Source organism: Candidatus Micrarchaeota archaeon (genome assembly GCA_028866575.1).
GTDB lineage: Archaea > Micrarchaeota > Micrarchaeia > Micrarchaeales > Micrarchaeaceae > UBA12276.
Genome location: JAGWHU010000004.1, coordinates 1 through 57671 on the forward strand (window position 1 = coordinate 1; position 57671 = coordinate 57671).

The window sequence follows — 57671 nt, forward strand, 5'->3', positions numbered from 1 at the left end:
TTATCTTTTTGACAACTGGGGCAACTGTGGCCAAAGTGTCTCATACGGCAGCATGGAAGGGCAAACGCAGGCCTGCAATCCAAATGTTGGTGTCAGTATAGGTGTAATGGGCGGCACTTGGAATTCAACAACATCACAGACATGGTACAGCAATTATGTATCATACCGTGGCACACAAACAGTCTATCAGTATCCCGAATTCCCATCCCTGGAATATGTGTCTCTTGGTGCATTTGGAAATCGCGGCACTATATCAGCGCAATGGCTAAGAATAAGGGCATTCCCTCCCAACGCGATAATGCCATCTGTCACATTCGGCACAACAAATGCATTTGTAGTAATACCAACAATAACCCCAGCAGGCCATCAGGTAGTATACGGCAACTCAAACACCATACTTTCATTTACATCATCAATGGGGGCATTGTCCCCTCCTTACACCTACAACTGGATCGCGGTTAACACAGTAACAGGGGCAACAATTGCAAACGCACTGTACACTGGAGTATCTTCAACAGCCAACACGTTCACGTTCAAGACAAACGCCCAGATGGATGGCAACACGATACAAGTTAATGTGATAGTCACAGATAGCAAGTCAACAACATTAAATTCGATAAAAACGGAAACCATAACAATCAGCAACGTGGTTGCCCCATCAGGAATTGTGACGTATTTGCCCATAACAATAAACAATGCACAAGGGTCCGCAACGCAGTCGCCATTCCAGGAAATGATAACAGTAAACAGCATGAATTATACTTCTATAGAATCAGGAAACTTGGACAACATCGAATTCTTCAACATGACAGGCGCCATAATCCCATCATGGCTCGAAACCAACAACACCAACACATCAACAGGAACAATCTACTGGGTAAAGTTGACAAACTCCATACTTGGGATAGGAAGTGACAAGACAGGAATACAGGCACATACAAACGTAACAATTTTTATGGGTTTCGCGCAGATTGGAACAAACCTCTTCAGCAACACGATGACCGGAGAAGCCCCCCAACTCTCATCATCATATGCGCAGTACGATACAGGCGCCAACGTGTTCACGACGTTTTACGACAACTTCGAAGGGACGTCAATCAGCGCAGCATACAACCAGATAACACCATCAGCACTGTCCCAGAACAACGGCATAACATACTCCTCAGGGGGATATGGCGGTATAATAACCAACAACGGATTCGCACCACCGTTCATATACGATGTGAAAATTACATCTCTTAATAACGTTTATGTAGGGATGGAAATACAAACGGGAAACACAGCCGCAAGCAGTGGTTATCTTTTTGACAATTGGGGCGGATGCGGCCAAAGTGTCTCCTATGGCAGCATGTTGGGACAAACGCAGGCCTGCAACCCAAGTGTTGGTGTCAGTACAGGCATAATGGGTGGCACTTGGAATTCAACAACATCGCAGACATGGTACAAAAATTATGTGTCATATCATGGTACACAAACAGTCTACCAGTATCCTGAATTCCCATCCCTGGAATACATATCTCTTGGTGCATTCGGGAGTGGCAGCACGATATCAGCGCAGTGGCTCAGGGTCAGGGCATTCCCACCCAACGCGATAATGCCCTCACAAACCTTCAGCAATACAATCACAGTATATGTACCTCCATCATTATTGTTACCTGTTAGGGAAGTCATAGCAAACACGCAATCTGGAAATGAGATTATAACAGCTACATGTCCTACCGGGGATATTTGCCAAATATGGAAAGAAGGTGGAATTTCGTATCTCGCAAGTGGTACAACAACAACTGCTCTTGATGCAAACACGCTGCCAATAGGTTATACCTCATTATATGCTAATGACATAACTGCTGGAACTACTACCCCCGTTAAGACATTAAGGATAATAAATGTAGAGCATTCAATAGCAATAACGCTCACAAACAACCAGAATACTGCAGTATCTGCAAATACCCAACTCATGTTCACATTTAACGCATCGAATTTCACTTCTTGGGAATCAAATTCCCTCAACAACACAGCCCTCTACTTCCAGAACGGGACTGTTGCATATTCCTGGCTAGAGGGCAACCTATCAAACGAGCAATCAGCGGCGAACATCCTCTATCAAAGTACAAATGTAATATATTGGTTCAAGAGCCCTCCAACCAATACCTTCTTACCGGCAAACACAGGAACAGCAAAAACCAATACAATAATCCTCGGTTTTGACATACCAGCAAACAACCTCCTTGATGGTAATTTTATAGGAGAAGCGCCCCAACTGTCTCCAACTTATGCACAATACGACAATGGTGGTGCTGTATTTGATTTCTATGACAATTTCTCATCTACTACTCTATCAAAATGGAACATAGAGGGATATTCACCAACTGTTAGCAATGGAATATCAATAAGCGAATCCTCATCATCTGCAGGATGCGGCGAAAACGGCGTGAGCTCCATTTCATCATTTTCTAGCCCTGTTATCGCAGAGGCCCTCGGCGAACTAGACAGCCCACAGAAATCAAGCCAAACGGGTTGCTTTATGGGTGGTGTTGAGTTCTCTACTGGAAACGTTGGTCCAAACCCATCGGTAGCAACTGGTTGGGCACAAAGCTCAATAAACAATTTCGGTATGTCTTCATGGGATGGCAGTTCTCACTATGCCAAGGATTTCCCTTCAACTTATCAGGGGACAAACACCGTCTTCGGAGTATCCTACTATTCCAGTTCTAATGGAATAAGCTACATCAACTATGTTCAGGCAAATTCGCTTTCCGTAAATCTTGGAACCAGTCCACTAAAAATTGTACTTGGCTTCCAGAACAACAACTTTATCCACAACCAATATCAATGGGCACGAGTCCGTACATCCACTCCAAATGGCATAATGCCAACCGCAACATTCAACCCTGATTACTCCATAGCATCATTGACGACCAATACGTTTGGCGTTATATATGGAACCCAATCCGCAAACGAAATCATAACTGCAACTTGCCCGTTCAACGACTCTTGCGCTATATGGAAAGTTGGCGGTAATTCGGCACTTGCTTCAGGAACCGGGAATGCAATGCTAAATGCCAATACTTTGCCTTCGGGATCCACTGCATTATATGCAAACGACATTACAAATGGAATTATATCAGACATCAAGGTATTGCACATGGTAAATGTTGTCCATTCCACAGTTATAACATTGCAGAACAACAAGAACACCGCAGTGCCCGCAAGCACCCAACTAATGGTTACGTTCAACGCCCTGAACTTCACCTCATGGGAAAGTTACACCCTGAACAACACGGTACTTTACTTCTCTAATGGAACTGTGGCATATTCCTGGATCGAGGGCAATCAATTAAATGAACAATCAGCGGCAAACACCCTTTATCAAAGCAACGACGTGGTACTATGGTTCAAATCACCTCCAACAAACACATTCCTGCCTGCAAACACCGGAACAGCAAAAACCAATACAATAATCCTGGGCTTCGACATCCCAACGAACAACCTCCTGGATGGAAATTTCATAGGGGAGGCACCGCAGCTCACTTGTCAAAGCCCATCAAATACTACTACTGGCTGCGGCAGCGGCGTACATAGTTATGGGTATTATGATGATGGAACAAAAGTGTTCAACTTTTATGACAACTTCGCAGGAACAACAATTAATTCTACTATATGGTCAGCATCCAGCACTTGTACAAGTAATGAATATACACTGAGCAACGGACTGACAATGACTGTAGACAGCAACGGCTGTTCCGGTGTACTTACTTCTAGATATCCTGTAAACGGGAGTGTTTTGGAAGGATACATATATCCAACAACTGCTCCTCAAGGTGCTGCACTTCAGCTATCAACTGTTGGCATCCCATCAATAAGAAACGGTTATTGGGGTGACAACTATAATGGGCAAAGAATAATCAGGATGCCTGGAAGCTGCGGTTGTACTGTAGTTGCATCCAGCGCACATGCATATACTGTTCCAAGCATACTTGGGCTAGTTTGGCCATCAACAGGATCAGAATTACTTCAACAAAACTATTCAACTACCTTGTCATCGACTGATTCTGCCATATCCTGGACAAACCCGTTCTACGTAATGCTTTTCAATGCAGAAGGTAGAAATACCCCATCACATCCATTCTACCAATGGGTAAGGTTGCGTACGTATCCACCTGGCGATACAATGCCTGTAGCAACATTCGGTACAAAGTCAAGCCCCACCAACCTAAGCATGTCTATTCCAATACCTGAGGTTGTGGCACAAACACCTTCTGCCAACGAGCTAATAACAGCAACATGTCCATTTATCACAGATACATGCCAAATCTGGAAAGTTGGCTCGAGTTCAGCACTTGCAACCGGAACCGGAAATGTAGTACTTAACGCAAATACACTTACAGTAGGTTACACATTATTATATGCAAATGACACAACTGCTGTAATAAGCACTTATTTACAACCACAGACAATACGCATAATAAACGTGCGACATTCCGCAACGATAACATTACAAAACAACCAGAACACCGCAGTAGCAGCAAACACCCAATTAATGCTCACCTTCAACGCATTAAACTTCACCTCCTGGGAAAGCCACAGCCTCAATAATACTGTATTGTACTTCCAGAACGGAACAGTTGCATATTCCTGGCTCGAAGGTAATCAGCTAAATGAACAATCGGCTGCAAACACACTCTACCAAAGCTCAAACGTAATCTATTGGTTCAAGAGCCCTTCAAGCAATACCTTCCTTCCGACAAACACTGGTACCCCAATAGATGGCGTAATGATTCTGGGCTTTGACGTGCCAGCCAACAACCTGTTAGACGGAAACTTCATAGGAGAGGCACCACAGCTGACATGTCAGAATCCCTCGAACACAATTACTGGCTGCGGGAGTGGAACCCACAGCTACGGCTACTATGACAATGGCGGAAGCATATTCTCATTCTACGATAACTTCACTGGGAGCTCGTTAAGTGCCAAGTGGTTGTGCTCCTCTTCATGTACGTCCTCTGTATCAAACGGGATAAGCGTAAGCGGTACTACATCATATACGTCTAAAGTGCAAACAGAAACAGCAAACACCATTGCTGATATATACGGGGATTTCACATCATTTTCAGGCTCTAACGAGGGTACAATCGGATTCAACTATGGTGGCAAAGGCACTAACTTGGGCTGGTTCTCAAGCAACTGGTGCGGTGCTGGTAATCCTACAATAAATGGCATCCTAACTAACACGGCGTGCAGCGGCGGCTCGATATCGTACAACTCGTTGAGCTTTTCGCAAAATAATTGGTATCTGTTCTCGATATCTGGGAATCAGACAGTGGAAGGTACTGTTAATTACGGCACTCCTTCGATACTTCAGAACAGAAATTCTGGAACCGGAAATTACCAAATAGAAGTAAATGGCGGGGTGAAAATATCCATCGAATACTTCAGATCACGCATATCTCCACCGAACGACATAATGCCGACAGCAACATTCAGCACTGGTGGGGTATATATACCACCATCAAATCCTGCACTTACACTATCAAATACCTTCATCGATCAGGGACAGTCAATACTATTCACCGCATCGGTATCCAACGGTCAGCAACCATACACATTCAACTACGAAATAGTCAACTCGATAACAGACATCCCAATCGCGAACCAGTTATACACAGGAATAACATCAACCTCAAACACATTCCTCTGGACACCACCAAATGCACTTTATACCGGAAACACCTTCAAGGCAAACGTCATAATAACCGACAACCTCGCCAACACTGTCAATACAGTATATACGCCATTCGGCTACAACGCAGCACTGACAACGCCATCAATGACAACACCAAGTCCGACAACGCAGGCAACGGGCAACACGCTCACATGGACGACATCATTTGCAGGAGGCACTTCTCCATACACATACAACTGGAACGTCTACAACACGATAACAGGGACTATACTTGCCAACATGCTTGAAACGAACAGCATAACAGGCAATTCCTTCTCATGGGCCATACCAACTGCAAATGTAGGAAATACCGTAAACGCAAACGTGATAGTCACTGACAGCGCATCAACATCTGTAACCGTCAACTCCGTAAAGTCAGGGACCATAACCATAGTTGCACCTGTCACGTACATCCCACCAAGTAACCCGGCACTGTCACTCTCAAATGCGCTGATAGACCAGGGCCAGTCGATACTGTTCACCGCATCGGTCCAGAACGGCCAAAGCCCATACACATTCAACTACCAGATAGTAAACTCGATAACAGGAACAACTATCGCAAACTACCTTGCAGGCAACACATACACAGGAAACACCTTCCTCTGGACGCCACCAGCAAACCTGTACACCTCCAATACCTTCAAGGCAAACGTCATTATAACCGACAACCTTGCCAACACTGTCAATACAGTATACACACCGATAGGCTACAACGCTATGCCATCACTTTCAGTATCATCATCAAATATAATATTAGATAGTGGTCAAACTACTATATTTACATTATCTGAATCTGGCGGAACAGGGCCATTGTTCAATACACAATTATACAACGTCACAGGATCTTCTGCACAAGGCAGTAATAAATTAATAACAAGTTTAGGGGGCAGCAATACAATTTCTTTTGTTGTACATTCGCCAACAAGCGCAAACACATTTGTATTCAGTGGAAATTCCTACGATGAAGGGACAACAAGCCCATTTAAATTTATTTCGTCCCCAATAGTCAATACGATTGCAACAGGCTCATCGGGCCGCGGCGTATCTGCCAATCCTGCCGGAACTCTGACTTATATTGCGGACTATAGCGGCAACAAGGTGAGTGTAATTGATGTTGCTTCTAATACAATAATAAATTCGATAACGATAGCTAGTGGACCGTTTGGCTTAGCATTCACCCCTGATGGCACCCTAGCATATGTAACAGAAGAGCAGACAAACAAGGTAAGCGTAATCAACGTTGCGACAAATACAGTAATAAACACAATTACTGTAGGTACGAACCCATACTCAGTCGCATTCACGCCAGATGGAAGAATTGCATATGTAACCAACTACGGAAGCAGCACAGTAAATGTAATCAACGTTGCGACAAATACAGTAATAAACACAATTACTGTGGGGGCCAATCCCTCCTCAGTCGCATTCACCCCTGATGGCACCCTAGCATATGTGACCAACTTTGGAGGCACCACAGTAAATGTAATCAACGTTGCGACAAATACAGTAATAAATGCAATTGCTGGATATGGACCTGACGCAGTCGCATTCACCCCTGATGGGAGCATCGCATACGTGACGAATTACCACAGCGCATCTGTAAATGTAATCAACGTTGCGACAAACGTGATAATTAACACAATTGCAGTAGGGGCAACCCCTTATGGTGTGGCAATCAATCCTTCTGGTACTCTGGCTTATGTGACCAGTTATTCTGGAAGCTCGATTAGCGTGGTAAATATAGCGACTAATACTGTAGTAAATACAATTGCTTTGACATGGGCGCCATACGGCATCACATTCACCCCTGATGGCACCCTTGCATATGCAACTCCGTATGTAAGCACAGGTGCCGTGAGTGTAATCGGTACCACTTTCATAATAGTCGTGAATCCACAACTTACAACACCATCAATCACAACACCATCTCCGTCAACGCAGGCAACAGGCAACACGCTCACGTGGACGACATCGTTTGCAGGAGGCACTTCTTCATATACATACAACTGGAACGTCTACAACACCATAACGGGTGCTATACTCGCAAACATGTTATCTTCCAACTCATATACAGGAAATTCCTTCTCTTGGACGATACCATCGGCATATGCAGGAAACACCGTAAACGCAAATATAATAGTGACGGACAGTGCATCTACACATGTCACTGTAAACAGCATATTGTCCGGCACGATAACGATAGTCGCTGCTACCGTATACAACCCGCCATCAAACCCAACACTATCGCTCTCAAACACATTGATAGACCAGGGACAGTCGATACTGTTCACCGCATCTGTCCAGAACGGCCAAAGCCCATACACATTCAACTACCAGATAGTAAACTCTATAACAGGAACAACGATCGCAAACTACCTTGCAGGCAACACATACACAGGAAACACCTTCCTATGGACGCCACCCAACGCGCTCTATACATCAAACACCTTCAAGGCAAACGTCATCATAACCGACAACCTCGCCAACACCGTCAATACGGTATACACACCAATAGGCTACAACGCCGCGGTTGCCGTATCCATATCTCCTTCAACCACCCAGACGATAAACAGCGGCCAGAATGTAATATTTACGTCTTCGGTATCTGGAGGCACATTGCCATACGCATACCAGTGGTACAGCGGCACGTCGCCCACATGCACCTCAGATTCCGCAATATCCGGCGCAACATCAAATGCATACACCGCATCGCCGACCTCAACGACCTATTACTGCCTGAAGGTGACGGACAGCGCATCCTCCAACAGCATATCCTATTCAACAACTACCGAAGTCATGGTGAACGGGCCGCTCGCCTCAACAGGCTGGACGGCGTCAAACTCCATAATAGATGCGAACCAGTACGAGACTCTTACGGCGTCCGTGACCGGGGGCACATCCCCGTACACATACAACTTCCTGGTCTATGACCCGACAAACGCGCTTGCATTCAACGCGCTTTACAAAGGCATTTCCCAGATATCCAATACGTTCACCTCCCAGCAAACGATCCCTGCAGGGGACTGGACTGCTAACATAATAGTAACGGATTCCGCTTCATCCCAGGTAACCAACGCGCTTTCATATGTATCCTATAATTCGCCGGCCATCTCGATATCGCCAAGCTCGTCGTCCTTGACACAGGGGCAGACTGAAACTTACACCATATCTGAATCTAACGGAATAGGCCAGTTCACAATAGAGCTGTTCAATGTCACTTCGGACAACCAGATGGGCGCAAACGTGGTAATAGCATCCCCTGGCGGGACAAACACCATATCCTTCGTGACCTCCGCAACTGGAACGTTCACGTACAATGCGATAGCTACGGACAAAGGGACAACAACCCCGTTCGTGTTCAACTCCGCACCCAGTACAATAACCGTATCGCAGCCATCCGGCGGAGGAGGCGGCGGTGGCGGCGGCACCCCCCAAACAACAACCGTAACTCTGGCTGACAACATATCCAGTGCGTACCGGTCGAGTGCGCCCATATTCGAAGTATACGTGATAAGTCCAACTGGCAGCATACTGAACACGTATTCGTACAACCAGGACCAGCTGCCCGCGCATGTCACGTACCAGAGCACAAACAGGCTGAACTTCACCTTCATATGCACGTTCGCGGCGGGATCCGCAACATACCAGTACGACAACCTGGTCTATGGGCTTGGATTCAACAAACCCTGCAATGCAAACTATACCGTATATGGAGGGTCGTACGAGGTATTCTACAGCAGGACCTCGCAGGCATCCACGTCCACGACATCCTACACCACTACCGGAAGCACAACGACCACGACCGCCCGGTCAACCTCGTCAACTTCATACCAGACAACTACCATCCCGCAGACCTCAATAACGACAACGGCATCAACCTCATCGATTTCCTATACAACTACAATACAATCAACGACAACGGGTCCGTCAACCTCGTACTCCACAACCATATCAACGACCACGACAACCACAACCACATCTGCATTGTCCACGTCTTCCACGACAATAACGCTCAACACGACAACGCAGCCCACTACTGTAAATACCACGGCATCAACCACCTCCGTAAACACAACTATATCATCAACGTCCATCATTCCGGCAAACACCTCGACGACTTCAATCAACACTACCACATCAACAATGAACACCACTTCAACTACTGCAACTACGACAGTCTTTCCGATATCGGAGAACGTGTCGGTTGTGGTATCGGCCAACAACAGCACTAGCGTTGAAGTGCTGAACGGCGCTCTCTCATTGAACATCAGCGGCAACTTCGAGGCTCCAAAGATGATCAACATACTAGTAAAGAACGAGAACAACAGGATACCTCCGCCTGCAAACTACTCGGAGCTATTCGAGTTCTACCTCAGCGCCTCACCGGGAAACAATGTCACGATAAACGTGACCGAAGGGTACGACTGTGGCATAAGTCCGCAGGTACTGAAGCCATTCTACCTTTCAAACAACACGTGGGTGCCCATATACAACAGCTTCGCGATTCAGAGCACCTGCACCATAACATTCAGCGCCCCGAACAACCATGTTGTCGGACTGTTCAAGTACTCACCTTCTGGAACTGGCAGGAAATCGGGATCGTCGCCTACGCCTGCGGAATACATGACCCTTGCGGCGCTGATCGTCGTAATAGTGGGCCTCGCATCCTACATGGCATATCTCCTGGTGTTCAAAAGGTAAGTAGCTAACCTTGATGGCATAAGAAACTGGCATTCAAATAAGGTGAATTAATGTTGCATTTGGTGATCTGGGATGGACTATGAGAGCGATTTCGAAGACGGCTTCGAAAATACTTCGTTGGGGGCCATGCATTACAGGTACCATCCCGGAACTGCGGAAAAGCTGATATTCCTCCACGGGCTGGGCTACAGCGTAAAGACGTGGTCCAGGCTTGTGGAATATCTGCCTGACGACCTTGACGTGTCGCTCGTGGACCTGCTGGGTCATGGCGAATCCGATGCGCCTGAAATAGAATATACAATAAGCGCCCAATTCCAGGCCCTGAGGGAATTCATCTCCATGAGGAACAACGGCGACAGCTACATATTCGGGCATTCGTACGGCGGCTGGGTCGCCGCATATTACGCGTCGCAGCCATACACCTGCAAGGGCATAATACTGGAGGATTCTGCGGGCCTCAAGGAATCTTTTGACCTGATAATCAGGAACGGCGGCGCATCGGAATACAAGAAGACAATGCTGCAATCCGCGCTAAAAGTTAACAACAACAAGGATTACGTCTTCAGGAGCATACTTGATTCGGATTTTGGCGAGGACCAATTGACCTCGGAAGTGCTCTCGAAGATATCCGCAAGGACGGAGATAATATGGGGAAGGGAAGACGATATGGTGGGCGTAAGGTTTGCCGAAACCTTCAGGAAAGGCATAAGGAACAGTTCGCTTGACATAATAGACAATGCTGGTCACAGCCCGCATTTCACTCATCCGAAAGAGGTGTCAGACATACTGCTCAGGTTCATGCGCGTCAAGGAATAGCGCGTGCAGCACTACCTATAAATTACTTTCCAGGCAAATACAATTGAAGCGCTACGACTTAATGGTGCAAGGAATCGTTGATTTGCAAGTCTGGCTTTTGATGTTCAATCTCTTGCGGTGCTCTAATGGCCGAAATGCCGATAACTGAAAGGAAATACGTACTCAGGGAGAAGATAGACGAGACTCCGGAGGTCCTGATGCTCAAGATGGTGTCCGAGGACGGGAAGCCCGTGTACTTCGATCCTGGGATGTTCATGATGATAACGGGCATAGACAGCAATGGGAACCGTTACACCGCAAGGGCATTTTCAATAGCCTCTGACCCCTCTACCCCTGAAATAGAGTTCATGATAATAAAGGAGCCCCGCCACGGGGATCATATAGGAAGATCCCACTTCGTTGATGCGAGGATAGGCGACATATTCATGCTCAAGGGCCCCAACGGCCAGTTCAGGTTCGATCCTAGCGTAAACAAGAAAGTGATATTCATAGCCGGGGGAACCGGCCTTGCCCCTTTCATCGCCATGCTCAGGCACATAAAGGTAACTGGCTCAAGGAGCGACGTAATACTGCTGTACAGCACGAAATACCCCACCGAGATAATAAGCAAGGACGAGCTTTACGGCTACGTGAAGGACCTTGGCATAAAGCTCGTGGTAACCGTCACCAGGCCGCAGGAAGGCGACGGGTGGACCGGGCAAACCGGGCACATAGACAGCAAGCTCATAGAGAAATATTCCCCTGACGTAACTGAAAGGACGGCCTACATATGCGGCCCTCTTGAATTCGTCAAGGCTGTAAAGGATGCACTGGTATCGCTCAAGGTGCCGCTAAATGACATAAAGGCAGACGTATGGGGATAGGGATATAACAGCGACAAGCGTTTTTGAATGAACATAAACATAGCTTCAAGGAATCCTGTGAAGGTCAACGCAGTAAAAGAGACAATCAAGGATTACGAATTGCTTAGGGGCGCCAGGGTGCGCAGCATGGATGTCGGCTCAGGCGTCTCGGAGCAGCCAAGGTCCATTGAAGACACTGTACAAGGTGCAGTAAACAGGGCTACGAAATCCTTCAAGGACTGCAAGTACAGCATAGGCATAGAATCGGGGCTCATGAGCGTTCCCCAGACAAAGACCGGCAGCATGGATTTCTGCGCCTGTGCCATATACGACGGCAGCAGGCATCACATAGGGCTTTCATGCGCATTCGAGCTTCCGACTGCGATTACCAAAATGGTGCACGAGCTGAACATGGACGTGGGCGAGGCGTCTGTCAGGAGCGGCCTCACCCAAAAGCTCGGGATAGGCTCATCAGAGGGCACTATAGGCATCCTGACAAAGGAGAGGGTCACAAGGAAGGACCAAACCGTTCAGGCGATACGTATGGCACTGATACACCTGGAAAATCCAGGGCTTTACTGATTCATATCCTGTCGAGCCTTTCGTAAAGCTTGTCTATGTCAAGCTTCGTGACGAGCAGCGGTATCTTCTCAACCTGGGCTATCTTAACAGCGAGCTTGTCTATTGTCGTTACCCCGTGTATGACAACAACCCTCGGCTTTATCGGCGCGACCCTTATCACCACTAGCGGCGACCTTCCCGTGGATACGTGCTCGAACATGAATACCCTTTCAGTAGTGGATCCGAACAGCTTCGGGTATTCAGCAGGTGACATCTCCAGTATCACGCGCAGGCTGTCAAGCCTAGTGTATCCGAAGAGGTTTATCGAGTCTATGTATCCCGGGTTCGCGACTATCCTGCCCTCTATTATCCTGTTGAAATCCGCGGCGTTTACTGGCGAGGCGAAGTCGTGTATCTTGTAGAACTTGTCATCGTCGTCCTTCTTCGTGGAGAACTTGCTCAGGCTGCTGCTCACGCTGCCTCCCCTTGATTCGTCTATCGTGAAGAGCGCATCAACGAACCTCTTTATGACCCCCACGCCAGGGCTGAGCCTCCTGTTGCTCTCGTAGTCGCTTATCGTGGACGTGGATACCTTTATGTGCTTGGCGAGGTCTATCTGCGTTATGCCGAAGAACTCGCGCCACTTCTTCATCGCGCTGCCCGGGCTTTCGGACAGCGTTATCTCGCCGGCAATCTTCTCCCTTGTTTCGTCCATATCGCATCTTCCGGTTGCTCATCCCTTCTTTTTCTTCACTCCCTTGTACAGCTGCTCGACGTACTCCTTGTCCTTCTGCTCCTTTGACTTGGCCTCGTCTTTCGAGTCCTTGCCGTCTCCCGGCTCGCCCTTCTTCACGAATCCCCATATGAGTATTATTATTCCGGATATGCCTATTATGAAGACCCCGTACCCAAGCGCCGCGCTGGTGAGCAGGTTGGAAGAGTGCAGCTGTATGTAGGATATCGAGGCATTTACCGGAACGTTAGAGGAGCTGCTTCCCGGTGTGTTGTCGACAACTATGTAGAGCTTCCCGGATGCGCTGCTGTATGGTGTGCTGCTGAGCCTTATCGGTATGACCTCTAGCGTGGTATTCCTGTATATGTAGCTGCTGTTTATCCCGCTTCTGAGCATGTATTTTATCCCACTGGCAGAGGAATTTGCCACAACATAGGATCTCCACGAATTGAAGGTGCTGTTGTTGAGTATGTAGAGGTTTGCAGGCTTTCCCATTACTGCATATATGGCAAGAGCAGATATGTTCCTGCCGTAGCTTATGGGAACGTACGAAAACCCGCCGGCATTGATTGTAAGGTTGGTGAGCTGTATGTTGTTGCCGAGCCCGCTGCTGAGAAGGTATCCCGAAAGCAGAAACATCGCTACGGCAACGGCTATCAGGCCGAGCCCTATGAAAACCAGTTTCTTCTTCATTCAATCATATAATATGCTACATAAAGCTTATTAACCTGATTCAGGTATTGCCGCATCAGTAATCTGTAACGACAACAGGCGCGCTGTCCGAATACTCCTTTCTCAATATCCCGAACGTGTAATCGTCAAGAAACCTGCCAAGGCTCAGCACATCCTCCCTGTTCCTGCCCTCGTTCCTGAACCCTAGCGAATCCAGCAGGCTTGCGGAGCGCAGGTTGTCTGTGAGCACCTTTGCGTATATGCGGTTCAGCCCGAGGGTACCGAACCCGAACCCGAGCATGAGCCTCAACGCCTCTTTCCCGTAGCCCTTGCCGCGGTGCGCCGTGCCCACGAAATACCCGAGCTCAGCCCTGAGGTTCTGCCTGTCAATGTTTGCAAGCGCGCAGAGCCCTACTACTCCTCCGTTGCCCATCTGTATGCCCATGTGGAATTCCTCCCTTGCGATGTACGTCTGCCTTGCGAAGCCTATGAACTGCATTGCCTGCTCCATGCTGTACGGATATGGCATTCCAGGGGTGCTCGCTGCTACTTCCGCATCGTTCGCGCTCTCCACTATGCCCTTCGCGTCCCCTATGCTTAGCGTTTCAAGATGCACCCTGAAGCCGCTTGCGGATATCCTCATCTCCTCGCCGATGATACATTTACGTGCCTGCACTTATTAATAAACTAGCCGTACGATGGAATAAGTATATAAACATACGGTAAGAAGAATAAACGTGGGCGGCATGCCCAGCAAGCTGGCATCGGGTGTCATCGTGGCGAGCAAACCAAAGCCTATGGAAACTGGGATAGACGGCCTTGACAACATACTAGTAGGGGGTATCCCCGAAAAGAGCCAGATCCTGCTCATGGGCGGGCCCGGCACAGGCAAGACCCTGATGGGGTTCGAGGTGCTGTACAACTGGGCCAGGAAGGGAAGGCCGTGCGCGTTCATAGCTCTTGACGAGCGCCCGGACGACATACTCGAGAACGTCAGGAACACCTTTACTGGAATGGATGACATACACGAGCTGATAGAGAAGCGCCTGCTTGTCATAGGCGGGTACGAATCCGCGCTCAAGATAGCCACGAACGCTGAGGACGAAAGCAGCTACTCCATGGGCAACCTGATGTCCGAGATCGAGGGGATAATAAAATCCATAAACGCCGAAATAGTCGTGGTGGATTCGCTCTCCTTCCTGAAGCTCATGCTCGGCAAGTCCCTCCTGTACAACAAGTCCATTTCCTCACTCGTGTCTAACCTGCGCAGGCTGGAAACCACCTCGATACTTACATTGAGCATACCGTACTACGACAGGAAGAAGCTGAAGTTCGGGCAGGAGCTGGTGCTGTTTGATGGCGTGATGGTATTGTACAAAGGCACGGGCACGGATGATGGAAAGCTCACGATGGAAATTGTAAAGATGCGCGGCAACAGGAGCGACGCCCTTTTCTCAGGCTACTCCATAACCAGCTCCGGCATAAAGTTCAAGTGATTATCACAAACGATCTGTGTCTTCATGTCTTTGCTAAAGGGTATAAGGGAGGCGCTCTCCTTCAGGGGCAAATCCGGAAAAGGGAACGAGCCGCTAGTGAGCGAGAGGGAGAGGAAGCTTCTCGCACTCGGATTCGTTGCGATTCTGGTGATACTTGCGGTTGCGACTCTGGTCACCGAAAGCGTGGGCTCGTCCGCCCTGCAGGGCTGCAAACGCATAATATTCAGGCAGCAGAGGGACAGCTGCATATACGATCTTGCAGGTAATACTGGCAACTACTCCATGTGCTCCATTCTTCCGCAAGGAAGCGCCTCATACGGCTGCATAGGCAGCATAGCAAAGAGGGAGCGCAACATAAGCATATGCGACATGATATCGAACGCCAGCGCCGAGTACTCCGATTGCGTGATGAACATAAGCTATTCCACGGCGAACCCCGGCTACTGCGCGAGGCTTTCCGGCAAGAACGAGTCGGTATGCGCCTTCAGCATCGCAAGGGAGCACGTCTTCAGCAGCCTGAGCTACTGCGAAGCGATATCCAACGCTAGCCAAAAGGCACTCTGCAGCTACATATACTATTATAGCGCAGCAAAGTCCTTCGGCGTGCAGCGCTACTGCTCCATGCTGCCGAACGAGACCAACGGCACCCTGCTTACGATACTCGCTTCCAAGGACTACCTGAGCGGCAACTCCTTCTCCTACGATTACGTATCCTTCTCCGAGCTCAACGTAACACTCAGGCAGTACTGCTACTACGATGTAGCCACATCAAGCCGCAACAGCACCCTGTGCAGCAGCACAGGGCCTACGCTTTCAGGGCCCTGCCGCAACTACTTCAACAGCTCCAACTCTACCGCGCAGTTCAACAACGCAAGCGCCATATGCGCATCTGCGCCCTCCTATGCGATGGACCTCTGCACATATACCGTATTCACCGAAAAGGCGCTGGCGCAGCAGAACGTGTCCTCATGCCTTGCGATAAACAGCACGATATACATGAACACGTGCATAGTGCAGCTCGCATCGGCCTATAACGACAGCTCCTACTGCAGCTACATAAGGGGCAACGACACAGCGCAGCAGGCATGCTATTCGTCGGCGTCATACGTAATAAAATGAGGGATCCGATGGAAGGCAGCGGGATAGTTACCTCGATAAGGATATCGCACAATCCGTCCGACAACATATACAACATAATAGGGCAAAAGGCGCTCCAGACGAAAAGCGGCATACAGCTCGGCCTTTACGACAGCGTGGATATGAGGGATGGGAAGCCGGCGTCGGTGAGGAAGCTGTCCGACAAGGCAATGTACGGCCAAATGCTTTCCGAGTCCATGCAAGCTGTTGACATAGAGGCCAATTCCTCAAGGATAATCGCAGGAGGCAAGAAATACTGGAGCGTTTCCGGGACGATAATCGAAAGGCTGAAGGATGCTGCGCATTTGCTTGTCAAGGGATTCGTCGCAGGGGCGCCGATAGTTGTGCGATTCCACAACGACGGCGACGGCGCAACGGGCGCAATAGCCCTGCACAGGGCGCTTTCCGAGCTTCAGGAAAGGCTTTTTGACGGGGAAAGGAGCGTCTCGTGGAGCATGAACAGGAGCATAGCATATACCCTCGAGTCTTTCTATTCCGACAGGATGGTCTTCGAGTCGTACGAGAGCGCGGAGCGGCCGATAGTCGTGATAACGGACTTCGGCACGTCCCCGGAAAGCCTTGACGCGATAAGGGCGTCGCAGGGTGTGTGCGACATAATATGGCTTGACCACCACATGCCGTATGACGGCTTCCCCAGGGAAATGGTTACGCACTACATAAACTCATGCGATCTGGGAGCCGATTCCAACTTCACAGCCGGGCTCCTGTCCTGCATTTTCGCGCAGGTACTTGCCGGGGTTGACGTGGAGGACCTGAAGGATGCTGCGCTGGTCAGCGATTACAGCGCCTATGCCGATTTCGGCAACAAGGACGCGCTGCGGATTTCTATAATACTGGACTACATCACATCGAGGGGCAGCGAGGCAGACAGCAAGCCGAGGCGCATGGACGCCATAATAAAAGACAGCGGGGAGTCGGAAAGGGTCTTCAGGCATGCGAGCGAGCTCATGGACGAGGCGATAAGCTACGGTATAAAGAACGCAAGCACGTACATAAACTCTGACGCTGTAAGGATATGCGTCCTGGACTTCACCCCGATAGCTAGGTCACGCGCCGATTACCCGTTACCTGGAAGGTACAGCTCCAAGCTGCAGAGCAGGCTTGAATCCATCAACAACGGCAGGACCGTTACTATAGTGCATTACGGCAATTACGTATCGATAAGAGTAAGCAGCGACATCGGGGAAAAGGTGGACATACTCGGCATTATAGAAAGGCTTAAGGATATGAGCCACGGCCTGGCAACCGGGGGCGGCCACAGGCAGGCTGCAAGCATAAGGACCGACAGGGAGCACATAGACGAGACTATAAGGATGCTCCTTGCCGAGCTTGGGATAGGCGCGACAGGCGGCTCAGCTTGACTTCTCCAGTATCTTGCCTATAAGGACGTGCTGAAACCCGGTCTGCAGGTTCGTATAGTTGACTATCACGTAGCCCCTGTAGAGAGTTCCCGGCTGCGATGTGAAAACTGTGCCGTTCGCATAGCATTTTGCGGTTAGCGTTATGTTGCCTCCTACCGGCACGTAATATGCTGGGGAGTACTGGGTTAGGTTTGTGCCGTTGGTTATGTCATCTGAATTGCACCTTACCGCAGTTATGTTTATAGCTGTTGATGTAGCCTGCACGAAATTTATGCTAAGCGTGCCGTTCGAATAGAAAAACCCGCTTATGCAGCTGAAATCCGCAGGGAATATGCACTGGTTTGAGACGAAGGAGCTGGGGTTGAACAGGCCCAGGGCGTACAGTGCCGCAAGGGTCACCGCTATTATGATGATCGCCCAGCTGTACGTTATGAGGTATTCGGTTGCGCTCTGCGCCCTTGCAGTCCCAGCCATACAATCAGTTGAATGCTTAGGATGCTCTGCCAAAAGTTAAAAACCTATGTGCGCAGTTTCCGCGTCAGCCGCTTTCGCCCAAAAGGTACCTGGTCTCCTTTTCGTCAAGCAGGTATGCGGACATGAGGTAGTCGGACAGCTCGGATTTCGAGCAGCGGCCCTCCTTTACCGATGATGCAGCGGAGCGCGAGAGCATGCGCATCTCCTCCCTCACTATCCTCTTTATGCTCGAGTGGAAGACGCGCTGCAGCTTTGCGGCTATCTCCCTCTCCATGCCCCTGGATGACTTGGATACGCTCATCTCCTTTATCACCTTCGGGAAGGCGTATCCGTACATGCTGCTCGGGTACCTGCCCTTGGAAAGCGCGACGCCGCTTGACATCAGCACGTTCATGTACCTCCAGTAGGTGTAGTACTGCGCGCGCATGGCCCTCGTGGAAAATACCGTTGCATCGGAGAGCGATCCGAAGGCGTCGCGGAGTTCAGCGCTGGTAGTGTACCTCCTTGGTATGTTCTCGTCTATCCACTTTATCATCATGTCGTTTGTGACATCCATGTTGACAATCGCCCTCAGTGACGAGGATATCGTGTTCGTCAGGAATATCTTGTCAAGGGCGTTGAAGACGTCCTTCTTCCTGTCCCGCAGGCCTATCGCCTCCGTGACGTCCTCGTCCTCGGAGCCCATTATCGCTGACATGTCGTTTATCGCGCTCCTTGCGTCGCCGTTGGCCCTGTTCGATATCATGCTTATCACGGATTTGCTGGCGCTTATGGAGAAGCGCCTGCACAGGTTCGTTAGTATCCTCTCTATCATCTCCGGGGAAAGGCGCTTGAACTCCACCGCATCGACCCTGTTCCTGAGGAAGGTTATGCTCTGGTCCCACATGTTGTTGGCTGTGAATATCACCGGGTTCTTCGCCTTGCCTATCAGGCTGACTATCGCCGCGCCAGCGCCCTTGTCGAACCCGGACACTATCTCGTCTATCTCGTCAAGCAGTATCAGGTTCCTGCCGCCGAATATCGGCCTTGAAGTAGCTGCAGCTGCGAGCATTCCCTCTATGCTCTCCCTGTCCCTGTAATCGCTTGCGTTGAGCTCAACCACGTTCCAGTTGCTCTCCCTTGCCAGCAGGCTCACCGCAACGCTTTTCCCTGTTCCTGGGGGGCCGTAAACCATCAGCGGCTGCCTCCTCACGCCGTTGTTCACGTCCCTTGAGAAATCACGCATCCTCCTCAGCTGGCGCTCGTTGCCTATGATCTCGTCAAGAGAGCCGACATCGTACAGATCGTATCCGATTCCCAAGCAAGCACCCGTATCATCAGCGCGGCCCGGCACACCTGTCGGCGCATTCAAATGACAAAGTTATTTAAAGCATTTAGGATAATAATTATTATAATGTTATCGACCTAAAATGTCTATAAAGTGGGCATGTTAATGGCAAGAAGAACCAAGCAATTACCCTTTGTACCTAAACATCTGGCGCTTATTCCCGATGGAAACAGGAGGTGGTCTAGTTCCCACAGGCTCGAGATATTCAACGGCTACCACAAGGGCGTGAAGAAATTCATAGACTTCAGCATATGGGCGAAGGGATTCGGTGTCAAGACGCTCACCGTATGGGCCCTTTCAACGGAGAACATAAAGAACAGGAGCAAGACGGAGATAGACATACTATACAAGCTTTACGTGAACGCGGCAAAGGACCCGCACATATTCGAGACGCTGAAAAAGAACGGCGCAAGCATAAAGATAATAGGCAACTCTGACCTGCTGCCCAAGAGGGTAAAGGATGCCCTGCTGTCGCTAGAGCGGAGGACCATGATGTACAAGGACTTCACGATAAACCTGCTCATAGGCTACGGCGGCAGGGACGACCTGCTCTACGCATTCAACAGGGTGGTGGACAGCGCGCATAAGGACGGCATAAGCAACATAACCGAAAGCATGGTGAACGAGAGCATGAGGACCTCATCCATACCCGACGTTGATTTCATAATAAGGACATCCGGTGAGATGAGGCTTTCGGGGTTCCTGCCCTGGCAGTCTGATTATTCCGAGCTCTACTTTGCCAAGAAGTACTGGCCGGACTTCGACAAGAAGGACCTTGAAAAGGCGCTGAAGGTCTTCTCCGAAAGGCATAGGAGATTCGGCAAGTAGCCGAACAAGTGTTTTTATGGCTTACAAGGGAAGCTACGATAAATTCCTAAACGACCTAAACCCGTTTTCGGTCGGGATACCAAGGACAACAGTGCTGTTCGTTCTGCTTTTCGTGATGAGCGTGATAATGGGCATAGCCTCGGTAGCCCTTATCAACTACAACCTGATAAACTCCCACTTCACGTACATAGTGCTGAACGGCGCTGTTACCGGCATACTCGCGATAATGCTCCCGACGCTGCTCACGATAATAATAGTGAAGTCCGTCAAGAGGTACATAGACTCGAAGTACATATTCTTCATATCCATAATAGGCACCATAGCCTATTCCATATTCATACTTCTTGGCAGCATAGTGTACATACTGACGCACGCATACGCTACATCCACCGCAATAATACTCGTAGGGGATGCGAGCATATTCGTGTGGTGGTTCTTCGCCGACAAGGTCGTCCTGGGGCAGAAAAAGAGGGCGGAGCTCCTGGCGCTGGTGCAGCCCACGCTGAACGTGCTGCTGTACCTCCCCGCAAGCGGACTCATACTGACGTTCAAGACCCCTTTCAACATACTGCTTCTGAAGCTCTATGCGGGCATATTCATATTCCTGATAGTGAGCTACGCCATAATATACATCATAGACAGGCCCTACAACAAGAACTTCGGATTCCACAGCTTCGATGCGGTTTCCCAGCTGATACAGAACTGGCTGTTCGACGTGAATACCTCGGTGCCGTTCGGGCGCAACTTCGGCACCCCAACAACGATAAGGACTGACACGCTAGTCTTCAAGCAGCCCGGGGGATCGATAAAGGCGATATTCTTCGCGCCCAACATACACTACGGGCCATCCGGCACTCTTGCAGGAAGCGACTTTCCGTACATGCTGGAGAGGCACTCCTACGCCAGGCACAGCGTGCCCACGTTCGTGATGCACTGCGCCGTTGACATGGACCACAACCCCGTGTCAAGCACGCAGTTCAACAGCATAAGGGACGCTTTCGAAAGCGGCATAAGGGAGTGCAGGCAGGTGAAGCCCTCCGGATTTTCATATACAAGGAGCGAGTACGGTGACTCAAAGATAATAAGGCTGGGCTTCGGCAACGTCTCGCTAGTTACGCTCACAAGGGCGCCCAAGGTCACGGAGGACGTTTCCATGGAATCCGCGATCCTGTTCAGCGAGCTACTGAGCGCAAAGTTCGGCACGTCTGTTCTGATAGACGCGCACAATTCGAGATACGAGACCGCGCCCAAGGCCGAGCTCGACGGCGTCAAGTTCAACTCCAAGGTATCAAAGGAATACATAAATGCGATAAGGGCCATGGACAAGCCGCAGCACAGGAACGGAAAGACGCTCATGGGCGTCGCCAGCATGGAGATACATTCAAGGCTTGGGTTCCCGAAGGACATAGCCAAGGGCAACATGAACGTTGCGGTATTCAAGTTCAACGGCTTCAAGTACGCGATAATACAGATAAACTCGAACAACGCGCTCCCGCAGTTCAGGAACGCGATGGTGTCCCATCTCAAGAAGAAGTACGGGATAGACGCGGAATTGTACACAACGGATACGCACGCGGTGAACTCCCTGGAGCTGAACGTCAAGAACGTCCTAGGCAGGCAGACAAGATACAACGATCTCATCAAGCTCGTGGACAGCACGATGGAGGAGGCGATATCGAACACAGGCCCTGTGACCGTGTACCACAGCATGAACGAGATGAAGAGGTTCAAGGTCTGGGGCCCTGACACCATGGAAAACATGATAACGATAGCGAGATCCACATACGGGCTTACCAGGCTGCTTGTCCCTATAATAGTGGTGCTCGGCTTCATAGTCGCCGCATGGATCATAATCATAATATGACGCAATGCAACCGGGAACTTCGGACAAAATCTTTATTAAGCTTTCAGGAAAATCCTTCTTAAGGTTTTGCAATGAGACACAAGAGTCTTGTCAGGAATCTGTCCAACATGGATATGGGGGGAAGCGACCGGATGGTCACGGAAGCGATGCTGCGCGACATGGAGGAAACCAGGAACGCGATCAAGGGCATACTTTGCGACGTGAAGCAGACCAGCAGTGACATTTCAAAATTGGATGACGTGAAGGGCATAAGGGCATTGCGGGGCGACATAGCCCAGAGCGTGAGCAGCATCAGGAAGAAGAGGCTGGAGAACAGGCACACCAAGAGGGAGCTGCTCGACTTCCTGAGGAGCGGCAGCTTCGCCATCGAGAGCAAGGATACCGCAAGCCATCGGAATGCTGCGAGGGCCAGATGAATAGGCAGGAAAGGCTAAGCAATGCAAAAGGTATTAATTCCAGCCATATGAATTATTACCATGCTTAAGATGTACCAGAAGTCGTCCACGATAGGCGATGCGAAGCGCAGCATCGGCAGGCAAATAACCATAAAGGGCTGGATATACAGGAAGAGGAGCAGCGGAGGCAAGATATTCGCGGTGATACACGACCATACCGGGACAATGCAGTGCGTGATAGACAGGAAGTCGCTCAACGAGAAAGATTGGGAATGCATAGACAAGGCGTATCTTGAATCAAGCATAATATTGAGGGGAAAGCTGAAAAAGGACGAGAGGGCGCCCGGAGGGGTTGAGCTTGAGGCAAGCGAGCTGCACGTGCTTCACAGCGGAGACCAGTTCCCGATAACGGAGTACCAGAGCCCTGAGCTCCTCCTGGATTTCAGGCACCTCTGGCTCAGGAGCCAGAGAATGCGCATGATAATGAGGGCGCGCTCCTACGTCTTCAGGTACCTCAGGGAGTTCCTTGACAGGAGGATGTTCTACGAGATAAGCCCACCGCTGCTTACCGTAAGCGCCGGCGAGACTGGCTCCAACCTGTTCGAGGTGGAATATTTCGGGAAAAAGGTGTATCTAACGGAATCGTCGCAGCTCTACTCCGAGGCTATGGTATACTCGCTAGGCAAGGTGTATACGCTGGCGCCATCCTACAGGGCCGAGAGGTCGAGGACCGTCAAGCACCTTGCGGAATACTGGCACCTCGAGCCGGAGATGGCATACTACGACAACGCCATGAGCATGCGCCTACAGTCAGAGCTGGTGAGCTATGTGGCTAACAGGCTCGCATCAAAGAACGCTGACATACTCGAGGCGCTGAACGTAAGCCCAGAAACTCTTTCAAGGATAAGGCCCCCGTTCAGGAAGATGACATACGAGCAGGCGATCGCAAAGCTTGGCGAAATGGGATCATCGAAGAAGTGGGGCGACGACTTCGGCGTGGAGGAGGAAAGGCTCCTAACGATGGATGAGGAAAAGCCCATATTCGTGTACAACTGGCCGAAGGAGATAAAGGCCTTCTACATGCCTGTAAACGACAAGGACCCCAGGACGGTCGCGTGCGCAGACATGCTTGCGCCGAAGGGACACGGAGAGATAATAGGAGGCAGCGAGAGGATCTGGAAGGAGGATGAGCTGGTCTCAAGGATGAAAGAGTTAAATTTCAATCTTGACAATTATAAATGGTACATAGACCTGAGGAAGTACGGGTCCGTGCCGCATTCGGGATTCGGCCTCGGGGCGGAGCGCCTCATAAAGTGGATGCTGAACCTCGAGCACATAAGGGATGCGATACCGTTCCCAAGGATGATAAACAGGATGTCCCCATAAGGTGTTTTTATGCAGAACGTAATAAATGCGTATACATTGTCTTTCGTGATACTGTCAGTGTTCGCGCTAGCTGCCTACCTTGCGCACATGCTGAGGAGGAAGCAGATGCTGAATGTAATACCCCTGTTCGCCAGCATAGTGACTGCATATCTTGTATACGGGCTGATAGGCGCCCACGGATCAGCAGGGTACTACAACCTGCTGGCCCTTGACATATGCATAGCCCTCGTATCTACTATACTGGCGATACTCTACATCACCAAGCCCTACATATTCATAGGCCTCATGCTGCTACTCATTGCAGGATTCATCATATACGCTAGCGGCTATCCCTCCAATACCGGGTTCGCAGGCATGTTCGCCATAGGCACCATATACGGCCTGCTGTACAGGGAATTCGTGCTAGGCCCGAAAAGGTCCGACAAGGCTAAGAAGCAGAAGAAAAAGGAGATAAACAGGGACATGGTGCAGATACTGCTTGGAATAGTGCTTGTGGGTGTCATGCTGGTATTCCATTATTCCTCATCCGTAAGCATAATATTCGGGCTTATGCTTCTAGGATACGCATTCAACAACCTTCTTGCGAACATAAGGATAGGGTCTTTTTACAGGCGGGCGATGGACCTTGAGAGGAAAGACTCAACCTACGGGCAGGGCGCCACGTACCTTGCTGCGAGCACGGCACTCGTGATAGGGTTCACCAGCGGCGCCAACATGCTGCTTTTCGGGATAATAGTACTGTTCTTCGCGGATTCGATAGCCACTATCGTCGGGATAAGCGCAAGGGGCGCGTCGTCATTGCCGTACAACAGGTACAAGACGATAGTTGGGACGCTTGCGTTCTTCGCCGTTGCGGCCGTGGGCGGCTACCTGATACTCGGCCTGTACGGGCTCCTGTTCGCCGCGATACTTGCGTTCGTGGAGAGCATAGACCTGTCTATAGACGACAACATAAGGAGCGGCATAGTAATAGCGCTGCTCAAGGCGCTTACCGGCATATGAATCTCATATGCCCGCATCGGCCATTATGGACCCGACAGCATGCATGTCGTCCGCATGGCCTCCATTGCTGTCCGCAGGCAGCTCCATTACGAAAGAGCCGTTCCTGAATGCGCCGTTGCAAAAAAGGGCAACGAATCCCTCCCTTCCTATGTTGCCCCTGCCTATGTGCTCGTGCCTGTCCAGGCCGCTGCCAATGGGGTATTTGGCGTCATTGAGGTGGACCAGCTTCAGCCTCGAAAGCCCGATGCACCTTTCGAGCTCTTCCACTGTTTTATCCACTCCGTCGGAATCGCTTATGTCATACCCAGCCGCAAACGCATGGCAGGTGTCAAAGCACAGGCCGATCCTATCCGAATCCAGAACGTCCATTATCTTCCCTATGTCCTCGAACCTAGAGCCGACGCAGTTGGTGTAGCCAGAGCCGTTCTCAAGGAGTATATCGACGTTGCCTGCTGAATCAATTGCATTGGAAACAGCGCCGCATATGTTCTCCATCCCGATCCCGATGCCCTTGCCGAGGTGCGATCCAAGGTGTATGACAAGGTACTTTATGCCAAGCGCGTCGCAGTTGCCCATGTTGCTTACCAGCATCTCCTTGCTTTTCCTATAAACTTCCGCGTTCGGAGACGCGGGGTTGCAAAGATAGGGTATGTGCGCGAACGCCTCAAGGCCGTTGGACCTAGTCAGCTCCTTGAATTCGGAGCAGCCATCCGCATCCATCGCGGAATTCTTCCAGGACCTGGAGCTTGTCGTAAATACCTGAAATGCGCCATATCCCTCCAGGGCAGCCTCCCTCGGCGCGTTCGCAACTGACCCTGCAATGGAAAGGTGAAATCCAAGTCTTATCATAGTCGCACCGCAAAGGCATACAATTAGAATGGTGTAATAAAAAGGCAGCTGCAAGAATGCCACTAATCAGTACGAAACGAATCTATTTAAAAGGATTGCCGTTTCAATAGTCTCCGCGGGGTGTTAGTTTGGGAAATAAAAGACGAGTGTTTAGCATGTATGATATAGAGCAGTTTTTGAAAGATGCGGGCGCGGAGAGGATAAACGAAAGGGCGCTCATAAGCCTGGAGAGGGAATTGCAAAACACCGTCAAGGAGCTGATAGACGAGGCATCGCTTTATGCCAATTATGCAGGAAGGAGGAAGATGATAAACATATCTGATGTGGAGCTCGCGGGAAAGGGCAAGATAAAGGGAAACAGAATAAGGTACATGAAGAAAGGCAGGAAAATGCGCGCAAGGCAGGCAAGGCCGAGGATAAGCGTCCCAAGGATAGCGATTGTGAACAGCATGCCTGTAATAGAGCCTGTGCCCCAGATAATGCCTCAGTAGGCGCTCTGTTGGCCTACATCCAGAAACTGTTCCTAGCAAATGCATGCGGCCGCAAAACTGCAGGTATTTTTAACTATTCTTGCAGATTTATAATGGATTGAGACTAGGCATTATGCCCTTGTAGTATAACTTGGATAGAACGCGGGCTTGCGGAGCCTGTGATCCGGGTTCAAATCCCGGCGAGGGCGTGATAATCAAAGGTTCAACGCCACTACCCAACCAGCCTTAAAAGCCGTAGATTTGATTAAATCTATGCCAAAAGACTACCTTCACAACGGAGCCTATAGGTTAGCATTAGAGCTACGAAAACTGGAAGAGGAGGCTACAGAGCCTAACAGGTCGTATGCCCTGAAATATGCGAAATACCTGGAAATAAACAACAGGAAGGAAAGGACTGTTGAAAGAAGGATCCACGAACTAAGGTATTTCCTAAGGCTTATAGGGAAGGACGCAAAGAAGGCCACAAAGAGCGATATAGAGAACTTGGTAGTCTACATAGGTAAGAGCAGTCTAGCTGAAATAAGTAAAAACAGGACAAAACTGACCATAAAGAGCTTCTATAGGTGGCTCTACGAATCAGAGGTATTCCCTGATCTTGTAAAGTGGATAAAGATAGAGCGATCCAACACCACCAAGCTACCAGAGGAACTTCTAACAGAGGACGACATAGTAAAGCTCCTGGAAGGTTGTAAGAACCAAAGGGATAGGGCAATAATAGCCCTATTGTGGGATACTGGCATTAGGGTAGGAGAGCTGTTAAATCTTAAGCACAGGGATATTGTTCTGAACAAAGATACTGCAAGCTACATCAAGGTAGACGGGAAAACAGGCATGAGAAGAGTGCCGATAGTCTTTGCTGTGCCATATCTGGTAAATTATCTTAATGTAACCATTAGCAAAGGACCTAATGAAGCCCTATTCCTTACAAAAGTATGTCTACCATATGATTACAAAAACATAAGGAAGCTACTTTCTCAACTGAAAGGACGTACAAACATCAATAAACGGCTCTATCCGCACCTATTCAGGCATAGCAGAGCCTCTTACTATGCAAACAGCCTAACAGAACAGCAGTTAAAGTTCTTCTTTGGCTGGGTAGGAGACAGCAAAATGGCCTCTACATATGTGCATTTATCGGGCAGGGACATAGACAATGCGGTTCTAAAAGCAAACGGGATTTTAGACAACAAAGGAGAGCCAATAAAACCTAAATTGGCTATAAAATCATGCCTAAAATGCAACCATTCAAACGAAGCAACTGCTAAACATTGTGTAAATTGCGGCAGTCCTTTAGATATAAGTCCAATTCAACAAATAGATAGGGCAGAAAAACTAGAGAGTAGAGTAGAAATGTTAACACAAGCAATCCAAATGTTAATGGAAAAATTGGATCCACAAACTAAAAATAAAATTTTAGAATTTATGGAAAAATAAATTAAAGATCCTCAGGTACCTTAGCCCTTTTCTTATTATTACACTTCTCACATGTTAATCTGATATTGCTTTCCTCTGTAGGGCCACCTCTGGACCAAGGAATCTTATGATCAAATTCAATTTCTTTATCTAATACCGGTTTCCCACAAATTTGACATAAATAATTATCCCTTCTTGCAACTCTCAATATCATTTGTCTAGGCGGGTTTCTAGAAATATTTCGCATATCTTTTGTCTCAGTAAATGGTTCATTAGTAATAAATACTGGGCAAATATGACCAAATATTTTACAAGTTTTTTCTAAGATCTCTTTAGAATGTTTAATGGGATAATCTTTGGGATTAAATTCCTTTACTTCTTTTTCAAAAAGAGGTTTTCTCCAACCCGTATACGCTCCCTTCTCTAATTGACTCTTTAAAAATTCATTATGCTCTATTGCCTGTTCTCTTGTAGGTGGTAAAGCTGGAAATTGTTCAACAAGAGGCCCATAAGGGCAGTACTTCAGTTCCCAACATGGTTTGCAAACATGTTTTGTTCTTTTACTCCAAACCTTTCCAAATTCAATTTCCTCTTTAGATGGTTTGTGGCCTTTATTATATTCTATTCTTTCTTTCATTAATTCTTCATCAACATCAATTCCGTATGACATACTCTCACATTATTTATTGTTTTTAATGTATTCTTTAAACTCTTTGGCCTTATCAAATCTTTCTTGGCGGGTTAATGCTCTCAAAACCCATAACTCTTTAGTTATTACTTCTGCTAATAAAAGTTCATAAAGGTCAAAAGGGAATATTATAATAGGAAATTTAGAATTTTGTACTTTAGATAAAAGAGAATCCAATACCAAACTTTTTACATCCTTATATGCAATACAATATTTTCCAATTACAGCTATTATATTATTGTTTCTTTCCTTTTCTATCTTTAACTTCTGATTGGTGCTTAGTTTATCCATATTAGTAATTAGATCTTTAGTTTCTCTAGTAGCCTTTATACCGAGAAGTATCATTATAATCTTCATAACAACCATTCCTAAATTTACGTTGTTATATGTAATATAAGAGCTAATGGGCTGATTTATTATAATATCATTTAATAGCTCTGCCTCCCTTTGGGTTAAATCAAATTGTATAGTAAAATAATCTGTTAGAATACGCCCATCTAATTGTAAAGGTCTGCCTTTTACTCTTAAACTTGATCTACTTATTACGTAAGGCTCTATCTCGCGTAATTGATACATAATTGTTTGTCTAGATACACCTGTAGTTTTAGCCATTTCTAAAGCTGTAATTGGTTTTTCTAAAAGAAGATACGCATAACTTTGAAAAGATTCGCTCTGGAATAATTTCTGTATTGTGTTAAATTTTTCATTCATTTTATACACCCGTAAATATTATTCTCTAGTTTTCACATATGTGTAAAGCTACTTAACTTATGTTAAGTAATGATACATATAAATCTTTAAATGTTGTTAAATATTTGGTGTTTGTATGAAAAAGGAGCAAGTTGTAATAAACGATAAAATTGCGGAATTTCTAGAAGGAAAGGTTAAGCAGGGGTTCAAAAAATCAAGCTACATAAGGAGTTTGATAGAAGAGGCTATGAAGAGAGATGTAGGCGGTGCCTAAATGATAGAGAAAACCGATTTTATAGAATTATTACTCTCGTGGTATGAAAGACAAATTAAAAAAGGAAAAGAAAAGGGTGCTACTAACACCCTAGTTGATAATGATGTTAAGAGATCAGAGAGGACTAGCACTATTTAAGGAGATTGGTCTAACTGTAGAGCTGCTAAGAATTGAGTATAGGGGCAATATTGCTAAACTATACATACCGCAGATAGTTAGAGAGGCACTTAAACTAGATCCAAGTAAAGACATTTCACTAATTTTATTCCATGATAATGAAAGTGGCCTGAATTTGTTAGTAAAGGATACTGATCTGTCAAAATTGATTAAACCACTAATCTTAGATGCCAGGCAAATTAAACAAAAAGTAAATGATAAAATGCATTGTATTGGTGATTAGATGAAGAGGCAAGCATTGCCACTTGAAGAAAGAACAATACCTGTACCCATCAAGATAAAATATGTTAAGATGGCCGAAGAACGTAAGATAAAAATGAGTGAATTTATAAGGCAGTTGATAGAAAAAATTATTGAATTGGATAAATTAAATCAAAAACTCAAAAGTGATAGTAATATTATTACAAATAAGGAAGGTAAGTATTGATTCAGTTAGACTTATGCATATAAGTTATGTTTTAATACTTTATAATATACACGATAATATTACTACTTTTATACTATGCGAAAATCTGTATCAATTTCCTTAGAAATAGATAAGGCAATAAAAGAAGTAAAAGAAAAAGAGGGTGGAAGATCAATAAGTTACTCCAAGGCTCTCAATTATCTGGTGGCTTTAGGTATTGATAGGTATAATGATATATTTAAAAATGCCAAAATTCAAAAACCGAAATATGATCATGATAAATATAAAAGAGGAAATTACTGACCTTTTAGTGTACTTTTGTGTGTGCAATATGTGTACAATAAGCGCCCAATATATGTGCTTTTAATGTGCTTTAATTTTATTTTCTAATAATAATCAAAAGTATGTCATTTTAAACCTTTAAACTCTCTTAGCTTGAAATCTACTTCATACAAGAAAACCTCAACATTAGACATCATCTTTAAAGCATAATCAAGTTTTTTATCGTATGCTCCAGCTATTATTATACCCCTTACATTATTGTCCCCCATTTTATCTCTTATCCAACCCATATATCTTGCTATCTGGCCTATTGTATCATCACTTGTTTGATTCTTTTTAAGCTCTATTACGACAAAATTATTGTTTTTCTTATCCTTTGCTAGAATATCAATAGGTCCAATATCTGTTTTATATTGCTGGCTAACAAGTTCACCATCTTCAATAATTAAATCATATTTTTTGCCAAAATCAGTTCTTTCCCAGTTTTCAATTATAAAATCTTCAAGTTGCTTTTCCATATAGAAGATTCCTTGGCTATACTCTGGTTGGCTAGAAATTTGAGGTATTGATACTGTTTTGGCATAATATTCAAGTAGCGTATTTAAATCGGATTCTAGGCCTTTTTCCGAAACTACTTGGTCATTCTCAGAATATAGATAGTTTATTTTTTCCTTGTCTGATTTTATTTTATACGCTTTAAAAACGAAAGAGTCGCCGTACCTTGCAACTTCTCTGTTGAAATGAGTTGCTATAGTTTGTGTTGAAGTTGTTATCTCTGTGGGCCACGATTTTCCAAATTCTTCAGTCTCACTCACGCCATATGCTAGAATTAGTGTATCAAATTCCTTATAATAGAGATAGCATGGGTAGAAACCTTTACTTACTTGCATATCAGGAGCTGTAAATGCAATCCATGGTATCCTTGCTGGGGCGCCCATTCCAAAAGAGACCCTCATTTTCAACCCATTCCACTCTTTTGGATACATAGAAGTTTTAAGATCGCTAGTTGTAGCTTGTAAAACGAATTTGTTTAATATTGAAGTCCAATTATTTTGATTTTCCATTCTCTCCACCCACAGGTTTAGGAGCAGCCCTTTTTTCTACAGCCTTTGATTTAGGCTCTTCTACCTTTGTTTCCTTTTCTACCGCGCCTTTTACTTGTTCTACTGCTGTTTCAGCATCTCTTATGAATTGTCCGTAAGTTTTTATTTCTACTAAATGTAGAGCATAATTCCATGATTTTAACTTGTTTGTTATGGCTTCGTCTGTACTATCTCCTATTAGAAGCAAACCTTTAGGCTTCTTTTCCTTTATAACCTCTGATTCTGGTAATCTAGAGTGTGCTATTGCAACTGTCTGATCTAAATAGTCAATTAATTGATCAAGACTTTTTGTAACTACAGCGGTAATTTGACCGCCGCCGTCTACTAGAACTTCACTAGGCCTTTTTAACTCAACTATCCTTTGTGAACCGTCTGTAAGAGTAATCGTAAAATCAAAAATATCTGTTGATCCTGCTCTTAGTTTAGATATCGCAGAAATAACATTCGCACCAAAAAGCCACCTTTTACCATTTAAAAAACTTTGAATATCTTCTTCACGTTTGTTATCTCTTGTAAAATTAACTATTAAATTTTTTAACTCACTCAATTCACTATCTAGTATTTTTATACTATTTGAATCTCTTTTGAATTCTTCAATCTCTTTCTTATGTTTCTCCTCTAGATCCTTAATTAGTCCTTCTCTTAATTTTTCTTGATCAGTCAATTGCTGCTTTAGTGCCTCTATTATACTATCTCTTTTTCCCACTTCTTTAGATATTTTATCTGACTGGCTAGCTAAATCTCCACTAGATAGAATTGTTTTATCCCAACCTAAAAATCCGTAATTCTTTCTAGCAAAATTCAATACCTTGGCTAGCGTTTCATCTGAATATATATTGAAATTAGTCTGAAATGGTGTTTCACCAGTTCTAGAATTTTTAACCCTATTAGCTAAACGTATAAGTTTTTCTCCAGTTTCTTCATTTTCAACCAGATATACTTCACTAATACTTCTTTTATCTTTGCGCTCTTCTAGATGTTCCCATTTTATTTGTTTATATGGCCACTTTAGCTCTTTAGGCACATATAAAGGATCTTCTTCTGCCAATCTATCACTTAATTATTTCTACTATCAACCTATTTTCTCCACCATTAGACCATTTTAAAAGAGTACCTTTCCCTATATTTTTCCATCTTGTTAATTCTCTTGGTATGGTAACTATAAATTGGCCATTTGATAATCTCATAACTCTAGTGTAATGCTTTGCGATAACATTATAAGTACGTCTTTTTCTATACTCCCCCATATTATTAGCCATAGATAAATTTATATAAATAGACTGTATTTATTAAGAATGGTGAAAACTATGCCCAAACAAGAAGGGCGTAGAACCTCTGATTATAACGCTCGGCGAGGGCGATGAACCCCAAATTTCCGACCGTCTTCCAGAGAAAAATGTCGGAAATATGGTCGGGGTTCGAAACCCCAAGTGGGCGTTATTCTTAAATTTAAAACCCACGCTTTGTCTTGAGGTAAGGAAAAGAGCTTAAATATATAAAAGCACTTAATAGAAACGGTGAGAAGTTTGTCAAGCATATCAAAACCTAAACCCGCATCAGAAATCAGTAGGTTATCGGAGGATACAATAAAAGGATTTGATATTAATTCTTCAACAATTGAAATATCTGAAATGACACTTTATAGAGGTTCAAGAAATTCGGGGCAAAAAACTTTAGAACATTCAGAAATGACAAATATGGCTGGAGTATACCTGACAGATGATAGACTAAGTGCAGTAAAGTATGCAGTAAAAGGTACAGGTTTAAAAATGAGTGATGAATGGCATTCAAAGAAACCAATATTATATACATGTTCAATAAAAGACATGAAAATTTTAGATTTGAGTAAAGATAAAACAGAGACGGCAGTATTAGAAGGGTTTTCAGAGTTTCTGCATAAAATAGACGACTCTGGAAGATTAGATGCACTTTTGTTTCCGGATCATAAATGGTCAGATGATGAAAGACAACTTTTATCTGATGACTCAAAATTCAAAGAATTTGTTAGCAAAATAAATGGTAAAAATGTAGCAAGTAAGATATATAAGAAATTAAATGGAACTTTTACTGAATATATAAGAAGTTTTGGCTATGATGGAATTATGGATTTTGATAAAAATATTCTCATATTTGACCCACACAAGGTAAAAATCATTGAAGAAAAAGAATTGTCTTAATGAATTATTTCCTTACTCCTTTGCAAAGAAGCAAGGGAGGGCGTTAAACATACTTTTAAAGAACGGCGAGGGCGATTCAATTTCGGGGTTATATAGGAACGTCGATTTCCAACAAAAAGTACTGATCGACAGCTCGATTTCCAACAAAAAAGACTGATCGTCGCCTCGATTTCCAACACCTGTAAAAGTTACTTTACATGTGCGGGTGGTCGATGGTAGAGGGGGATTTTTGGGTGTGATTGGAGGATATATGGAATCGAGAAAGAAGTGACTATTTATTCTTCTGTGAAGCATGCCACGCTACGTGGTCTTCAAATTCATTAGAAGGAATATCAGACCCACAAATCGCACAGTGCATTAAACCTTGCTGTGGTCTAGGAGAAGTTTGTGCCTGTTGCCTACCTTTCTCTTTGTAATATTCTTCCTTCTGGATCGCCCTGGTCCTAGCCTTTTCCTTGCCTCGATTCCAGCTATAGAAAGCATAAACCATAATTCCAATAGCAATTATTACAAGAATGATTGAGCCTGTGGGATTATGAATAAGAACAGCGGCTATAACAAAAACAAGAGCTAGAAAGGTCAGTCCTCCATAAAACAACAGTCCTTTCACGCCACCTATAATGAAATCTATGAAACTCATATCATCTTCAATTAAACTACGATAGAAAGTTCTTTAAATACAACTCAATTTGTTTTAAGATGTTAAGATTTAGCTTACATACCCTCAACCACCAAAAGGTATATATATCTTAATGTTATACTATGTTATATGATGTTATATGGTGAAACTACAATTAGAGTTGTCTGAAAAGGAGAATGGCATAGTAGAAGTGTACAAGTCAGTCAACAAGCTCAAGACAAAACAGGAAGCAATAAAAGCGATGATTAACCATTTTGAAGTGTCGATAAAGCCAAAGAAAATTGACACAAAGGATTACTTTTCCACTTAAGGTGCGATTATGATACCAATAATCTTGTATACGGTTATAGCAATAGTAGCCCTAGCAGTCATCCTAATAGCTAGGGGCTGGATAAGGATATACAACAAGTTCCAGTACTGGTATAACAAAGCAGAGGAGAGGTTTGCCAATATAGACGTGATAATGCAGCAAAGAATAGACATGCTGCCTGCTTTGGCTCAGGCCATAAAGAAATATGATATACACGAATACAAAGCCATAAAGGATACCATAGAGGCCAGAAGCAGATGGACTAAAGATGCACCACTGAGTGAGAAAGTCGCCTCTGCCCAGGATATCGAGAACAATTTCTTAAAGATACAGGCTGTTTTTGAAAGATATCCTCAATTAAAGTCATCTAAACTGCATGCAAAGATAATGGGTCACGGAAACATATCAAGTATGGAAAGAAGGCTTTCTAAATACAGATTGGGCTACAACAAAGTAGTTGAAGAATACAATAGAAGAGTTGCAATATTTCCTAGGAATGTTGTTGCAAAGGTACACGGATTTAAGAGATTAGAATACCTTACATTAGGAAACAAAATAAACCAAGGAGAGCAAGAGACATACAAACCAAGGGAATTGTTTAGTGGCTAAATGGCTGGCTATCTAATAGAGTTTAGGATTAGAGGGTACGCTAAAAGATATGCCAGAAGCTTGATATATGACGTTGCCAAGAAATTCCACGTAAGAGGCGTGACACATAAAAGTAAAGTTGTACCCCACATAACAATGTATGGACCATTTAGAACGTATAAGCAGAAAGATGTGGTTAATGCACTGCAAAATGTGTGTTCCAAATACAATTCAGTCCCATTCACATTTAAGGGATTCAACTACTTTGATAATGCAAAAAATAAAGTAGTGTACTTGGACATAGAGCCTTCCGAAAAACTGGTAAATCTAAGGTATGAGTTGTCAAAAGCTTTACTACCAATAACTTCAACCATATCAAAAGAGGATAAAAGAGGCAGGGATGATTTTAAATTTCATTCTACAATAGCGTTCAAAGATATCGACTACAAATTTAGGAACATTTGGAATTATATAAAAGAAAAAGAAAGGCCAAATATCAAACAGCGTTTACTTAGGGTTACCTTGTTAAGAAATGGCAAAATACTTTACGAATACGATCTGCTACAGCAGAGGCTACTAAACAGGAAAGAAGCTTTAAGCAGACTTATCTTTATGAAAACAATCAAAATGATGAAAGATAACTATGAAGAAGCTGAAGATTATCAAATTTATAAGAAACAAGAGGCAAAAGCCAAGGAATCCATATTAATCAGAATCAAAAATCTGTTTAAGGTATAAAAATGGTCCGTAAAAGAAGACGTGGTGCAGCAATCGTTGATACATCTAAAGGTATTCTGGTAGTCAGTGGCAGAAAAAGGCTTTTTATTCTTCCAGGCGGCGGCGCAAGAAAGGGTGAAAGTAGAAGGAAAGCTGCTATGAGAGAGCTGCGTGAGGAGACTGGTCTTAAACCAATAAGTTCGCACTATTTGTTTAGGTATGTCGGATATGTACACAAGGCACATGGGGGTGGGTATTTTCAAGACCATAACAAAGTATTCTTGGTAAAAGTTGTTGGAAAAGCCCGACCACGACATGAAGTTAGACATATCGAATATTATAGAGAAGGTTCTGAGATAAGAATATCTCGCGTTACGGAGAAGATAATAAATAGATATTACCAGATAAAGTTTGGAAATAATGAGATGAAATGAATGGGTTGGCATTGCCATAATTGTAATTACTGGAATGTTGACTCTAGAGGTAAATGTGCTAATTGTGGAGCGCCGCAATATACTTATGCTGCTCCTACGAGGGGAACTTACAAACATAGAAGTTCGTCTGCTGGTAAAATAGCTCTTGTAGTTGTTGCAATTATTATTCTTGCAGTTATTGTTGTTATTGCATATACAAACAACCATAATAATTTTTCAGGCCTATTTGGTAACTCTACGATTAATCAATTGAATAATGGTCCATCTGCATCAAGCCCAGAATACGTGTCAATACAAAGATTGATTGAAAATTCTTCCTCGTATCTAAACAAATTGATAACGACTAATGGACTCTTAGTTCAAATGAACTTGGGTGATCAGGTTCCGGGTTCATATTCCCTCTTTGATTCACAGAGCCAAGCAATACGGGTAATTCTTCCACAAGGTGTAGTATTTCAAAATAGAACTAATTACACAATAACTGGAGTTGTTTCGATATATCATTTTCCGCCTGCGCAATGGAATGGCTATACTAATAATCAGTATACTTATTACATAAATGGATCTGCTAATGTAAATTCGTCGCAGTCGACAATATCAGGATCGGCCTCAGGGGACCTGGTTTTTTGCATAAATAGGCTCGTATTTAGAACTAGCAATTCTAGAGGATTAAATGAAAGCCAGATTCAAGAACTGGTAAATTACTGTGAGTACTATGGGTATGCACCAGGAGTTGTCAATGGAACAAACTATACATACATATGCCAAGGAGTAAAAGCATGCCAACAATGATAAAATGGATAGCTCAGGGTTCAAGAAAAAATTGTTGGAAACTAAAAAAGACAAAGCAATTGAGATTGCTCTTTTAGTCTGCGAAAGAGAGCATTTACCTATCCCAAAAATCAATTTTAAAGGATGCCAACAAGAAACACAAGATCACCTAGCACATTATCACCCCGACTTGCATAAAATTTGTATCTCAGAGATACAGCTGTATAAATTGAAAACTTTAAGGGATGTTGAAAACACAATGTATCATGAACTTGCACACATAGTAGAACAAAACCATGGACCTGGATTTGTAAGAGCTAAAAATAAATTCAGCTTAGATACTTGGAGACCACCACAAGGCGTTATGTATGTCAAAGGTGGTCAGAAAATAGAGATTCCGAAACAAGAAAAAGAGAAAATAGACAAGATTAGATGCAACTATCACCTTTGTAGAAAGAAAAGAAAGCTCTCTAAATGTCCTTACTGTAAGAGATATTTTTGCAAGGAACATATCAAACCTATTGTTCCTGGTAAATCAAACACTGATGCTGACCACGAAATGGATTACCATCCTTGCTCCCCCTACTATAATTATGACAAAAAGCAGAAGGAAATTGAGCACGAGAAGTACCGTGAAGCTTTGGACGCATTGAAGTATAGGGATTACAATTTTAGATTCGAAGATAAACAGGATGTTGTTAAACCTAAAAACGAAAAGTTTGAGAGAGACTACCAGAACTTTAAAAAACAAATTATAGAAAAACAAAGGAATAATACTGCAAAGAAAATGTCTAAAGAAGAGATTGAAGAATCTAGGAAAAAGCTTGGGATAAACATCACGCACGTTTCTAGGTCGAAGCCTAAAAAGAAAAGTTTGTTTGATAAATTAAAGGGATTTTTTAGCCATGAAAATTCCTGATGCAAAATACCAATAACGCAGATAGGGATAAATAGAAGAATGTACATATACTATTTCAAAGATTTACACGATCTTCTGTGGGATAGAAACGGATATAGGCGAGATTGGTATAAAAGGATTCATGATGCCTGTATTCGGTGTAATCGACGGTGCACTTACCTATGTAATTATACAATTCATAACGTTGATGATGGCACATAAGCAATAACCGCGCAATCCTTGGGAAATACGTCAACAACATGCCGTCAAACATCCTGGGCATAATGACATTCGTGATAATGGCAATTTCAGCTATTTTATTTGTGTATCTTCAGCTGATCTAGTTAAAGTCCATACCAAACTCTGTCATGTCGTATCAATTCAGTAGTACCATCGGTACTGCGAGAATTCGAAAACGAAATATCACCCCGAGTTATTTATGTTTTTCCACTCCGAATAATTTACCGTGAGATTATGAACAGCGATATAGTGCACTATGAGATACCTGCAAAGAACGCAGAGAAATTGAGCAAGTTCTATGCAAATGTTTTCGGATGGAAGTTCAAGGATTCGGGAATGAAGGGCATGAAGTACTGGCTCATAAGAATGAGCTCTTCTAGGCCAAAAGGCTTCCTTTCTTCCGGGGGAATGTACAAAAAGTCGAAAAGCGAGCGACCTGTAAATTATATCGGAACGCCCAACATAGACAGCACAATAAAGAAGTTCGTTAAGGCTGGCGGGAAGATAACCCAGAAGAAGGTTGAAATAATAGGAATGGGCTGGTCGGCAAAGGGAATTGATCCCGAAGGCAACATAGTGGGAATCTTCCAGGCAACGATGCAGCCATCAAGAAGACGCAATTGAATGGTTGTGCCAATCCGGCCAATCTTGGTTGTAGGTTATCCTTTTGCGGTCTTATCTACAACTTAGATTTCAGAAATGATAATCTTTTTTCGTCAGTTAGCAACTTGCCTACGCTCGGGCCGAATATTCTTTTATTTTTCCTAAGTAGCTTTATAAACTGGCTGAATTTAACTTCAAGCACATTGATTTTTTCACCGTTTTCTAAATTTTGTTTTCCAACCCTGAAGCAATCACGCGCTATGAAAAGATGCACGTAATAATCTACGCGCGGATAGTCCAATACGTCTACTGTGTCAAGCAATTTCCACTTATTGGAAGCCAGGCCGGTCTCTTCCAGCAATTCCCTTTTTGCAGCGGCAAGAGGGGTCTCATTTTTTTCTATGCCCCCTCCGAATAACGTATAATATCTGCCCCTTCCTGGCTGTCTTTCTTCCGCTATGAGTATTTTACCATTCATTGTCGCGAAAATCTTTACACCGCTTTTTTTCCTCAAGCCCTCAAAAGTCCCATAAGTTCCGTCAAACATCTTTTCTTTCCATTGGTAGACATCCCACAACTTACCCTTAAAAACCAATTTGGCGCGTTTGGGCAGCTTTGACTTCATATTAACCCCCTCTAGGTGCACATTGACAATATGTAAATAAGATGCGCAACATATAAAATTCCTAATAACTAAACTGATTCATGTCATTACGATGAAAATTCATGAATCAAAGATGGTTAAATGTCATTTTTCAGGAGAAAATCCTCTATTAAAGGCGAGGGGAAGGAAGGGGTAGAAGAGCAGTATGCCAAATTGATAGAAACTGGCTCTATATTTTCTGGCAAGGTCCATAAATCCGTAGAAATCCAGTCCAATTACATCGCTTTTAAGCATTTCATTGACGCGGCTGCTCTCGCGGCTTCGCATCCCTCTGAATTGGGAGCAGACAAGTCCAAAGGCGCCGCAATGAAGGCATACGGTGCTGCTTATAAGGCCGGAGAATTGGCTTATGACAGGGGCTATTCTGAACTTGCCTTAATCTCCTTTAAGGACGCGTTAAATGCGTCGAAAGAATTCGATCTGGATAAAGAACTGACGGATAAGGCAGTTTCTGCCATCTCAAAAATCCAATTAAGGAAATAACGCTGCAGCATCCATTTTTGCCTGATTAAACCCAAGATAACCGAGCCCCGGGAGGTCTCATTGATTGAAGCGCTGTTTAGACGGATGTTTTTTAACCGTCGATGTACGACGGTAAGGTACTTTTTGGATTTTAAAGGTTTCTGATATGGTTTATATATTATGAATTTCATAATTTTTAGTGTGGTAAGATGGTGACAAAGAAGAGTAGCAGCAGGCCATTTGGACAAGGAGATTATGATAAGAACTTATTGCAGCCAACGTTCAAAGATTTTCAATACAAGTTTGTAGCTTTTCTACCTATGAGTGAATCTACTTTGGGATCTAATAAGAAAAAACAAGTTTTCTCTAAAGAAGATTTAGGAGAACTTGGAAGATTGTTTAATGATGATTTTGGTGGCTTCACCTTAGGAAGAGAATCTCCTTCATCATTAGGACAATGGATAGATATTTCAAAGAATGTTATAGTTAATGAACATGCACGTTTTGAAGTTTTTAGCCAGAGGACTAGAGAAGCATTAAATTATTTTGACGAACTTAAAGAAAGATTGCATATTCGTGCTGAAAAGTTAGGCGCAATACAAGATATAATATTGATAGAGCAAAGTGAGGTTACTTTTGCCATAAAACCGACTTTCAATAAAAAGTTTTTGGAACTTCTTTTGCGTAGAACCAATAAATAAGCTTTAAGTATTTCAGTTATAATAATATTAAGTGATTAAATGGCAACAAAAGAAAAGAAGAATGGAAAAACATTAGAAGAGTTAAGATTAAACGATCAGACCAATAAAACATTTGCTATAAGAACAAATGATCAGACTAACACCGAAAAGGTATTAGGCATAGTTATAGCTGCCAGTAGTAAAACGGGCGGACGATCATTAGGTAATGGTAGTGCCTTGACACTTGCTAGCAGAGATGCAGTTTTGGCATTAAGACGGCATAATAAAACACACAAGGATAAAGTGCATTATGAAGTTTTATAATAACGACCTCGAGAGGATTAGGGTTACATCCCCCAAGGAAGCAACAGAAGTTAACTAATTCTTCGACTGTAAAGTTAGGGTGCATAGCCCCGGGAGAGCTCTAGTCGTCGGAGTACCACGCATACGAATTTTGGTCATTGTTACACCAATTTGATTGGTCTGACAAGGTATATATGGGTTGTGATAAGAACAAAACACTGAAGACTAATTCAAATTTGAGCAGTCCAGTCTTTTGCGAAGAAAAATCACCGCTGGGCGACCTTATAGGAGAAGTTAAATTAATTGCTAACCTATTCAATATATGAAATTGGGAAATTTGGTCAAGTTCGAGAAGAAGACCAAAGACTGGTGGTTCTTAACCTTACTACCAGTGTTCCTAATAATACTCTTATTTGCAGTTAATTATCTAATTAAGGGATGGGAAAGTTCTCTTTCTAGTTTTATAGAAGAAACTCTAATATTCAGTATTGTCTTGAGTAGCACAGATCTTGCTTTACGAAAAGTAGGTCAGGTCAATGGCAGATCGAAGTTAGCACCAATGTATCCTTTATTCTTAGGTATTATCGTGCTTTCAGTTTATGAGGCTGCAATTAACATAATTGTAGTTAAATATTCAAACATAGTTTATATACCTGTTGCGCTGTTGGCTGCTCTTCTTGCGTATGTATCATTTAAACTCTATAATGACAATCCGAGCAGTGGATTTGATGAACCAAATCCTGTTAAAACAAGGGCAACTCAAGAGAAGAAGGATTTGCAGGAATTTGAACCAGGAAAGAAGGCAAAAGGTGTGAGGAGATAATATGGTAGAAAAATGGTTGGTAATACCAGTTATGGAAATAGTTCAGCCTCTTGGCACATTTTACATAGGTAAGGCTTTCGCTAATGATGTTACTAAAATATGCTCGGTAAACAAAAGAAGAAAAGAAGTGGGAGATGAGCTTGACAAATACATAGGTATGCAAAGAGAGCTTAACCAATCTAGGAAAAAACAGATACAAGATTTCGTTTTGACAAAGGATGCTAGTTTCCCTAGTTCTATAATCCTTGCAGTAAAAGAAGGTGCATACAAATACGATGCAGATAAAAAAATACTTAAAATAAAAGAAGACAGAAGTTCTTGCAACGTGATTGATGGACAACATAGGCTCTCAGGATTCCCTATAGAAGATGGAAAGAAGTTTGAGTTAATTCTGACCATATTTCTAGATTTAGATATGGAATATCAAAGCTATCTGTTCTCTGTGATTAATACTACGAGTAGCAGAATTAACCCTTCACTCTCTAAGGATCTTTATGAATTTTCGAATATTGAAACCCCAGAAAAACTAGCCCACAGAATTGCCAGAGTCTTTAATATAACTAAGGGAAACCCATGGTTTAGGAGATTGAAGTTACTTGGAAAAGCTGAAACAGAAGAAGCCATTCTATCACAGGCTACATTTACTGTACATATTGTAAATTTGATATCTAACCAAAGAGATGCGTATAAAATAAGAGACATACTAATGAGAAATAACAACAATAGGAAGGCACTGCTAAGTAATAATATTTCCTATAACAAACCACTTTGGGATAAATATGTCAATGGTGATGACAAATATATCTACGATGTCCTGAAATCTTATTTTATGGCAGCAGAAAACAAATTCAAGGGAGATTGGGGCAATGATAATAGTATCATAACAAAAACTGCTGGCTATACTGCACTAATGAACGTACTTTATAAGCTGTTAAAGAAGGAATTACCTAAAGAACCTACTGTTGAATACTTTAGTAACTATTTCAAGAAAATTCCAAAGGATGGGCTAGAAAAATTAGATAGTGATCATTACGAACCTGGTCAAAAAGGAGAAAGTAAGCTTAAGAAAGATATTTTGAAAGGGATGGGGATGGAATGACTGATGTGCAAATTCCTGCATTTATCAAGTGGTTGGGGGGCAAAAGACGCCTGCTCGCCCAGATAGGTCCGTATCTACCCTATAACGTAGACAGATATTTTGAGCCATTCCTCGGCGGAGGAGCAATGTTTTTCTATATAAAGCAAAAATATGATCCTAAATTCTCGATGATTTCTGACATAAACAAAGATCTTATCAGTACCTTCGTGACAGTTAGAGATAAACCAAAAGAGCTTGTTGAAAAGCTAAAATACTTCGACAATAATAACTCAGAAGAATTCTACTATAAAACGAGAGAACGATTTAATCAAAATGAGATAACAGGAGTAAGGAGAGCGGCAGCCTTTATCTATTTTACAAAAGCCTGCTTTAATGGTGTGTATAGAATAAATAAAGAAGGCAAATTTAATGTGCCTTATGGGTACTACAAAGATCGAGAAATTTATAATAAAGAAGAGATTATTTTTGCTAGTCAACTTTTGCAGGGGACTGATATAAGGGTGCAGGATTATAATAAAATATTAACACATATAGAGAGAAACGATCTTATCTATCTAGATCCGTGCTATGATCCACTTAAAAGGACAAGTTTTATGCATTATACGAAAGATAGATTTTCAATGCAAGATAGAGCAAAACTTTATGATTTCATGCTGAAAGTTAGAGCTAAAAGAGCTAACGTCGTTCTAAGTAATAATAACATAGAAGACGTTGAGAACCTATATTCTTCTAATGGATTTACTATAAATCATGTGGAAGCGGCAAGGTGTGTTAATGTTAACCCTAGAGGTAGAGGTAGAATACCCGAATTATTAATAACCAATTTTAAAACTATTTAAGATACGTATAGTTGATTTTATCATATCGAAAATCCTAGCTACTCCTAAAGCTTAAAAGTCTATAATAGCTATGTTATATGGGGTTTAAGTGCTAGATATAAAAACTCTTGAAAATTGGCTTTGGGATGCCGCTTGTAAGATAAGGGGAGAAATAGATGCACCCAAATATAAGGATTATATTCTACCATTGATTTTTCTTAAAAGATTGTCCGATGTATACGAAGATGACGTTGCTAAATTAACCAAGGAGTATGGAGATATAAAAACCTCAGAGGAACTAATAGAGGAAGATCATAGTTTAGTTTGGTTCTATTTGCCAAAAAAGACAAGATGGTCATTTATCATAAAACAGACAACAAAATTAGGTGAAACTCTTACTGATGCTGTCCGATCCATAACGAAAGAAAATCCAAAATTACAAGGTGTTATAGACATCGTAGATTTCAATGCAACTACTGCTGGGCAGAGAATAATCAGTGATGAAAAGTTAAGATTATTGATAGACACATTGGATAAACATAGACTTGGTCTAAATGATGTTGAACCAGACATTCTTGGAAGAGCATATGAATATCTATTAAGAAAATTTGCAGAAGGCTCTGGTCAAAGTGCGGGAGAGTTTTATACACCAGGAGAAGTTGCAATTTTGATGGCCAATATTGTTGATCCAGAACAAGGAAATGAAGTGTATGATCCTTGTCTAGGTTCTGCTGGACTTCTCATAAAATGTCATCTAAGGTTTGTTGAAAAATATGGTGATAATACTAAGATAAAACCATTAAGGTTCTATGGTCAAGAAGTATTACCTCCAACCTACGCTATGGCTAAGATGAATACGTTTATTCATCAGATGAGCGCAGATATAGCATTAGGAGACACTATGAATAGACCTGCTTTTCTAAGTCAATCTGGTGCTTTAAAGAAATTTGATATTGTTCTTGCAAATCCGATGTGGAATCAAGATTTTTCTCAGAATACTTACGAAAACGATACATATAATCGCTTTGTATTTGGATATCCACAATCAAGCAGTGCTGATTGGGGCTGGGTTCAACACATGTTTGCTTCTCTAAATAATAAAGGCAGAATGGCAGTTGTCCTTGATACCGGTGCAGTTTCAAGAGGTTCTGGGAACGAAGGTTCAAGTCGAGAAAGAGATATAAGAAAGGGATTTGTTGAGAGAGATCTGATAGAGGCAGTCATCTTGATGCCAGAAAACTTATTCTATAATACGCCTTCGGCAGGAATAATCCTTATTATAAATAAAGACAAAAAGTTTAAAAATAAAATTTTACTAATAAACGCTTCAAAACTTCTGGAAAAAAGGAGACCCAAAAACTTTATCCCTGAAAATGAGATTTTACACATTTCTAATATTTATAAAAAATTCAAAGTTGAAGATAGCATAAGTAAAATAGTTTCAAATGGAGATTTGGCAAAGAATGATTACAATATAAGCCCTTCCAGATATATTTCACAAAATGGTAATGACAAAGTTCTACCTTTGGATGAAGCAGTTACATTATTGAAAGCCGCAGAAGAAGAAAGGAAACATGCCGATAAGAATTTGAACAACGTGTTTGAACAAATGGGATTTGAGGTATAGCATATGGATACTAAATATAAAGAAACTGAAATTGGACTTGTACCAAAAGAATGGAATATTGTTAGATTAGGTGATATAGTTCATATTTTGGATAAGAAAAGAGTTCCTTTAAGTGAAGATATAAGAGAAAAGAGGAGGGGAATATATCCTTATTGTGGTGCAAATGGTATAATAGACAACATAAATGAGTATATCTTCGATGGAGAATTTGTTCTCCTTGCAGAAGATGGTGGTTACTGGGGTAAATACCAAAATTCTGCATATATTATGAATGGTAAATTCTGGGTAAATAATCATGCACATATCTTAGATGCAATAAAAGAAAAAACATCAAATCATTTCTTGGTAAACTATCTAATATACACTGATATGTCTAATTTGATAGGTGGAGATGCACGAGGAAAACTTACACAGCAAATAATGAAATCGATTCCCATAGCATTACCGCCTCTTGATGAACAGAAAAATATAATAAATATTATTTCAGCAGTTCAGCAGACAAGAGAAAAAACAGAGCGTGTTATTAATTCCCTTAATGAGCTTAAGAAATCTGCAATTAAGCACTTCTTTACTTATGGTGTAGTCAAGTTTGAAAGTATTGATAAAGTAAAACTAAGGAATACCGAATTCGGAAAGATTCCAGAAAATTGGCTGATTATAAAACTAAATGATATATTTACCATAACAAGTGGTAAAGCACGCCCAAACGATTTAAAAACTGCGCAAGTGGCACAGCACATTTATCCAGTTTATGGTGGAAATGGTATTATGGGTTATTCAGACAAATATTTATTAGAATCAGATAGTATTGTGATCGGAAGAGTTGGCGAATATTGTGGTGCAACATATCTTACAAAAGGAAAATGTTGGATTTCAGATAATGCACTATATATTAAAGAACTTAAAAAAGAAACTGATCTACATTATCTTAAATTAGCTCTCGAATATTTGGATTTGAACAGATTCAAAAATACAGGTGGACAACCTTTGATTTCTCAATCAATTATTTATTCAAAATATATCCCATTCCCAACGCTTATAGAGCAGGAAAAAATATCTTCAATAATATTAAAAATTAATGAAAAAATTGAATCAGAGGAGAAAAAAAGGGTAGCGCTAGAAGAGACATTTAAATCATTATTGAGCAACCTTATGACTGGAAAGATACGAGTAAATGATATAAAATTTGGTAGTTAGATGAGTAAACTTGGTGTAGAAAGAGGTGCCGTTCAGAATCCATTGATAAAATATGTTGAAGAAATTGGATGGGAATATATTAATCCTGATGAAGCTCTAAGATTAAGGGGAGGTGAGTCTGGACTTATTTTAAGATCTATTTTTGCTGAACAACTGTCTAAATTAAATTCGTTCATGAATAAATCTATGGTGGAAGAACTAATTAAAAAGATAGAAAAGTTACCTCCCAACATTGAGGGAAATCTACAAGCCTGGGAATATCTTAAAGGTGTAAAGAATGTTTATGTCCCAAAAGAAAAAAGAGAACGTAATGTTGAAATAATTAGTAATGATCTAAAAAAGAATGTATTTCAAGTAACTGACGAATTCGCTTATACAAACGGAACTAAAACTAATAGATTTGATGTAGTTTTCTTTATCAACGGTTTTCCTATATTTTTTGTTGAAACCAAAGCATCACACAAAGTAGGTGGAATGGCAGATGCATTAGATCAGGTTAGACGATATCACAAAGAAACGCCAGAGCCACTAACATTACTTCAGGTATATACACTAACTCATCTGATCCAATTCTTCTATTCTTCTACTTGGGGATATTCAATGAAATCGCTCTTTAACTGGAAAGTAGAAAGTAAATCAAAAGATTTTGAAGGATTGGTCAAGGACTTCTTTAACAAAGAAAAATCAATGAAGACAATTTTCGATTATGTTCTATTCACAAGAAAGGACGATGTACTACAAAAGGTCGTTCTAAGACCTCACCAGATGAGGGCTATAGACAAAATAATCGAGAGAGTTGCAAGTAAGACAAAAAATAGAGGCTTGGTATGGCATACTCAAGGTTCTGGAAAGACATATACTATGATTGTTGTTGCTCAGAAAATAATAGAGAATCCCTTATTTGAGAATCCAACTGTTATCATGCTCGTTGACAGGAACGAATTGGAAACTCAATTATTCGGAAATCTAGAATCTGTAGGTTTCAAAGACGTACATGTAGTTGATTCAAAGAGGACCTTGCTTGAACTATTGCAGACAGACACTAAAGGACTGATTGTAACAATGATACATAAGTTTGAAGGTATGCCAAAGGACGTCAATACAAAAAAGAACCTTTTCGTGCTTGTTGATGAAGCTCATAGAACTACTGGAGGGGACCTTGGCAACTACCTCATGGGTGCTTTACCAAATGCGACATACATTGGGTTTACAGGGACACCGATAGATAAGACCTCGCATGGCAAGGGAACGTTTGTTACCTTTGGCAAGGATGACACTACTGGCTACCTTGATAAATATGGGATAGCTGAATCTATAGAAGATGGGACTACAGTTAAGCTCCATTACTCTCTTGCCTCTAATGAGCTATTGCCAGACAAGGAGACATTGAACAAAGAGTTCCTGGACCTGAAAGCGGCAGAAGGAGTAAGTGACATAGAATACCTTAACAAGATCTTGGATAAGGCAGTCAACCTAAAGAACATGCTTAAGAACAAAACAAGAGTAAAAAAGGTGGCCAAGTACATAGCCGAGCATTACAAAAGCTACGTTGAGCCTATGGGTTACAAGGCATTCCTGGTGGCAGTTGACAGAGATGCGTGTGCCATGTATAAACAGGAGCTTGACAAGCTACTACCAAAGGAATACTCGGAAGTTGTCTATAGTCCGGCCCAGAACGACCCTCCAGAATTACAAAAATACTACCTTTTGGATGAGAAGGAGAAGCAAATAAGAAAGGACTTCACAAAACAGGACAAAATGCCAAAAATACTCATAGTTACTGAAAAGCTCCTCACTGGGTTTGATGCACCAATACTTTATTGCATGTATCTTGACAAGCCGATGAGAGACCATGTGCTTCTTCAGGCAATAGCCAGGGTCAACAGGCCATATGAAGATGAGCAAGGTAGGAAGAAGCCATGCGGCTTCGTGCTTGATTTCATAGGTATATTCGATAAACTCGAGAAGGCGTTATCTTTTGACTCTCACGATATAGCAGGCATAATAAAGGATATCGAAGTTCTAAAGGACAAATTCAAGAGTTTAATGGAACACGATGCGAAGACCTACCTATCCATAATCAAAGGTAAAACGCAAGATAAAGCAGTTGAAGCTATACTTAACCACTTCAAGAATGAGGTCAGGCGGAAGGACTTCTATGAATTCTACAACGAGCTTTCGAATATTTATGAGATTGTGTCTCCCGATTCCTTTCTGAGGGACTACATAGAGGACTATGACACCCTATCGAGGATGGTCAAGATCCTGAAGGAGGCATATGAACCAGGAATAGTTATTGACAGGGAATTCTCAAGGAAGACAGCAAAATTGGTTCAAGAACATACGAAAGTCGGTCAGATAAAGTCAAGTTTGGACGTATATGAGATCAATCAGGATACTATAAAGAAACTCGAGAAGAATCAAGCTTCTGATACTGAGAAGGTATTCAACCTTTTGAAGAGCATAGAAAAGGTCGTAACTGAACAGTTCAACAAGAATCCATATCTTATACCAATAGGGGAAAGGGCTGAGACTATCTCTGCAATGTTCATACAGCGGCAACATGATACCAAAGAGACCCTTGAGGATCTGAAAGAGCTTATAAATGATATAAACAACGCAAAGAAGGAGCAGAGTGAGAAAAGGATGCCATCCGATGTCTTTGCAGTCTATTGGGTATTGAGGAACGAAGGCTTAACCCAAGCTGATGACATAGCAAGGCACAGTGGAGAATTGTTTAACAAATATCCCTATTGGAGAACAAGTGAGGAGCAAGAAAGGAAAGTCAAACAGGAACTTTATAAGATTTTGATTACAAATAGTATAAGCAATAAGAAAGCTGTCCAGATAGGGACGAAACTGGTCAACATTCTAAAGAAGGGGGAATGATATGCTTGAAGACGACTTTAAAAAGGAGGTATTCGATTGGGCTAGTGAAGTAGGTGTCAAACCAAAAGAAGTCCATATAAGGAAAATGAGTAAAAAATGGGCAAGTTGCTCAACTAAAGGGCGAGTAACATTCTCATCAGAACTTCTTGAAAAACCTATAGACTTCAGAAATGAAGTAATAGCCCATGAATTATTACATATGAGATACAAAAATCATGATAAAATGTTTAAAGCAGTTTTGAATGCACATCTAGATAAGAAGAATAATGTTAAGATAAAATGATTGGTAAGCAAATATGAACAAGGTGTTAAAATGACTTTTATTTGGTGATAATATGAGAAGGGAAAGAAAAATTAATGCCAGGAATTATCGTTTAGATTCATTTAATATCAAAAACTTTAGATCTATAAACAATTTATCAATGAATTTTCCTGTAAACGATCTAATGATAATCTGTGGTGCAAATAACGTTGGCAAGACAAACTTTCTTAGAGCATTAGACCTATTTTTCTCATTGGATTCTGACAAATTCAATGAAATAGACGATATACCTTATTTTATTTCTGAGGGTTCTAGAGGTGGCGGATATAAGACTACATTTAATGCAATTTTTATTTCAGATTCATTTAGAAAAGTAAAGATTAAAGCAATATTTGAAAAAATAGAAGGTGAAAAACGAGTTACAGTAACTGGCAAGTTAGGCAGACAGAATATAAGAGAGGATAGAATAAGAGATTTCATATCAGGATTTAGATTTATCTTTATAGAATCTAGTAACATTGATATAACAAATACAATTGCACAGATTCTAAATAGTGACGTTCTTTTAACCCTGGCCAATAATAAAAAGAACAAAATTGTCTTAGACGATCTAAACAAATTTATTGAAGAATCAAAAAATTCAGTCAAAAGAATCCAGGATGAAATTACCACAATTATAAAAGAAACTGTTGAAGGGATAGAGGGGATAGATCCAACCAAATGGAAAGCAGAAATATTGTTTCCAGAGTTTAAAAGTCTAAGGGACGCAATTTCTAACTTAGTTGTTTTTACATTGAATGATTCAAATAATAGGGTAATTAAAACCAAGGGAAGTGGTATACAAAGGGTCGTGCTTTTCTCATTGATACAATATATATCTGATAGTTCTGGTAAGAATATCATATGGGGTATAGATGAGCCAGAAGTGTTTTTGCAGCCAGCGTTACAAAAGAAGATGCAGGGCAGAATTGCCGGTCTTGCAAAATCTATACCTATAATAATAACAACACATTCTCATAATTTTATAGACCTAAAGAGTATGGACCATACATACTTATTCGAAGCATCAAAGGTAGAGGCTAAACAATACAAAAGGAAACCAAATCAGACATTCTATGAGTCAAAAACTTTGATTAACTCAAGTTCTGGAATTGAGAAAATAAATCTGATAAAGAGACATTTAGGCATAACAAGAGGAGACACTTGGGAATTGCTGCCTTATAACCTATTAGTTGAAGGAGAAGATGATAAGATGTATATTAATAGTCTTATGGAATTTTATGGAATAGAAAAACCAAACATATTTGTTGCAGAAGGTGCAGACAAAGCAAAAAACTATCTAAATTTTCTTAATGACTATGCAAAAGAGATAAAATATAGGCCAAAAGTTCTATGCATATTAGACCATGATAATAAAGGTATAGAAGTTTACAAATATTTACAGAGTAATTCAAATAAATACGGAAATTTAGAAGTTACGGCAACACATATGCCTAGATTTGATGGGCGAGTATCTGAAGAACACAGATATGAAATTGAGGATTTTCTACCCAAGGAAATGGTTTTAGATGCAGTAAATTATTTCTTATACAAAAAGGGGTATCAAAAACTCGGAGTAGATTCGTTATCAAACAGAACTAATACCGCATATGACAAGAAAGAAATCTTAAATTTACTAAGTCTATTGGCGGTAGTAAAAAACCCTGATCTCAAAGATTTAGACTTATCCAGTCCAGAGATTAAAAAATATCTATGTAAAATTATATGTGATTCATTAAAGATTAATCAAAATAACTATGGGGAGCTGTTAAAACAAAATCAGATAATTAAAAATTTTATTTCATCTATAGCAACTTAATTAATCTAAGTAAGACGAGTAGCCACGCTTTCTAAATACAAGTAGTATCCTAACCGTTATCATACAAATCAAGATAATGGTGTTATAAATGATCAATGCCCATACTGCCCTAGCATGCTTAGTACAAATGGCTCATACAGGGTGCATAAGCATCGTTATTGCAAGTAAACTTTCTGGAACACAAGATTTTCACATTTGATTACTCATTAGATTCTTTGCAGATTCAAGTTCTTTTCTTATCTTGGGGTCCCTAAGAGGTACGATTAACATACTACCTCCATTTCTATTTGCAATAAGCTTGAATCTCCTTATATTGTTTTCCAGCCCCCATCTGCTTGCTTCAGCACCAAGGTAAAGCTTGTATGAATGCCCTTTTTGGTGAGCAGGTATTATTGAGACTATCAGATCATCTTCAGTAGTGCGCTCCCGTGCTATTGTTGTACTTTTTTTCATCGGCATGTTGTAGACCTGTTTTGAGGGGTGGTAAACCAGACATTCACGCCCCTTACTTATTCCAATTTTATGGAACTTATTTAAGGAATTTATGTGCTGAATGGTATAAATTCCTTTACATTTTTGTAGTCATATACTGCCAGTATATTACTATAATTTGTCGTCGTAAAAATATGATGTGTAAAAAATTCAAAAAAACGCAACATGCCGCGCAAAGGGATCTCAATAACAGTTCAAGGTGAACTGTGAACAAGGTCTAAAAAAACGTGCATTTTTCTCTTATATTAGTACTTTGCAGGTCATTTCAAACCGGTGTGGATGCATCCGGCTTGCTTTTATGATCATATCGCCTTGCTTTCTGCAGTGTCTGTCCTAGTGGTTGATTATCCACCTGCAGGCCCTTATCGATAAGCTTTGGATAGTATATGCTCCCTTTTGTCAGCATGCTCTTTATCTCTGCCAGCTCATCTCTTAGTGCCTGCATCTCAGCATTCCTATCTATCTGGCCCCTACGGATTTTCTCCTGATCCAGGTATGCTGAGCACCTGGCACATACCTCTGCATCCGGCTCATTCTTCAGATGGCACCTCCAACACTCTTTTGGTATCAGTTTCGGTTCAGGTATCTTCATCTCCCTGTTTCCCAGCGCCCTTATCGCGCTCTTCACCGTCTGGTCGTTGAGATGGACGTATACATTTGCCATCTCATTGCTAGCCCATCCGAAATACCGGCGCATCACCTCTGGATTGAAATTCTGTCCTGCGAGGAAAGATGCAAAGCTGTGCCTGAATAGGTGCGCATATATACGCCTCCCCTTCAGCTCTGGAATCCTGCATTTGAGGTCGTGCAGCATCTTCTTCAGGCTCATGTAACTCAGCCAGTCCTCTGTTGGTATTCCGTTCTGCAGCTTGACAAATAGAGGTGCCATTGGCTCTGCGTTGCTGCGCATCTGATGGATGTAACTGATGAGATATGTCGGATTCAGCAGTGCTATTGTCCTCTGGCCCGATTTTCCTGTGACTGTTATGTCTACCTCATCATTCTCTATCCTTATGCTATTCATCCTGATCGTCAGTAATTCACCTACACGCAAACCGCTCCATAGCAAACTCAGCAGCGCCTTGTCACGCGGATTCCTGCACTGCCTTATAAGGCTCTCGACATCTGCCTCTGACAGCATGTCAGTGGGCAGCAACGCGTTTTTCACCCTGTCGGGCCTTATGTCCTCGACTATCTTCGGATATGTGCTGCTCTTGAGCAGGAATTTGTAGAATTTGCGCAGTGTCATCTTTATCTTGCCCCTCGAGATGGTCGCTATCGGCTTTCCATCCTTCCGCCTGGCATTGTTTATGGCTATCACTATACGCTCAATATCTGCCTTTGTGGCCCTCTTCGCGTCCTTGTCGCCCAATTCCTTCAGTACAAAAATCAGCTCGTCCAGACGCTTGGCGATGGTCCTCTTTGCCCTGTTCTGCAGCTCCATCCACACCTTGAACTGCAATGCATAGGATTTGTTCGGCTCCTCAAGCTTGTTTATCCGTCTCAGCTGCGTCCTTATCTGTACTTCGCCGTTGTCGATGTATGGATTCTCCATACTGATATTCTGTGCCATTGCCCCTTTATAATAAGGGTGGCCACGGGAGTGATACTCCGACTTACCGAGCCCCGGGAGGGATTTGAACCCCCGACTTACTGCTTACGAAGCAGTCACTCTACCCCTGAGTTACCGAGGCCTATATCATTGCGATATCATTTCCGACTGAGGCTCATGCAAACCATTTATCGTGCTTCAGTGATAAGATTATACCTCTAATAATAAAAAAACTACCTTTCAGGTCAGACTGTGGGAAAATCCCTTTGCCTCAGTTCCAAGCATAATATTTATAAATTGTATTCACATATAAAAGGATGAATCCTATGGATGATCAGGAGCCAGCGGACGATTTGGTTATAGGCTCCGGAGGCAATGGCAAATCCGGCAATGACTCCTATTCCGGTAACCCCAAGCAGCAGGGCCAGCCCACGCCGCACCAGATAATCGACGAAGGGAAGCCGCTTCCTGTAATACCCATAATAGCAATTGCCGTCATACTAGTGATAGGCGGCGCCGCATTCCTTTTCCTGAAGGGCTACATACTTGCGGCCCCGACAACCACTTCAACCTCGACGATATTGTCCAGCGTGAGCCCGATAAGCGGGTGCCAGATAATAGCAAGGTCAGGCAAGTACTTCGTCCCGTCGGACATAAAGACCGCGATACAGGGCGGCGCATGCATAAACGTCTCAGCAAGCAACGTCAACATAGCCTGCGACAACAGCAGGATAGTTGGTTCAGGGCCGTTTCTGATAGTGCCCCCGTTCACCTACGGCATACAGATAATGAACGACAGCAATGTCACCGTGACCGGGTGCAAGATACTCAATTTCTCCTATGGGATATACTCCGTATCTTCCAACGGCGTCGGGCTTTCCAACAACAACGTCTCTCTGAACTTCGTTTCCAACATATACCTGAACAATACCCACAACAGCACAGTGCGCAACAACTACATGTCCAAGGCCTCCAGCACGCAGGGTTCGATGTTCCTCACAAACGGCACCAGCGGCATAACGGTACTGAACAACACGATACAGTACAACAACTATTACGGCATAAACATCAACGCCTCTAACAACACGTTCATAGACAACTTCCTGAACGGGACCCAGTACTCGTTCAGGTGCAGCGTGCCAAACAGCTTCCCGATAAGCAGCAGGGCATCCGGAAACGTATGCGCAAACAGCACCGGCTGCGGCTTCCTGGAGTGCAGGAGCGTCAACATACCTGCGAACATATCCAAGCTGGTGCTATCCAGCAGGATAAGCAGCTGCGGCTCGGTAGTAAACCCCGGCACGTACGAACTTGCATCGGACATAGACATGAGGAACTTCATCAACATATCCAACATACTGTCGGTGCTAACCCCTTGCATAAGGGTTGCATCCAAAAACGTGGTGATAAACTGCAACGGCTTCGGAATATACAACTCCACGGTTGCGGTTAGCTCATCAGGCATCCAGAACGTGACAATCAAGAACTGCAAGATCAACAATGCAGATGTGGGCATTCTGCTGAACGGGGCGACCTCCTTCAGCATACTCAACACCTCGTTCAAGAATGAGGGATACGGGATAGAGATGTACAACTCCAGCCTTAACGACCTGCTCAACGTTACCGTAACATCCGATACGAATGCCGTGCTACTGTCCTCCTCGTTCTCCAACCTTCTGCAGGACGTCAGGATACTGAACAACACATACGGGGTTTACCTCCAGAACAATTCCTACTCCAACACCTTCAACAAGGCGACGATACTGAACAACTCAAAGATGGACGTCTTCGCGACCCAGGACTCCGCAAACATCTCCTACAACCTTATGAGCTCAACCACATGCGGCTACACCACCGCGCAATGGGCCACGTGCAAGCACTTCATAGGGCCTGCAATGGCATATGTGCCGTTCTCCGAGTGCGGGACCATAAGCCAGCCGGGGAACTACATACTGCAGTCAAGCATAGCAAACGGGTACGGGCAGTGCATTCACATCACGGCAAGCAACGTAACCCTCTCCTGCGCTGGCCATGTAGTATCTGCAGGGCCAACAATTCAGGGCCCGGGTATGATGGTGTCGGATGCGCACAACGTAACAATAAACAACTGCGATTTCCTCGCATTCCCGACATCTGTCAATGTAACGCATTCTTCGCTCGTCACCCTTGAGGGGATAGGCTCCCACAATTCGAACTACGGCATCGTGCTCGACAACGTGGAAAACGGCGGCATATACAACAGCAGCGTAAACGCAACTAACAACGCGAGCATAATGCTCTACAACACAAGCAACGTCAGGATAACTAACGCCATAGTCTCCTATGGGCAGAAGCGCAACATAGCGCTGCTGGTCAACAATTCGCAGAACAACACGATAGACAACTCGATAGCGTCGCACAACTACATAGGCATGGAATTGTCGGGCAAATCCTCAAACAACACCATAATGAACAACACGATGCAGTCTGACACAAAGCTCGATTACATGTGCATAGGCAACGGCGGGATAGATTCGGAGAAAGGCGGGATAAACTACGGCACCACCAAGTCTGGCTGCCACTGGCTTGCTGCGATAACCCCGATACATCCGAAGCCGGAGTGCATTGCTGCTTCAGAGCCCAGCCTCCTATACCTGACGCAGGACTACGAGTATACGACAGGCTCGACATGCTTCACCCTGTTCGCAAACACGTCAACGATAAACTGCAACGGCCACACGATAATAGCAACGAGCGGGGGCACGTTTGCCGAATTCAAGAACTCGCAGGATTCCAGGATCGAAAACTGCTACCTCAAGGACTTCGCCGATACAATAACCGCTACGAACTCCACGGTTACCGTATTCAACAACACCGTATACGAAAGCGCCCCCGGAAGCATAGCGATCCACCTCAACGACTCAAGGCTCGGCGTAACCGTGCAGAGCAACAACGTGTCAACCTCGGGCACCGGCATATACCTGTCAAACATAGGCTCGGGATCGCTCGAGGACAATCTGGTAAGCAGGGCGAACACCGCATATTACCTGCATAACGTCACCGCGATGACCATAAAGGGCGACACCGCATATCCTGGCGCCTACTTCGGGCTCATACTGAACGATTCCCTGACCAACATACTGCAGAACAACAACATGTTCTCTTCAGGCACGGGCATCTCCTGCCTGCTCAGGTCGCAGGGCCGCTCCAACAACACCGACCTAGGCAACAACGCATGCAATAGCCAGTCCAACTGCCTTTGGCTGCAAAGCTCATCGCAGCAGTGCCCGTAATCCCTATTTAATACTTTTTTACGTATTGGTATAGGGTGCTTGGATAATGCTATTCAAGGAGCTTGCGGAATACTACGACAGGCTTGAGTCCGTATCCTCGAGGCTGAAGATGATAGAGATACTCAGCGAGCTCATGGGCAAGCTCGACGCCGACGAGGCATCCGCGGCTGTTTACATAACGCAGGGCATACTCCTACCAGCATTCGAGGGCGCGGAGATGGGGGTGGCGGACAGGCTGGTTGAGGAGGCTGCAGCTATAGCTACAGGCTACAGGAAGGAGCAGATAGAAAGCGAGTACAGGAAAACTGGCGACATGGGCCTAGCAGTGCAGAACATAAAGGAAAAAACGAAGCTGAAGGGCATCAGGAGCAGGCAGTACCGCATAAAGGAGATATACGAGGGCATGATGAGGATAGCGGATACCTCCGGGGCAGGCAGCAAGGAGAAGAAGGTGAACATGCTTGCCGACATGATCGGCGCCGGAACCCCTGCAGAGGCCAAATACATCGCTAGGTTCCCCCTGGGCCAGTTGAGGCTAGGCGTAGGGGACTCCACGATAATGGAGGCGCTCTCTGTTGCCAATA

Annotated in this window: 54 protein-coding genes and 2 tRNA genes (1 of these 56 running past the window's edge); 40 read left to right on the forward strand and 16 right to left on the reverse strand. The window is 43.4% G+C overall.

Translation table 11 applies throughout. The features are described from left to right. The first annotated feature begins 52 nt into the window (after positions 1 to 52). From KGI06_02905 to yjjX, 4 genes are all read left to right on the forward strand, one after another. Positions 53 to 10423, forward strand: a complete 10371-nt coding sequence (locus tag KGI06_02905) for a beta-propeller fold lactonase family protein (GenBank protein ID MDE1871164.1) — start codon at positions 53 to 55, stop codon at positions 10421 to 10423. 72 nt (positions 10424 to 10495) lie between these two features. Then, positions 10496 to 11239 (forward strand): alpha/beta hydrolase, encoded by a 744-nt coding sequence (locus KGI06_02910; protein MDE1871165.1) that lies wholly within the window; start codon positions 10496 to 10498, stop codon positions 11237 to 11239. A 125-nt stretch (positions 11240 to 11364) separates the two neighbouring features. Continuing rightward, complete coding sequence (locus KGI06_02915) at positions 11365 to 12102, forward strand: hypothetical protein (GenBank protein ID MDE1871166.1); 738 nt, start codon at positions 11365 to 11367, stop codon at positions 12100 to 12102. 27 nt (positions 12103 to 12129) lie between these two features. Further along, positions 12130 to 12663 carry an inosine/xanthosine triphosphatase gene (yjjX, locus tag KGI06_02920; protein ID MDE1871167.1) on the forward strand — a complete coding sequence of 178 codons (534 nt, stop codon included), beginning with the start codon at positions 12130 to 12132 and terminating at the stop codon, positions 12661 to 12663. A gap of 1 nt (position 12664) precedes the next feature. Here the strand turns inward: yjjX and KGI06_02925 are convergent, their stop codons facing one another. Genes KGI06_02925 through KGI06_02935 form a run of 3 tightly spaced genes read right to left on the reverse strand, consistent with a single transcriptional unit; the run spans position 12665 to position 14690 of the window. After that, complete coding sequence (locus tag KGI06_02925; GenBank protein ID MDE1871168.1) at positions 12665 to 13357, reverse strand: helix-turn-helix domain-containing protein; 693 nt, start codon at positions 13355 to 13357, stop codon at positions 12665 to 12667. 18 nt (positions 13358 to 13375) lie between these two features. Continuing rightward, the gene (locus tag KGI06_02930; protein ID MDE1871169.1) at positions 13376 to 14068 is read right to left on the reverse strand and encodes a hypothetical protein; all 693 of its coding nucleotides are present in this window, start codon (positions 14066 to 14068) and stop codon (positions 13376 to 13378) included. 55 nt (positions 14069 to 14123) lie between these two features. Then, on the reverse strand, positions 14124 to 14690 hold the full coding sequence (locus KGI06_02935) for a GNAT family N-acetyltransferase (protein MDE1871170.1): 567 nt from the start codon (positions 14688 to 14690) through the stop codon (positions 14124 to 14126). Between the two features lie 103 nt (positions 14691 to 14793). Between KGI06_02935 and KGI06_02940 the strand changes: the two genes are divergently transcribed. Genes KGI06_02940 through KGI06_02950 form a run of 3 tightly spaced genes read left to right on the forward strand, consistent with a single transcriptional unit; the run spans position 14794 to position 18062 of the window. Beyond that, positions 14794 to 15543, forward strand: a complete 750-nt coding sequence (locus tag KGI06_02940; GenBank protein ID MDE1871171.1) for an AAA family ATPase — start codon at positions 14794 to 14796, stop codon at positions 15541 to 15543. Between the two features lie 24 nt (positions 15544 to 15567). Then, on the forward strand, positions 15568 to 16662 hold the full coding sequence (locus tag KGI06_02945) for a hypothetical protein (GenBank protein ID MDE1871172.1): 1095 nt from the start codon (positions 15568 to 15570) through the stop codon (positions 16660 to 16662). Then, positions 16659 to 18062: a hypothetical protein gene (locus KGI06_02950; protein MDE1871173.1), complete on the forward strand. Its 1404-nt coding sequence runs from the start codon at positions 16659 to 16661 to the stop codon at positions 18060 to 18062. The genes KGI06_02945 and KGI06_02950 overlap by 4 nt, the downstream gene beginning before the upstream one ends. Here the strand turns inward: KGI06_02950 and KGI06_02955 are convergent. Both KGI06_02955 and KGI06_02960 read right to left on the reverse strand, forming a co-directional pair. After that, positions 18054 to 18536 carry a hypothetical protein gene (locus KGI06_02955; GenBank protein ID MDE1871174.1) on the reverse strand — a complete coding sequence of 161 codons (483 nt, stop codon included), beginning with the start codon at positions 18534 to 18536 and terminating at the stop codon, positions 18054 to 18056. The genes KGI06_02950 and KGI06_02955 overlap by 9 nt on opposite strands. Positions 18537 to 18600: 64 nt before the next feature. Beyond that, positions 18601 to 19836, reverse strand: coding sequence for a replication factor C large subunit (locus tag KGI06_02960; GenBank protein MDE1871175.1), 1236 nt, complete (start codon positions 19834 to 19836; stop codon positions 18601 to 18603). 132 nt (positions 19837 to 19968) lie between these two features. Between KGI06_02960 and uppS the strand changes: the two genes are divergently transcribed. The 5 genes from uppS (at position 19969) to KGI06_02985 (ending at position 25338) form a co-directional block, all read left to right on the forward strand. Continuing rightward, positions 19969 to 20691: a di-trans,poly-cis-decaprenylcistransferase gene (uppS, locus tag KGI06_02965; GenBank protein ID MDE1871176.1), complete on the forward strand. Its 723-nt coding sequence runs from the start codon at positions 19969 to 19971 to the stop codon at positions 20689 to 20691. Between the two features lie 16 nt (positions 20692 to 20707). After that, positions 20708 to 22555 carry a DUF2070 family protein gene (locus KGI06_02970; GenBank protein ID MDE1871177.1) on the forward strand — a complete coding sequence of 616 codons (1848 nt, stop codon included), beginning with the start codon at positions 20708 to 20710 and terminating at the stop codon, positions 22553 to 22555. A 71-nt stretch (positions 22556 to 22626) separates the two neighbouring features. After that, a complete protein-coding gene (locus KGI06_02975) occupies positions 22627 to 22971 on the forward strand; it encodes a hypothetical protein (protein ID MDE1871178.1) in 345 nt (114 codons plus the stop codon). Between the two features lie 60 nt (positions 22972 to 23031). Then, the gene (gene asnS / locus KGI06_02980; GenBank protein MDE1871179.1) at positions 23032 to 24336 is read left to right on the forward strand and encodes an asparagine--tRNA ligase; all 1305 of its coding nucleotides are present in this window, start codon (positions 23032 to 23034) and stop codon (positions 24334 to 24336) included. Between the two features lie 9 nt (positions 24337 to 24345). Continuing rightward, complete coding sequence (locus KGI06_02985; GenBank protein MDE1871180.1) at positions 24346 to 25338, forward strand: hypothetical protein; 993 nt, start codon at positions 24346 to 24348, stop codon at positions 25336 to 25338. Positions 25339 to 25341: 3 nt separating this feature from the next. Here the strand turns inward: KGI06_02985 and KGI06_02990 are convergent, their stop codons facing one another. Continuing rightward, positions 25342 to 26187 (reverse strand): deoxyribonuclease IV, encoded by an 846-nt coding sequence (locus KGI06_02990; protein MDE1871181.1) that lies wholly within the window; start codon positions 26185 to 26187, stop codon positions 25342 to 25344. A 155-nt stretch (positions 26188 to 26342) separates the two neighbouring features. Between KGI06_02990 and KGI06_02995 the strand changes: the two genes are divergently transcribed. The 3 genes from KGI06_02995 to KGI06_03005 all read left to right on the forward strand — a co-directional run bounded on the left by KGI06_02995 (position 26343) and on the right by KGI06_03005 (position 28112). Further along, the gene (locus tag KGI06_02995) at positions 26343 to 26678 is read left to right on the forward strand and encodes a hypothetical protein (protein MDE1871182.1); all 336 of its coding nucleotides are present in this window, start codon (positions 26343 to 26345) and stop codon (positions 26676 to 26678) included. Positions 26679 to 26792: 114 nt separating this feature from the next. Further along, positions 26793 to 26866: transfer RNA gene (locus tag KGI06_03000), tRNA-Arg, on the forward strand. Positions 26867 to 26930: 64 nt separating this feature from the next. After that, positions 26931 to 28112, forward strand: a complete 1182-nt coding sequence (locus tag KGI06_03005; GenBank protein MDE1871183.1) for a tyrosine-type recombinase/integrase — start codon at positions 26931 to 26933, stop codon at positions 28110 to 28112. A gap of 1 nt (position 28113) precedes the next feature. Here the strand turns inward: KGI06_03005 and KGI06_03010 are convergent, their stop codons facing one another. After that, positions 28114 to 28338 (reverse strand): HNH endonuclease, encoded by a 225-nt coding sequence (locus KGI06_03010; GenBank protein MDE1871184.1) that lies wholly within the window; start codon positions 28336 to 28338, stop codon positions 28114 to 28116. A gap of 432 nt (positions 28339 to 28770) precedes the next feature. Further along, positions 28771 to 29490, reverse strand: a complete 720-nt coding sequence (locus KGI06_03015; protein ID MDE1871185.1) for a helix-turn-helix transcriptional regulator — start codon at positions 29488 to 29490, stop codon at positions 28771 to 28773. A gap of 115 nt (positions 29491 to 29605) precedes the next feature. Between KGI06_03015 and KGI06_03020 the strand changes: the two genes are divergently transcribed. The 4 genes from KGI06_03020 (at position 29606) to KGI06_03035 (ending at position 30629) form a co-directional block, all read left to right on the forward strand. Then, positions 29606 to 29743, forward strand: coding sequence for a hypothetical protein (locus tag KGI06_03020; protein MDE1871186.1), 138 nt, complete (start codon positions 29606 to 29608; stop codon positions 29741 to 29743). Between the two features lie 100 nt (positions 29744 to 29843). Continuing rightward, a complete protein-coding gene (locus tag KGI06_03025) occupies positions 29844 to 30143 on the forward strand; it encodes a hypothetical protein (protein ID MDE1871187.1) in 300 nt (99 codons plus the stop codon). Then, positions 30144 to 30347, forward strand: coding sequence for a hypothetical protein (locus KGI06_03030; GenBank protein MDE1871188.1), 204 nt, complete (start codon positions 30144 to 30146; stop codon positions 30345 to 30347). It abuts the gene before it with no gap. A gap of 75 nt (positions 30348 to 30422) precedes the next feature. Further along, positions 30423 to 30629, forward strand: coding sequence for a hypothetical protein (locus tag KGI06_03035; GenBank protein ID MDE1871189.1), 207 nt, complete (start codon positions 30423 to 30425; stop codon positions 30627 to 30629). Positions 30630 to 30733: 104 nt separating this feature from the next. Here KGI06_03035 and KGI06_03040 read toward each other — a convergent pair whose 3' ends face one another. From KGI06_03040 to KGI06_03050, 3 genes are read right to left on the reverse strand one after another with little or no spacing between them, the layout of a single operon-like run. Further along, the gene (locus tag KGI06_03040; protein ID MDE1871190.1) at positions 30734 to 31672 is read right to left on the reverse strand and encodes a DUF1016 family protein; all 939 of its coding nucleotides are present in this window, start codon (positions 31670 to 31672) and stop codon (positions 30734 to 30736) included. Continuing rightward, on the reverse strand, positions 31656 to 32759 hold the full coding sequence (locus tag KGI06_03045; GenBank protein MDE1871191.1) for a hypothetical protein: 1104 nt from the start codon (positions 32757 to 32759) through the stop codon (positions 31656 to 31658). Before KGI06_03045 ends, KGI06_03040 begins: the two co-directional genes overlap by 17 nt. A 4-nt stretch (positions 32760 to 32763) precedes the next feature. Then, positions 32764 to 32958, reverse strand: coding sequence for a hypothetical protein (locus tag KGI06_03050; protein MDE1871192.1), 195 nt, complete (start codon positions 32956 to 32958; stop codon positions 32764 to 32766). A gap of 279 nt (positions 32959 to 33237) precedes the next feature. Here KGI06_03050 and KGI06_03055 point away from each other — a divergent pair, with 279 nt between their 5' ends. Further along, entirely contained in the window at positions 33238 to 33888 is a 651-nt protein-coding gene (locus KGI06_03055) for a hypothetical protein (GenBank protein ID MDE1871193.1), read from the forward strand. Between the two features lie 271 nt (positions 33889 to 34159). On the opposite strand, the gene KGI06_03060 is transcribed toward KGI06_03055, so the two are convergent. Beyond that, complete coding sequence (locus KGI06_03060; protein MDE1871194.1) at positions 34160 to 34528, reverse strand: hypothetical protein; 369 nt, start codon at positions 34526 to 34528, stop codon at positions 34160 to 34162. Between the two features lie 139 nt (positions 34529 to 34667). Here KGI06_03060 and KGI06_03065 point away from each other — a divergent pair, with 139 nt between their 5' ends. The 7 genes from KGI06_03065 to KGI06_03095 all read left to right on the forward strand — a co-directional run bounded on the left by KGI06_03065 (position 34668) and on the right by KGI06_03095 (position 39110). Further along, entirely contained in the window at positions 34668 to 34838 is a 171-nt protein-coding gene (locus KGI06_03065; protein MDE1871195.1) for a DUF2683 family protein, read from the forward strand. A 9-nt stretch (positions 34839 to 34847) separates the two neighbouring features. Then, positions 34848 to 35447: a LemA family protein gene (locus KGI06_03070; GenBank protein ID MDE1871196.1), complete on the forward strand. Its 600-nt coding sequence runs from the start codon at positions 34848 to 34850 to the stop codon at positions 35445 to 35447. Further along, a complete protein-coding gene (locus KGI06_03075; GenBank protein ID MDE1871197.1) occupies positions 35448 to 36164 on the forward strand; it encodes a 2'-5' RNA ligase family protein in 717 nt (238 codons plus the stop codon). A 2-nt stretch (positions 36165 to 36166) separates the two neighbouring features. Beyond that, positions 36167 to 36577 (forward strand): NUDIX domain-containing protein, encoded by a 411-nt coding sequence (locus tag KGI06_03080; protein ID MDE1871198.1) that lies wholly within the window; start codon positions 36167 to 36169, stop codon positions 36575 to 36577. Beyond that, positions 36578 to 37369, forward strand: coding sequence for a hypothetical protein (locus KGI06_03085; protein MDE1871199.1), 792 nt, complete (start codon positions 36578 to 36580; stop codon positions 37367 to 37369). Between the two features lie 4 nt (positions 37370 to 37373). Continuing rightward, positions 37374 to 38267, forward strand: a complete 894-nt coding sequence (locus KGI06_03090) for a hypothetical protein (protein ID MDE1871200.1) — start codon at positions 37374 to 37376, stop codon at positions 38265 to 38267. A gap of 453 nt (positions 38268 to 38720) precedes the next feature. Then, positions 38721 to 39110, forward strand: coding sequence for a VOC family protein (locus KGI06_03095; GenBank protein MDE1871201.1), 390 nt, complete (start codon positions 38721 to 38723; stop codon positions 39108 to 39110). A gap of 55 nt (positions 39111 to 39165) precedes the next feature. On the opposite strand, the gene KGI06_03100 is transcribed toward KGI06_03095, so the two are convergent. Further along, a complete protein-coding gene (locus KGI06_03100) occupies positions 39166 to 39714 on the reverse strand; it encodes an NUDIX hydrolase (GenBank protein ID MDE1871202.1) in 549 nt (182 codons plus the stop codon). Positions 39715 to 39834: 120 nt separating this feature from the next. Between KGI06_03100 and KGI06_03105 the strand changes: the two genes are divergently transcribed. The 11 genes from KGI06_03105 to KGI06_03155 all read left to right on the forward strand — a co-directional run bounded on the left by KGI06_03105 (position 39835) and on the right by KGI06_03155 (position 51771). Beyond that, complete coding sequence (locus tag KGI06_03105; protein ID MDE1871203.1) at positions 39835 to 40236, forward strand: hypothetical protein; 402 nt, start codon at positions 39835 to 39837, stop codon at positions 40234 to 40236. Between the two features lie 188 nt (positions 40237 to 40424). Further along, positions 40425 to 40916 (forward strand): hypothetical protein, encoded by a 492-nt coding sequence (locus KGI06_03110; GenBank protein MDE1871204.1) that lies wholly within the window; start codon positions 40425 to 40427, stop codon positions 40914 to 40916. A 39-nt stretch (positions 40917 to 40955) separates the two neighbouring features. After that, complete coding sequence (locus KGI06_03115) at positions 40956 to 41219, forward strand: hypothetical protein (GenBank protein MDE1871205.1); 264 nt, start codon at positions 40956 to 40958, stop codon at positions 41217 to 41219. 316 nt (positions 41220 to 41535) lie between these two features. Beyond that, positions 41536 to 42021: a hypothetical protein gene (locus KGI06_03120; GenBank protein MDE1871206.1), complete on the forward strand. Its 486-nt coding sequence runs from the start codon at positions 41536 to 41538 to the stop codon at positions 42019 to 42021. A 1-nt stretch (position 42022) separates the two neighbouring features. Beyond that, positions 42023 to 43120 carry a DGQHR domain-containing protein gene (locus tag KGI06_03125; protein ID MDE1871207.1) on the forward strand — a complete coding sequence of 366 codons (1098 nt, stop codon included), beginning with the start codon at positions 42023 to 42025 and terminating at the stop codon, positions 43118 to 43120. Then, entirely contained in the window at positions 43117 to 43959 is an 843-nt protein-coding gene (locus KGI06_03130; GenBank protein MDE1871208.1) for a Dam family site-specific DNA-(adenine-N6)-methyltransferase, read from the forward strand. Before KGI06_03125 ends, KGI06_03130 begins: the two co-directional genes overlap by 4 nt. An 88-nt stretch (positions 43960 to 44047) precedes the next feature. Continuing rightward, entirely contained in the window at positions 44048 to 45565 is a 1518-nt protein-coding gene (locus tag KGI06_03135) for an SAM-dependent DNA methyltransferase (GenBank protein ID MDE1871209.1), read from the forward strand. Between the two features lie 3 nt (positions 45566 to 45568). Continuing rightward, on the forward strand, positions 45569 to 46762 hold the full coding sequence (locus KGI06_03140) for a restriction endonuclease subunit S (GenBank protein MDE1871210.1): 1194 nt from the start codon (positions 45569 to 45571) through the stop codon (positions 46760 to 46762). Next, the gene (locus KGI06_03145) at positions 46763 to 49651 is read left to right on the forward strand and encodes an HsdR family type I site-specific deoxyribonuclease (GenBank protein MDE1871211.1); all 2889 of its coding nucleotides are present in this window, start codon (positions 46763 to 46765) and stop codon (positions 49649 to 49651) included. Position 49652: 1 nt separating this feature from the next. Then, positions 49653 to 49934, forward strand: a complete 282-nt coding sequence (locus KGI06_03150; protein MDE1871212.1) for a M48 family metallopeptidase — start codon at positions 49653 to 49655, stop codon at positions 49932 to 49934. A gap of 52 nt (positions 49935 to 49986) precedes the next feature. Then, positions 49987 to 51771: an AAA family ATPase gene (locus KGI06_03155; GenBank protein MDE1871213.1), complete on the forward strand. Its 1785-nt coding sequence runs from the start codon at positions 49987 to 49989 to the stop codon at positions 51769 to 51771. 189 nt (positions 51772 to 51960) lie between these two features. On the opposite strand, the gene KGI06_03160 is transcribed toward KGI06_03155, so the two are convergent. The 3 genes from KGI06_03160 to KGI06_03170 all read right to left on the reverse strand — a co-directional run bounded on the left by KGI06_03160 (position 51961) and on the right by KGI06_03170 (position 53957). Beyond that, a complete protein-coding gene (locus KGI06_03160) occupies positions 51961 to 52230 on the reverse strand; it encodes a hypothetical protein (protein ID MDE1871214.1) in 270 nt (89 codons plus the stop codon). A 298-nt stretch (positions 52231 to 52528) separates the two neighbouring features. Then, on the reverse strand, positions 52529 to 53818 hold the full coding sequence (locus tag KGI06_03165) for a tyrosine-type recombinase/integrase (protein ID MDE1871215.1): 1290 nt from the start codon (positions 53816 to 53818) through the stop codon (positions 52529 to 52531). A 67-nt stretch (positions 53819 to 53885) separates the two neighbouring features. Beyond that, positions 53886 to 53957 (reverse strand) — tRNA-Thr (locus tag KGI06_03170). A gap of 184 nt (positions 53958 to 54141) precedes the next feature. Between KGI06_03170 and KGI06_03175 the strand changes: the two genes are divergently transcribed. Next, positions 54142 to 57087: a right-handed parallel beta-helix repeat-containing protein gene (locus KGI06_03175; GenBank protein MDE1871216.1), complete on the forward strand. Its 2946-nt coding sequence runs from the start codon at positions 54142 to 54144 to the stop codon at positions 57085 to 57087. Between the two features lie 46 nt (positions 57088 to 57133). After that, positions 57134 to 57671, forward strand: partial view of an ATP-dependent DNA ligase gene (locus KGI06_03180; GenBank protein MDE1871217.1) — the beginning only. 1238 nt of this gene lie beyond the right edge of the window; the window shows 538 of its 1776 coding nt (coding positions 1-538); it begins with the start codon at positions 57134 to 57136; its stop codon lies off the right edge, out of view.

Excerpts from the sequence above, each read along its gene's own strand:
- KGI06_02905 (MDE1871164.1), top strand. The coding sequence starts at position 53 with ATGGAAGGGCAAACGCAGGCCTGCAATCCAAATGTTGGTGTCAGTATA.
- KGI06_02910 (MDE1871165.1), top strand. The coding sequence starts at position 10,496 with ATGGACTATGAGAGCGATTTCGAAGACGGCTTCGAAAATACTTCGTTG.
- KGI06_02915 (MDE1871166.1), top strand. The coding sequence starts at position 11,365 with ATGGCCGAAATGCCGATAACTGAAAGGAAATACGTACTCAGGGAGAAG.
- yjjX (MDE1871167.1), top strand. The coding sequence starts at position 12,130 with ATGAACATAAACATAGCTTCAAGGAATCCTGTGAAGGTCAACGCAGTA.
- KGI06_02925 (MDE1871168.1), bottom strand. The coding sequence starts at position 13,357 with ATGGACGAAACAAGGGAGAAGATTGCCGGCGAGATAACGCTGTCCGAA.
- KGI06_02930 (MDE1871169.1), bottom strand. The coding sequence starts at position 14,068 with ATGAAGAAGAAACTGGTTTTCATAGGGCTCGGCCTGATAGCCGTTGCC.
- KGI06_02935 (MDE1871170.1), bottom strand. The coding sequence starts at position 14,690 with ATGAGGATATCCGCAAGCGGCTTCAGGGTGCATCTTGAAACGCTAAGC.
- KGI06_02940 (MDE1871171.1), top strand. The coding sequence starts at position 14,794 with ATGCCCAGCAAGCTGGCATCGGGTGTCATCGTGGCGAGCAAACCAAAG.
- KGI06_02945 (MDE1871172.1), top strand. The coding sequence starts at position 15,568 with ATGTCTTTGCTAAAGGGTATAAGGGAGGCGCTCTCCTTCAGGGGCAAA.
- KGI06_02950 (MDE1871173.1), top strand. The coding sequence starts at position 16,659 with ATGAGGGATCCGATGGAAGGCAGCGGGATAGTTACCTCGATAAGGATA.
- KGI06_02955 (MDE1871174.1), bottom strand. The coding sequence starts at position 18,536 with ATGGCTGGGACTGCAAGGGCGCAGAGCGCAACCGAATACCTCATAACG.
- uppS (MDE1871176.1), top strand. The coding sequence starts at position 19,969 with ATGGCAAGAAGAACCAAGCAATTACCCTTTGTACCTAAACATCTGGCG.
- KGI06_02970 (MDE1871177.1), top strand. The coding sequence starts at position 20,708 with ATGGCTTACAAGGGAAGCTACGATAAATTCCTAAACGACCTAAACCCG.
- KGI06_02975 (MDE1871178.1), top strand. The coding sequence starts at position 22,627 with ATGAGACACAAGAGTCTTGTCAGGAATCTGTCCAACATGGATATGGGG.
- asnS (MDE1871179.1), top strand. The coding sequence starts at position 23,032 with ATGCTTAAGATGTACCAGAAGTCGTCCACGATAGGCGATGCGAAGCGC.
- KGI06_02985 (MDE1871180.1), top strand. The coding sequence starts at position 24,346 with ATGCAGAACGTAATAAATGCGTATACATTGTCTTTCGTGATACTGTCA.
- KGI06_02990 (MDE1871181.1), bottom strand. The coding sequence starts at position 26,187 with ATGATAAGACTTGGATTTCACCTTTCCATTGCAGGGTCAGTTGCGAAC.
- KGI06_02995 (MDE1871182.1), top strand. The coding sequence starts at position 26,343 with ATGTATGATATAGAGCAGTTTTTGAAAGATGCGGGCGCGGAGAGGATA.
- KGI06_03005 (MDE1871183.1), top strand. The coding sequence starts at position 26,931 with ATGCCAAAAGACTACCTTCACAACGGAGCCTATAGGTTAGCATTAGAG.
- KGI06_03010 (MDE1871184.1), bottom strand. The coding sequence starts at position 28,338 with ATGCGAAATATTTCTAGAAACCCGCCTAGACAAATGATATTGAGAGTT.
- KGI06_03015 (MDE1871185.1), bottom strand. The coding sequence starts at position 29,490 with ATGAATGAAAAATTTAACACAATACAGAAATTATTCCAGAGCGAATCT.
- KGI06_03020 (MDE1871186.1), top strand. The coding sequence starts at position 29,606 with ATGAAAAAGGAGCAAGTTGTAATAAACGATAAAATTGCGGAATTTCTA.
- KGI06_03025 (MDE1871187.1), top strand. The coding sequence starts at position 29,844 with ATGATGTTAAGAGATCAGAGAGGACTAGCACTATTTAAGGAGATTGGT.
- KGI06_03030 (MDE1871188.1), top strand. The coding sequence starts at position 30,144 with ATGAAGAGGCAAGCATTGCCACTTGAAGAAAGAACAATACCTGTACCC.
- KGI06_03035 (MDE1871189.1), top strand. The coding sequence starts at position 30,423 with ATGCGAAAATCTGTATCAATTTCCTTAGAAATAGATAAGGCAATAAAA.
- KGI06_03040 (MDE1871190.1), bottom strand. The coding sequence starts at position 31,672 with ATGGAAAATCAAAATAATTGGACTTCAATATTAAACAAATTCGTTTTA.
- KGI06_03050 (MDE1871192.1), bottom strand. The coding sequence starts at position 32,958 with ATGGGGGAGTATAGAAAAAGACGTACTTATAATGTTATCGCAAAGCAT.
- KGI06_03060 (MDE1871194.1), bottom strand. The coding sequence starts at position 34,528 with ATGAGTTTCATAGATTTCATTATAGGTGGCGTGAAAGGACTGTTGTTT.
- KGI06_03065 (MDE1871195.1), top strand. The coding sequence starts at position 34,668 with ATGGTGAAACTACAATTAGAGTTGTCTGAAAAGGAGAATGGCATAGTA.
- KGI06_03070 (MDE1871196.1), top strand. The coding sequence starts at position 34,848 with ATGATACCAATAATCTTGTATACGGTTATAGCAATAGTAGCCCTAGCA.
- KGI06_03075 (MDE1871197.1), top strand. The coding sequence starts at position 35,448 with ATGGCTGGCTATCTAATAGAGTTTAGGATTAGAGGGTACGCTAAAAGA.
- KGI06_03080 (MDE1871198.1), top strand. The coding sequence starts at position 36,167 with ATGGTCCGTAAAAGAAGACGTGGTGCAGCAATCGTTGATACATCTAAA.
- KGI06_03085 (MDE1871199.1), top strand. The coding sequence starts at position 36,578 with ATGGGTTGGCATTGCCATAATTGTAATTACTGGAATGTTGACTCTAGA.
- KGI06_03090 (MDE1871200.1), top strand. The coding sequence starts at position 37,374 with ATGGATAGCTCAGGGTTCAAGAAAAAATTGTTGGAAACTAAAAAAGAC.
- KGI06_03095 (MDE1871201.1), top strand. The coding sequence starts at position 38,721 with ATGAACAGCGATATAGTGCACTATGAGATACCTGCAAAGAACGCAGAG.
- KGI06_03100 (MDE1871202.1), bottom strand. The coding sequence starts at position 39,714 with ATGAAGTCAAAGCTGCCCAAACGCGCCAAATTGGTTTTTAAGGGTAAG.
- KGI06_03105 (MDE1871203.1), top strand. The coding sequence starts at position 39,835 with ATGTCATTTTTCAGGAGAAAATCCTCTATTAAAGGCGAGGGGAAGGAA.
- KGI06_03110 (MDE1871204.1), top strand. The coding sequence starts at position 40,425 with ATGGTGACAAAGAAGAGTAGCAGCAGGCCATTTGGACAAGGAGATTAT.
- KGI06_03115 (MDE1871205.1), top strand. The coding sequence starts at position 40,956 with ATGGCAACAAAAGAAAAGAAGAATGGAAAAACATTAGAAGAGTTAAGA.
- KGI06_03125 (MDE1871207.1), top strand. The coding sequence starts at position 42,023 with ATGGTAGAAAAATGGTTGGTAATACCAGTTATGGAAATAGTTCAGCCT.
- KGI06_03130 (MDE1871208.1), top strand. The coding sequence starts at position 43,117 with ATGACTGATGTGCAAATTCCTGCATTTATCAAGTGGTTGGGGGGCAAA.
- KGI06_03140 (MDE1871210.1), top strand. The coding sequence starts at position 45,569 with ATGGATACTAAATATAAAGAAACTGAAATTGGACTTGTACCAAAAGAA.
- KGI06_03145 (MDE1871211.1), top strand. The coding sequence starts at position 46,763 with ATGAGTAAACTTGGTGTAGAAAGAGGTGCCGTTCAGAATCCATTGATA.
- KGI06_03150 (MDE1871212.1), top strand. The coding sequence starts at position 49,653 with ATGCTTGAAGACGACTTTAAAAAGGAGGTATTCGATTGGGCTAGTGAA.
- KGI06_03155 (MDE1871213.1), top strand. The coding sequence starts at position 49,987 with ATGAGAAGGGAAAGAAAAATTAATGCCAGGAATTATCGTTTAGATTCA.
- KGI06_03160 (MDE1871214.1), bottom strand. The coding sequence starts at position 52,230 with ATGCCGATGAAAAAAAGTACAACAATAGCACGGGAGCGCACTACTGAA.
- KGI06_03165 (MDE1871215.1), bottom strand. The coding sequence starts at position 53,818 with ATGGAGAATCCATACATCGACAACGGCGAAGTACAGATAAGGACGCAG.
- KGI06_03175 (MDE1871216.1), top strand. The coding sequence starts at position 54,142 with ATGGATGATCAGGAGCCAGCGGACGATTTGGTTATAGGCTCCGGAGGC.